The organism is Lacticaseibacillus thailandensis DSM 22698 = JCM 13996, from assembly GCF_001436135.1.
GTDB classification, from domain to species: domain Bacteria; phylum Bacillota; class Bacilli; order Lactobacillales; family Lactobacillaceae; genus Lacticaseibacillus; species Lacticaseibacillus thailandensis.
In genome coordinates this window covers 250,167-307,837 of sequence record NZ_AYZK01000001.1, presented here as the reverse complement: position 1 = coordinate 307,837, position 57,671 = coordinate 250,167, and the positions used below count along the sequence as shown (strand labels likewise).

Below are 57,671 nucleotides of genomic sequence, written 5' to 3'. Positions count from 1 at the left end.
GAAGGTCAAATCCTTCTGGTGGGGCCAACCGATATCAGCGAACAGGTCGGCACCAGCAGCTACCTGCAACTGCGCCTGCACAATGTCGAGCCCCGTAATCGCCTCGGTAACGGTGTGCTCGACCTGAACCCGTGGGTTAACTTCAATGAAGTAAAACTTGTCCCCCTCAACGAGAAACTCGATCGTCCCGGCATTTTCGTAGTGCATTGCGGCCATAAAGTGAGCCGCTGCCGTGCATATCCGGTCGCGCAGGGCTTGTGGCAATCCGACTGCGGGGGCAATTTCGACCACCTTCTGGTTCCGCCGCTGGACAGAACAATCACGTTCAAACAAGTGAACGAGGTGTCCGTGGCTATCGCCAACTACCTGCACCTCCACGTGCTTGGCGTGTTGCAGGTAACGCTCCACGTACATCCGGTCATCACCAAAGCTGGTCAGCGCTTCCGAAGCCGCGACTGGGTATACCTTGCGTAACTCGGCGTCCGAATGCACGATGCGCATCCCCCGGCCACCGCCACCACTGGCGGATTTGAGCATGAGCGGGAACCCGTGTTTCTCGGCGAAGGCCTCAATCTCGTCAAAGTCGCGGGTAGGCTCAGGCGTCCCCGGGATGACCGTCAGCCCGTGCGCCACGGCGGCCGCCTTTGCCGCCACCTTGTCGCCAAACGTTTCCAACAACTCGGTCTGTGGGCCCACGAAAGTCAACCCGGCCGCCCGCACCTTGCGGGCAAATTCCGCGTTTTCACTCAGTAAGCCGTAGCCGGGGTGAATCGCATCCGCACCGGACTGCTTGGCAATCCGAATAATATCATCCATGTCTAGGTAAGCAGCCACCGCTTCGCGCCCCTTGCCGACTTGATAACTCTCGTCGGCCTTGAACCGGTGCAAAGATAAGCTGTCCTCAGCGGCGTATATACCGACCGTGCGTAAACCGAGTTCTTGACACGCACGGAAAATGCGAATCGCAATTTCCCCACGGTTGGCTACCAACACCTTTTGCATCATCGTGCCTCCTTAATCATGAACTGGTGCGTGCTGTCCAAAGGCAACGCCCACCATTGTTACTAACGCACATCTAACTGGCCGCTAGCGGTGACGCCCGCTAACCGGTCACGTTTTTCCGTCGCACTCACGTTGAGCACGATTCCGATAGCAACAGACAAAATCAATAAACTAGAACCGCCATAACTAATAAACGGTAGTGTCACCCCAGTAATGGGCAACACGCCGACCACACCACCAACATTGAAGGTGGTTTGAACGAACAGCATCGTCGCAATTCCGTACATCAATAACGCTTTGTACGTGGAACGCGCCCTGATACCCACTAACATTGTCCGCCAAACAATGAAGAAAATCATCCCCACTACGATAATTCCACCCAAAATTCCTAGTTCTTCAGTAATGACCGACAAAATAAAGTCGGTGTACGGTTCAGGTAGGTACCCGAGCTTGATGGTACCGTTGCCCAAGCCCACGCCGAACAGGCCACCATGATTGATGGCGTACATGGAATTAACTAACTGTTTGCCTTCAACTCTCTGCATGGCAAAGGGGTGCAAGACGGCCAATAGCCGGCGCCCCTGATAATGCGTCGCCAGGAAACCGTGCATCCGTGTGATGAGCAAGTAATAACCGCCCCCCAGAACGCCAAAACCCAAGGCAATAAAGCCCAGGCCCATCTGCCAACGCAAACCGCTCGCAAACACCATGACAAAGATAATCGTCATGAGAATCGCCGCCCCACCAGTATCCGGTTGGAGTAGCACCAACGCCAAGATGACCATCACCATCAGTAAGGGCGCGCGTAGCACCTTGGCAGAACCCATCAATGACCCAGGATTGAGGTCACGTTCACGGCGAGTAAACATGTGCGCTAAGTAGAGTACCAACAGTAACTTGGCAATTTCGGACGGCTGGATGTTAATGGGCCCCACGGGGATCCAGGAACTTGCCCCGTTGATGGCTGAAGACGGGTTGACCTTACCCTTGATCAGTAAGTACACCAACAAACCAATGGTCACGAGCATCCCGCCACCCAGCAAGCCAGGTTTGCGGAGCAGTTTGAGCTTCAGCATGAACGTAAGTCCACACAGCACAAAGCCGACCGCCACGAATACCATTTGCTTCCACATGTACGCCGTTGTGCTCAGGCCCATTTGCATGTGAATATAGTCACCACTGGCGGAATACACCATGACGATACTGAATAGGCACAGTACCACGTAAGGTACCAGCACGTATAAATCTATGTAAGCACGTTTTGGACCCAATTTCGGTCTCCTTTTTAAACCATAATAATACACACAATTATAGCATATGTACCCCCGCGCGGAACCCAGGGGTAAGGTAACGTCACCACACAGTGAACGTTATGGAATCGCTACAAAATCAGCGTGCACCGTTCACCCCGCACGCAAAAAAGAGCCACCCGTTGGCGGGTGGCTCTATCAATGCTCATTTGGTTACTTGCTGGAAGCAGCCTTACGCCGCTTGTCAGCCTTTTGGCGTTCGCTCGTGTTCAAAATCTTCTTACGCAAACGCACGCTCTTTGGCGTAACTTCACAATATTCGTCGTCATTCAAGAATTCAATGGACTGTTCCAGGGACAGATCCTTTGGCGTCTTGATGGCAGCGGCGTGGTCCTTACCAGCGGCACGGGTGTTGGTCAGGTTCTTACCCTTTGTGACGTTAACGGCAATGTCGTTATCACGGGAGTTTTGACCCACGATCATACCTTCGTAAACTTCGGTACCAGCAGGAATGAACAACTGACCGCGGTCTTCAACGGACTGTAGTGAGTACGTTGTCGCGGTCCCGGCATTGATGGAAACCAGGGCCCCGTTTTGACGACCTGGGTTCCAGTTCTTGATGACCGGTGCGTACTTTTCAAAGGAGTGGTTCATGATCCCGTAACCACCAGTGCTGGACAGGAACTCAGTCGAGTAACCGATCAAGCCACGTGAAGGTACCAGGAAGACCATGCGGGTCTGACCATTACCTTCGTTTTCCATGTCCTTCATTTCGCCCTTACGCTGAGCCATCGCGTCAATGATGGCACCAGTGTATTGGTCTGGCGTGTCAATCTGGACGGATTCGAACGGTTCGCACAGTTCACCCTTGATTTCGCGGTAGATAACCTGTGGCCGCCCCAGCTGCAGTTCAAAACCTTCGCGCCGCATCTGTTCAACCAAGATAGACAAGTGCAATTCACCACGGCCAGAAACGACCCACTGGCCAGCAGTGTCGGTTGGTTCCACCCGCAGCGAGACATCAGTCTGCAACTGCTGGTTCAAACGGTCCTCGATCTTGCGAGCCGTGACCTGGTCACCCTCGCGACCAGCAAACGGACTGTCGTTAGCGGCAAAAATCATCTGCAAAGTTGGTTCGTCGATCCGCAAGATTGGTAGTGCTTCTGGATGTTCCGGATCCGTGACGGTTTCACCAACAAAGATATCTTCCATTCCGGAAACGGCAATCAAGTCACCAGCTTTGGCTTCCTTGATCTCGATCCGCTTCAAACCGAAGAACCCAAACATCTTCGTGACGCGGAAGTTCTTCGTAGAACCATCCTTCTTGATCAGGGCAACCTGGTCACCCAACTTGATGGTACCCCGGAAGACCCGGCCGATCCCGATACGACCAACGTAGTCGTTGTAGTCCAACATCGAAACTTGGAACTGCAGTGGCTGGTCGGAGGTGTCTTCTGGCGCTGGAATCGTCTTAATGATGGTATCAAAGACAGGCTTCATGGTGTGCTTCTGGGTAGAAACATCTGGGTCCATACTGGAAGTCCCGTTAATGGCGGAAGTGTAAACCACTGGGAATTCCAGCTGGTCTTCATCGGCACCCAAGTCGATGAACAGTTCCAGTACTTCATCCAGCACTTCGGCAGGACGGGCACCTGGGCGGTCGATCTTGTTGATGACAACCACAGGGGTCAGGTGCTGCTCCAATGCTTTCTTCAGCACGAACCGGGTCTGCGGCATCGTGCCTTCAAAGGCATCAACAACCAGCAGTACCCCATCAACCATCTTCATGATACGTTCCACTTCACCACCGAAGTCGGCGTGTCCTGGAGTGTCCACAATGTTAATGGTTGTATCACCGTACTTAACGGCGGTGTTCTTACTCAGAATGGTGATACCACGTTCCTTTTCGATGGGGTTAGTATCCATCGCGCGGTCCCCAATCTGGGTGTGTTCTGGTAAGGTATCGGATTGCTTCAGCATTTCGTTAACCAACGTCGTCTTACCGTGGTCGACGTGGGCAATGATGGCAACATTCCGAATATCATCACGTGTTTTCATGTTAACTTCCTTTCGCTTTTCGACCGTTGTGGCCTGCTTGCTCAGCCACTTAACGGCCACAGCATACAGCTAATCATTTTAGCACATCGGTCAAAACATTTCTATCTTTCTGAAATCATTTATAACATTCACGCCGCCGGGCATACGCATAACACCAAGCAGGCGGCTGGACTACTTCGATCGTCGGTGATCCACACGTAGCCGGACCGTCTTGCCAGCCCCCTGCCGTGCCGCTTGTATCGCTCGATAAGTGGAATAGTCTGAGACCTCTTCAAATTCGCGGTCGATCTGCCGTTCGCCCGCTTTATCCGGGACCACCTTTTTAAACGCATTATAGGCGGCTAACAGGTTGTCCCGGTTCACGCCGTGCTCATAGGCATCTTCAACCATTTGCAGAAATGTAGTCACCGCAATTTTTTCATCCGTGGTCCAATCAAGTTCCAGCGGGTAACCATAATTTGCCTTCATCTATTTGCTCCCGTTACTTTGATGTTCAATGTCATGAATGGCCGCGAGGACGCGGTCCGTAATCTCCTTGAGGGCTTCCTCCTCAGCTTGGGCACCGGCAACGCGCGGCAATACCTGTACGTGCTGGCGACCCACCACGGCCGGACGCGCTACTACCGTCAGGCCAGCCCCCGTGCCATCGATCAACGTCAACGGCACGATGTCGGTCTGCGTACTCAACAATACCGCCGCAATCCGCGCAACCACATCCGCGGTCACCGCCGCACCGATGCCAGCGGCAAATTGCTGCAATTCACGGTTAACGGTTTGAATGATTTCGGCACTCACCTTGGCGGCATCATTTTGCACCATGCTGAGTAACGGCACGGTCGAAACGGCCGCCCGACTCCACAAGACCTGGTAATCTGTCGCGGTGCCGACCACGTCCACGGCCACGTTATGAACCGGAACATTAAGTTCTTGTGCAATGCGGTTGGCCGTAAACAGGCTGTGCGCCGCGGTGCCGACCCCCAACACGTGATCACTGGCGACACCCGAGAAGCGTTGGGCAAAGTAGGTCAGTAACTCGTCGCGCGTGGTGGCCACCAACAAGGTACCGGTGAAACCGTTGGCCATGGCCCCATTGAGCGCCTCCCGCACCATTTTGATGTTAGCCGCCGTGAGCGCATTCGCATCGTCAGCATCCGCATCAGCGGGTAGCGTGTCGGTAAACACCAACAGGTCTGCCTCCGCCACGACTTTGGGTGTAGCCTTAGCCAGTGTGTTATGCCCCATGCCTCCTAAAGCCACGAGGTCATTAAACAACGCCCCGTTACTATCGTCCGGCACCGTCACTACCAACCCATCATCCAAATGCATGAGCGCGGCGATGGTCGCCGTCGTAGTCGGACTATTGCCATAAACAACCACTGTTTGCATAACTACACCCCTCCCCATTGCTTACCGTTAATTATACCCAATTGGTCCGCCCACGGGCAGTAGCTCCACCCTGACTGTTTGAACGGCACCGGCAAACGACGCTTGTACCCGCACATACAGGCACGCATTAAGTTCTTGTTACAAAGTTGGAAAGACACGGTGTAACGGAACCCAACATAATAGCCGCGTCATGAATAACGCGGCTAATCAACTAACTCATTCAACTAAACAGCCAGCCAGGAACGTTGGACTGAGGCCTGATTGTACCGGAAGGCTGATTCTCGTCTAAAAAGAATCATCCGACCCGTTAACCGCTGGATCACTAACCAGCCAAACCGGCCAAGAATTTGTACTGCAGTCCGTACTTGCTGAACCAACCAACGGCTCAGCATGACGCCCTTAGTTAAGGCCAATTGTCGTACGCTCCGGATGGCGGCCATCACGGCTACCAATACACCCTGAGTCCAGACATTAGCGGCCACCACTGCCTGCGATACCACCGTATCGCTAGCGACCACCAGTCCACCAGCAACTTTGCTACCGGCACCACTAACTACACCATCACGAACGACCGCAAACGGGAGACGGTCCCCTGTCTGCGTCATAATTACATCACCAGTAACAACGCGCTGCACTGGTAGCACCCGTGGTAAGCCATCCCGAAGAACAACTACCGTGTGGACGTGCTGAACTACCTGCCGAAACTGTAGCCACCGCCAAGCCTGACGAGCGACTACGCCTACCGTCCCCGCTAGGCCTGCACCGACGCCCCAGTTCAGGATACCCAGAACACTTGTACCCAATACTAGTAGCCCCCAAACGAGAGCCAGCATTGGTAACAACCATACCTGACGTACCCACCCAGTCTCCGGACGCAGGCCAGCTAGACGCGCACTGGTCGCCTCATGACGGGTCAGACCAGTAATATTAAATTTTTGCATCACGCTCATGCCTCCTAATTACTAGGAAGACACGGCAAACAGCCGCTGCCGTCAGCCCGGCCATTGCGGCCTAACGTCAGTTACCTGAATCTAACTCTCAGCGGCGGCATAACGCCACGTCTTCCGGGATCTTCGTTGTTCGCCGAATGACTAGGCTGATCAAGACTTGATGACATTATGCTCACCCCCTTATGCGTACACATGCGCGCGTCAAAAACGCGCACTGAACCTTTTTCCTACTCATTAATTGTAACCGTCCCAAGACAACGAGTCAATGCGCGCCCGAACGGTATTTTGCTGCGAACGCGGTAAAAGCAGCTGACCGCCACCCGTTCACCGCCGTTATGTGGTAACCTTAACCATAGATTATTCTAGGAGGCAGATAGCTGTGTTTCTAATGAAAGATATCGTTCGCGACCCCAACCCGGTGCTCCGCGCACGCGCCCAGCAGGTGGAATTCCCCCTTTCGGACGAAAATAAGCAATTGGCACATGACTTGATGGAGTACCTCATCATCAGTCAAGATGAAGAAGAAAACAAGAAGTACCACCTTCGTCCCGGCGTTGGCCTGGCCGCACCGCAAGTAAACAAGAGTCTGTCCATGGCCGCCGTACTGGTACCGGACAACGACGGTTCCATTATGTTCAAAGAGGTGTTGGTCAACCCACACATTGTCAGCGAATCCGTCCAGCAAGCCGGTCTGCGTGAAGGCGAAGGTTGCCTATCCGTTGATGATGAACACGACGGTTTGGTGATGCGCCACGACCGTATCACCATCAAGTACCAAAACGTTGACGGTGAGAACAAGAAGGTGCGCCTAAAGCACTACCCGGCCATCGTGTGCCAGCACGAAATTGACCACCTCAACGGTACGTTGTTCTACGACCACATCAGTAAGGACCACCCGTTCGACATTGACCCCGAAGCGGTCATCGTCGATTAGCAAGTAGCCCCAACAAATTAACGGCTCCAGCTGGTACAGACGCATCATGATACGTCCGTACTCAGCCGAAGCCGTTAATTTTTAACATCTACTTTTACCGCTAATGGGGCAATGCTGTGTTACTCAACCCGGGCCAGGTCAGCCACGTACGCCTTAGTCGCGTCGTTGACCAGGTAGGCAACGTCAAAGTTCAGTTGTTGGTCCTCTGCCTGTACAAAACAATCGGTCAACGCTAACTGCGCCAGGTGTGCACCGCTAAACGCGGCCTGCACCTGAGCTACAGTCACACCGGACCCCACCGGCAGGGTAAAGTGGGCCAGCATGACCTGCCGGTGCCAAACTTCTTCGACGGGCTGACCCGTAACCTTCAGCCCCACGGCCAGACCAGCATCGTGTAGCGCTTTACCTACTCCTAAATTGATGGCCCGCATCCACTGCGCGTGTTCGTGCTGAATCCGCAAGCGCCGTCGCCGAGCCCACCACCAGCCTCCGGCGATGATGAGCACGGCCACAATGATTACTAGGCCCAACGTAGACACTGTTGGCAATCAGTCCACCCCCTATATGAAAACTGCATTACTACTACTTTTATTATGGCACATTCAACCGTCGCCGTAACACATAACCACCAGATTAAGATGGACCCACAACCGATTTGGCGCGGAAGTTCGCCAATCCCGCCACCGTATGGTAGAATGATAACAACTAGCTAGGGTGACCTAGCAAAATGCGGGCATATGATTGAATAGTCCCCTAATGGGGCTTTCTTTGTGTACATGAAAGGAGCACTTATGATTTATAAAGTTCTGTACCAGCCATCCCGGTTGGAAAACCCAATGCGTGAAAACACGGTAGCACTTTACCTGGAGGCCGACAGCGAACGCGCGGCACGTAAACTGCTCGAAGAAAACACGGATTACAACATCGAACTGATCCAGCCACTTGAAGGCAAGTTCTTAGAGTACGAGCAGCAGTCCGATAACTACAAGTTAACGGAGTTTTAGCATATGAAATTAAATATTAAACCCAATGAAACCGCCGCCTTTGCTGTAGGTGGGCTGGGTGAAATTGGTAAAAACATGTACGGTGTGCAGTACGGTGATGAAATTATCGTCATTGATGCCGGCATCAAGTTTCCTGAAGATGACTTGCTCGGGATCGATTACGTCATTTCTGACTACTCGTACCTGAAGCAGAATGCGGACAAGATCAAGGCGTTGGTCATCACCCACGGCCACGAAGACCACATTGGCGGCTTACCCTACTTTCTAAAGCAGGTACCCAACGTGGATGTGTACGCTGGTCCCTTAGCTGCTGCCCTCATTCGGGGCAAGTTGGAGGAACACGGCTTGCTACGCTCCACCAGCCTCACGGAAATTGACGAAGACACTGAGCTAAAGTTTGACAAGCTCTCCGTCTCCTTCTTCCGGACGACTCATAGTATTCCCGACACCCTCGGGATCGCGGTACACACGCCTAACGGAATCGTCATTCAAACTGGTGACTACAAGTTTGACTTGACCCCGGTTGGCAATCAGCCGGCACCCAACTTGCAACGGATGGCTAAGCTGGGTGAAGAAGGTGTCTTGCTGTTGATGTCTGACAGCACGAACGCCGAAATTCCTAACTTTACGAAGTCGGAACGGTTTGTAGGCCACTCTATCCGCCATATCTTTGACCGCATTGATGGCCGTATTATCTTTGCCACCTTTGCCTCAAACATCTCCCGAATCGCGCAGGCCGCGGACGCTGCCATTGCGCGCGGCCGCAAGATTGCTGTCTTTGGCCGGTCAATGGAAAATGCGATTGTTAACGGCCGTGAATTGGGCTACCTGAACATTCCGGATGAAGACCTCATCGATGCCCACGAGTTGAAGCGGTTGCCCGCCAACAAGGTGTTGATTCTGTGTACCGGTTCGCAAGGTGAACCCATGGCCGCCCTGTCGCGGATTGCTAACGGGACGCACCGGCAGATCAGCATTCAACCTGGCGACACCGTCGTCTTCTCCAGTAACCCTATTCCTGGGAACACAACCAGCGTGAACGAAGTCATTAACGAGCTGGAAGCAGCTGGTGCCGACGTCATTCACGGGAAGGTCAATAACATCCACACTTCCGGTCATGGTGGCCAGGAAGAACAGAAACTGATGCTGCGGTTGATGAAGCCTAAGTTCTTCATGCCATGTCATGGTGAATACCGGATGCAGAAGATCCACACCGAGCTTGCCCAACTTTGTGGCGTGCCGGCGGATCATACCTTCATCATGGGTAATGGTGACGTGCTGGCCCTGACCAAGGATCATGCGCGTCGTGCTGGTCACTTCCCAGCTAGCGACGTTTACGTTGATGGTAGCGGTGTGGGCGACATTGGTAATGCCGTCATTCGTGACCGCCGGATCCTTTCTGAAGAAGGTTTGGTCGTGGTCGTTGCCACTATCAATATGCAGAAGCACACGGTCTTGGCGGGTCCCGACCTTTTGTCGCGTGGGTTCGTCTACATGCGTGAATCTGGCGAACTGATCAACCACGCCCAAAAGCGGGTCTTCCACACCATCAAGAACACGTTTAACGATAATGAAAAAGTCAGTGAAGCAATGCTGAAGGACGCCATCGTGAAGAACCTTGGTGAGTACCTGTTCGAACGGACGGAACGGCGTCCACTGATCTTACCAATGTTGATTACGCTATAAACACATGCTGTCGCGCCTTGTGCTGACAGCATGCATAACCAAGACGGGTCGGCAATCATTCATGGTTGCCGACCCGTTTACTGTTTTGAATTAAAAATTAAAGGGCTAACCCTAGGCAATAGCTACGGTCAGCCCTTTTTTTGACGTTCTGTGGTTGCTTACGTGCCCACCATGGCGATGAGCACCTCATTCTTACACCTGGCACTGGCCACAATGAACACCGCTTATGCACACTTGTACACCAGCGCACACTGAAATATTAGCACCTGTCGCCAAATCTGACAAGTTGGCGCCACCATAAATTTGACCACACTCGTGCTGAACACTGGTGACAAACCTGCTACAGATGGGTCTAGCTGGCCATAATGACACCGAAGAAACTGAAATTAACTAAACAATACCGGCAACCCTATTGCGGATTGAGATCACCCATCCAAAACAACTGGTCCGTCACGTTAAATTCCAGTTCAAACGGCCGCGTGCCCAGCTCCTCACCGTCCATCTGACCAAATTCGAGTGAACTGGTCTCCACGTACAGTTTGGCCGCCCGGTAATGATGAATTCCCTCAAAGTCCAACTTCTTCCGCAACAAAATTTGTGCACAGAGGAAAATGAAGATCCACCAGTGCCGTTCTTCCACGACGATCAAGTCCAGCTGACCATCGATGACCGACGCCCCCGGCATGATGGGAAACCCACCACCAAAGTAGGGGTGATTAGTCGTGGTGCAGATGTATGCGTTAGGTATTATGTCGTGTTCATCCCCGACGTGCACCCGCGCTTCAAAGGCATGGCGGTTAAACAACACTCCGAAAATACTCAGAATGTAGGCCAAGGTCCCCAGGTGTACCCGGTTCAGGAACCCTTTTAACCGACTTTGGTTCGCCGCATCCACAACGGCCGCGTCAAACCCAACGCCCACGTTGTTCACAAAGTAACCGTGTTGGTCGCGTGTCCGTTCGTGGAATTCACCAATATCGACCCGCACCGGTGCCTGTGTGTCGAGAATAGCATCCAGTACCGTCAGGGGATCCTTGCTGATGCGGTTGGCCCGGGCAAAGTCGTTACCGCTCCCTGCCGGTACGTACGCCACCGGCATGGTCGTGTTGCCAGCTTCACGAATTCCCGTTACCGCTTGGTTCAACGTTCCGTCGCCACCAATCACTAACAGCACCGTATCATCCCGGTCATTGAACTTGGCAATTTGGTGCGCCAACTCCACCGTGTGCCCAGGATGTTTGGATGTCCGAACCCGGAAATCGACCCCACGCCGATTCAACTCATCCTTAACGATGTGCCACGTAGCCACAGAATTACCCCCGCCGGCTGCGGGATTGAAAATCATTTGAAAAAAGGCCACGTAGCGCCACAACTCCTTTCAACGTTAACGCTGTAAATTATAACTAGCCACTGGTTGATTTGCAACGTCGTCCGACTAAGCGCCGCCAATCTAAAAGTAATCTGAAAAGTACGGCTCTTCCATGGGAATGACCTGCTCAAGATTCTTAACGGCACTGGTGTCCGCATCCAGTCGTTCAATGCGGCGCAGGTAAGACGGTCGCCGGTAACTCATCAGCATCGTTGTCAGCGTTTGGATGTCCAACCGCACTGGCAAACCGGGATGGGCATCACGCTCCACCCTTACTTGACCGTTGGCATCCCAACTCACTCCGAACGTCCCGACATTCCAGGGCGCCATGGGATCACTGACGATCAGGTGAAATGGCTGGCCTACTTCCGCGAACGGGTAGGCGCGGAGAAATTGTTCAACGTCCACGATGCGCGCCATAAAGTACGGCTTAATGGTCTGTTTAATGTCGCCATCATCCAGTAAGAAGTGCAGCGGTTCGTTCTTATAGATGTTGCCGCGCACGTGTTCCACCATGGAGAAATGGGCCGACACGAAGTTCCACAGTGCGATCCGCGCCTCCTGCGTGATGTACACCATTTCCTTAATATGGAAGACCTCGTTAGCAATCCAGTACAGCAAGAACCCCTGCGGTTCGTCGTCCTCATCGTAGAACACGGCCGCCGTGCGTTCCTCCTCGTTTTCCCAGCGCCAATACTCGTCCCAGTTCAGCTGGTTACGAATCATGGCACCATGGTTCAACAAGGCAAAGCGGTCATAGGTCCGAATCACATCCTCGGCATCAATATCCATTCGCTCAACGTGACCAGGCAGATTCTGTTGCTTAGGCAACTGGATATCGCGTACGTCAAAAGTCAGGTGGTCAGACATGATTTCCCACCCCTTTTTGCGGTAAAACGGAATGCTGTACGGGTACAGGTAGGAGATCCATTGGTGCCGGGACCGCATGTGTTCCAACGCCGTACTAATCAGGTCGTGCATTAAGCCATGCCCGGCGTACTCTGGGTACGTACCCACGCCAGTAAGCCCGGCCATATCGTACTGCCGCCCGTGAATGTTGACTTTGCACGGGTAGATGGCCAATTGACTGACCAGGTTGTCACCGTGGAACCAGCCAAAAACGTCCGCTTCCTCCAGCACTGGTCGTTTGGCCCGCTCGAGTTCGCCCTCTTCGTAACCAGACTCGCTCACTTCTTTGGCGGTGACCTGGAACACATACCCCAGCAAATCATTAAACTGGTCTAAATATTCCGGTGTAACTGGACGCATTGATAGTTGTTCGCGAATATCTGTCATCATGCTTCTCCTTAATTTAACCGTGGATCCATACTACGCTGTTTGCGGGGTAATGCCCTCCATACCAATCATGGGGTCCACCGCGTCGCGGGCAACCAATGCCGGCGTTAAAATCGTGGGGCCCGCCGCTTGGTCAGAACCATTAGCTGCAATTGGGGGTGCCACAGCTTCGTGCAATACCTGGCCCGTCGCGGTTGACGCTACCGCTAACGATTGCGCGTCATTTACCCTAGCATTACTGGTGGTGGTAGCAGCAGTTTCGCCGTCAGTGGCGTCCGGCTCGGTGGGCGCCAACTTGAAGACTTTACGCAGCCGGTCCACCAACCCGGTGTGCCGGTTGTCCGCCATCGTGGTCACCGCCGTCCGGAAAGCCTCCTGGTCACCAATCATGATCAGAAACTTCTTGGCCCGCGTGATGGCAGTATACACTAAGTTACGCTTGAGCATGCGCCGGCTCGCCATCGTTAGGGGCAAGATCACCATATCAAACTCACTCCCTTGCGCCTTATGGATGCTGGTCGCATACGCTAGGGTGATGCTTTTAAGTTCATTACTGGCATAATCGATTTCGTTACCATCAAAATCGACGATCAGGTGTGCCCCATCATCCTTGGTGGCTGACACAATACCGGTGACCAACCCGATTTCACCATTGTACACGTTTTTTTCGGGATTATTGACTAGTTGGAGCACCTTGTCGCCAATCCGGTATTGGTGGTCGCCCGCATCAATTTCCTTAGTACGTTCACTTGCTTTGGGATTAAAGATATCTTGGACCAGCGGATTCAACGCATCCACACCAGCCACGCCCCGGTACATGGGTGCCAAGACCTGTACCTGCATGGCGTCAAACTTAGCCTTGGCGGCGGTCACCACCTGGCGTACTGCTGCCTGAATCTGCCCGGGACCACAACTAATGAAACTACGGTCAGCCTGCTTGGCGGTAAAGTCGTCCGGCAGCTGGCCGTTATTAATGTCATGCGCCAACGTGGTAATCGACGACCGCGCGTCTTGCCGGTGAATGTGTGTTAATTCCGCTTGGGGTAACGTGTGGCTCGCTAACAGGTCCGCAAAAACCTGCCCCGGCCCGACGGATGGCAGTTGGTCCTTATCACCAACGAGAATCAACGTAATGCCCGGGTGCACTGCATCCAGTAGAATGCGGAACAAGTAGGTGTCCACCATCGACATCTCATCCACGATCAACAGGCCATCCGGTAACTCCGGGGGCTCGTAATCAGTGGTGTCGATAGCTAAACCTAGTAACCGGTGAATCGTGCTGGCCGGCAACCCCGTCGTTTCGGACATGCGCTTTGCCGCCCGACCGGTAGGTGCCACCAACATAATGGGATAGGCCGTATCACTATCATAGCTGTTCGGATCCAACCGGATGGCGTTGAGTTGGGCATAAGCGCGCACGATCCCGTTCACCACGGTGGTTTTGCCCGTCCCCGGGCCCCCAGTTAGCAGGAAAACGTGATTTTGCAATGCATCCACCACTGCAGTGCGTTGGGTCGCATCATACTCAATGTCCAAATCGTGCTCCACCTGGTTTAACGTTGTCGTGATGTCATCGTCATCATACCCTTCCGCAGCACTTTTGAGCGCAAAGAGATGGTTGGCAATTTGCCACTCGGCGTCAAAGAGTCGCTTAGGAAAGATGCGCCCATCAGTGATACTAATACGCCGGTCATCAGCCAAATCACGCAGCGCCGCCGTTAGTTGCTCGTCGCTCACACCGCCGAGGCCACCACCAGCTAGTCGTGACTTAGCCCCGTCTAACAGGCGGGCGGGCTCCGCATATGTATCACCGTCACGGTCGGTTATTTGGAACAAGGCATCCATTAGCGCGCCGCCCAATCGCTGCGGATCGTCCGCGGGAATGTCAAGCTGCCGGGCGATTCCGTCAGCCACCCGAAAACCAATGCCCTCAATGTCAACGATTAGTTGGTAAGGATTAGCCCGGACCACGTCGAGGGCGTCCTCCTGGTAGCGACCGTACACCTTATTGGCTAAGGCACCCGTCAGTCCCACTTCACCAAGACCAATGATTACCTGTTCAAGCCCCAGGTTCTCACGCAAAGAACTAGCGAGCATGTCCGCCTTTTTGGCGCTTAAGCCCACCTTCTGTAACACATCGGGGTCCTTCACGATGGTATCCACCGCCCCAATGCCTAACGCATCCACGATCTTAGCCGCAGTTTTGGGACCAATGCCCGGAAAGCGGTCGCTGGCCAAATAATCAACTAGGCCGTCGTGACTAGTGGGGCGCTGGCTTTGGTACGACACGGCGTCAAACTGTTGTCCGTACTTCGGGTGGGCCACCAGGTGCCCGCTGAATTCGTACTCGGTGCCTTCTTGGAGGTCGCCCAGGTTGCCTTTCACGACAATCTCCGGTTCAGTCCACACTAAAGTCGTGGCGGAGATGTCCACCGCCACGATTTTGAACAAACTGTCATGGCTCGCAAAAATTACGTTGCGCACCGTTCCGGTGACCGTATCCATATCAGGCATCCTGATGCCCCTCCGTTTCGTCATCCGCATGCCGCAATTGCAGGAACCGGGCAATATCTTTGACCTTACCCCTTTGATCAGCAAATAAAGCCGGATCCGCTTTACGCGCTGCATCCAAGTACTTACTGCCATCGCGGCCCGCTGCCGACAGTGCCATCCCGTACGCAAAATCAATCTGCGGGTCATGCGCATTAATCAACGGCGCCAACGTATCCACCGCGCTGTTAAACTCGCCCAGGGCCAACAAAATGTTGGCCATCAGGATTACCGCGTCATGAGCACGCGGGTTCACGTCGTGGGCCGTCATGGCAAATGCCAGTGCCCGGGCCGACTGACCGAGATCGTTATAGCACAGAGCCACCATGTAGGCGGCGTCACCCCGCAGCGACATCGGCACGTCGGCATGCACGTCAGTCAACGGCAGCAGCCGGGCTAACGCATCCTGCAAGTCCTGTTGTGCGTAGGCCAACAAGCCCCACGAATACCGCAATTCCGGATTATCCGGGAAGAGTCCCAGTGCCCGGGTAATCAACGTTGTCGCCTGATCGTAAGCCCGCACCGTGATCAGCATCGTCGCCAACACGGAGTAGCGCTGCGGATCGTGTGGGTGTGCGTCAATATCATGAACGGCGGCTTGAATTCCCTCTTCTTGGTGTCCGTGATTAAACTGGGTAATTGCGTCATCGGTCTGGGTCAATGTGCCATGCCTCCTTCAAAATTGCTGTGACTAAATGGTATCGGTGGCGGTCCGCTTGCCCGGCAGGAAGTGCGTGTCGTTCCAGTGCACCATGTGGTACGGCAGCGCGGGGCCATCCGCTTGCACGGTGGTCAAACTACTGTTGGTCAACCCGCCATCCTTGCGTAAATCAGCGACCAGGGTACCCACCAGGTGTTGAATAAGCGCCGCTAATGAGGCGCCATGCCCGATAAAAAGGTAGTTAGAGTTGCCCATGTAATCGTTAGCAACGATTTCCTGGATGGGTGGGGTCATCCGTTCGAGGAGTTGGTCAAAGGTCTCCCCGTGCAGGGCGGACGGATCGTAGTCGGCTGGTGCGTGCCGAAACGCTTTGAGCTCGCGGGGAAAGCGCGCGGCAACGGATTCAAAGCTCTGACCTTCCATTAGGCCCAAATTGAATTCGCGCAGGGCGGGTAAAATGGTCAGCGGAATGTCGGTCTGATCCAAATGGGTCATTAGTTCAATCGCGGTGGTCCGGGTGCGCTTGAGTGGACTCACGTAGGCGTGGTCAAAGTGAATGTGCTGATCGTTCAGGTACTTGGCCAACGCGTGAACCTGAACGTAACTTTCTGGCAATAGTGGTGAATCACCAAATGCGCCTTGGTAACGTCCCTCCAGATTCCACTCCGTCTTTCCGTGTCGCACAAAATACAGTTTTGTCACCTTTTACACCCTCCGTTTTCATTAACCCTAATTATCCCATTGTCCCCGCCCTGCCGCAAGCCACTACCAGCGGGTTTGAGCTTAGCGGTGAGGTGCACAACAAAGGCCACCCCATCGAGCACAGGGGTGGCCAAGTCAATACGGCTGGATTAATCTTTGATTTCCATTTTGTCGTGAACGCGGCCTACGTGGTGTTGGTAGGTCGTGCGGACAAACTTCCACACTTCCATAACCGTCATCACGATCAGACCAGCCACAATGGGGATGCCCCAACCCACGGCGAAGCCCACCGTCGTGGTGCGGAACACATCCTGCATGAACGGCAGGTAGATAATCCCACACTGTAACAACATTAGGACGCCGATAATCCAGAACGCCATCTTGTTTTGGAAGAGGTAGCGTGAGAAAACCGGGTGCTCCGTCCGCAAGTTAAACAGGTAGAATACCTTACCAAAAATAATCACCTGGAGCGTAACGGTACTGCCGACCACGTGACTGAAACCAATGCTCGTCAGCAGGTCGTAAATATAAATTCCCAAACCAGAAATCATCAGTGCCACGAAGGCAATTTCGACCGCCCCTGACTTGGTAATGATCCCCTCACGGACGTTACGCGGCCCGCGGGACATGATTCCTTCATCTGGCGGTTCAAAAATAAACGCAAACTGAATGGTCAACGCGGAAACCATGTTGATCCACAACAATTGCGTGGGATACAACGGTAACTCTTGCCCCAGCAACATGCTGAGTACCACGACAAAACCTTCGGCAAAACTCGTGGGTAGCAGGTACCGAATCGTTTTACGGATGTTGTCGAACACGTGTCGGCCTTCCTTGACGGCGGTTTGGATGGTCGTAAAGTCGTCATTGGCGAGCACCATGTCCGCCGCCCCTTTGGCGACGTCGGTACCCTTGATTCCCATGGCAACCCCAATGTCCGCCTGCTTCAAGGCGGGTGCGTCGTTGACCCCGTCACCCGTCATCGCGACCACGTGGCCATTACGCTGCTGCGATTGCACGATTCGTAACTTTTCCGCTGGCGTTGCGCGGGCAAAGACGGTGTACTGACCGATTTCGCGGTCTAGCTCCGCATCACTCATTTTGTCTAGCTCGGGTCCGGTAATTGCCTTGACGTCCTCACCCAAGTTCAACTGCTGGGCAATGGCTGCGGCGGTTTCCGGGTCATCCCCGGTAATCATCTTCACCTTGATACCCGCATACCGGAGCTGCTGCACGGAAGCCGCAACTTCAGGCCGGGGCGGATCAATGATGCCCACCAACCCAATCAGCTCCATGTCCTGGCCAATTTGGCTCTGATCAATGGTTGTCACGTCAGGAGCGACAAACTGACGCGCGAGTCCGACCACGCGTTTACCTTGCTGGGCAAACCGCGTGATGGTCGCGGCCAAAGCATCACCTTGTACCTGACCCCCGTGCTCCCGAATCAACCGAGCAAGGGTTTGCGGTGCACCTTTGACCATCAGCACCCGCTGCCCGTCAACATCGGCCAGTCGGGCAGAATAGCGGAATTGTGAGTCAAACGGTAACGAATCAATTTCATCAACATCCGGCGCACGCCCGTCAAGCTTGTGGTATAGAGCGGTCAGCGCCCCGTCCGTTGGTTCCCCGGTCAACTGCCACTGACCGTCCTCCTCGTGGAACTGGGCGTCTGAAGTTTCACCAGCGATGCGCACCAACCAGCTTAGGCGATCATTCTGCCGCCAATCCACCGGCTGTCCCGCGGCGTCCAATAACGTGCCATCCGCGTCGTAACCCACGCCGGAAACCGTGAAGTCCTGACCCGGGATGGCAACATCCGTTACCGTCATTTCATTTTTAGTCAGCGTCCCGGTTTTATCCGTATTGACGATATCCACAGCACCTAGGGTTTCCACAGCGGGTAACGTCTTTACAATGGCGTTCTTCCGTGTCAACTGCCGCGTTCCCATCGCCAGCACCACCGAGGTGCTAGCTGGCAGTCCTTCCGGCATGGAACCCACGACCATGGTAATCACGGCAATAGTCAAAGTCGGGAGGCTGTAGATGTGGGTCATCATCCCCCCGATAAAGAGGATGATCGCTACCGCCACGATAGCCAGCGATAGCCCTAACCCCAGCCGGTTCAGATTCTGGACCAGCGGGGTGGGTTTCGATTTAATTGCTTTAACACTAGTTTGAATGTGGCCGATTTCCGAATCAGCGGCCGTCGCCACCACCACGCCCAGGCCGGAGCCCTGCGTGATGTCGGTCGACGCGTAAACCATGTTGGTCCGCTCCGCCAATGGTAATTCAGCCGCCGTGATGGGCTCTTCGGTTTTCGCCACCGAGTTAGTCTCACCGGTCAGAATCGACTCTTGCGCTGCTAAGTTATCGGCGGCAATCAACCGCATATCCGCCGGCACCGCGTCGCCCGCTTCCAACTGCACCAAATCACCAGGGACCAGTTCACGTGACGGTAATTCCAACTTCACCCCGTTACGGAACACAAAGTTCTGGGAAACCAGCAACTCTTGGATCTTCGCCAGCGCGTTATCCGCGGAAACTTCCTGGAAGTAACCAATAAACGCGTTTGCCAAAATCACTAAGAAGATAACAAACGAGTCCGACCAGTGCTGCATCAATAACGTCAGCACGGCCGCACCAGCTAAAATGTAATTGATACTGTCATTAAACTGACGCAAAAAGCGCAGCAACCGCGACTGCTTTTTCGCGGTCAGCTCGTTGAAGCCATAACGCTGGCGCAATTTCTGGACTTGGGCGTCGGTCAAACCATTGGTGGTGTCCGTGCCGTAACGCGCCCGTATCTGGTCGGCATCAAGTTGCCATAAAGGTGGTTTATCCACGTCTTGCTCATCCCGTTGAGGACTTGGTTGCGCAGAATCATCCATGCAAAAACACTCTCCTAATTATCGGGATTATGCCCGGTATGATAGTACCAAGCCACTGCTTGGTCTAGTGTCATATTATCATATTCACCATGCCGTTAACGGTTTGTAGACCAATTTTTACGTGGTACGCACTGCCAGAGTGCACCATCCGCTCGCACCGTCGACAACGTCAAAAACACCCCACACAAACAACATCATCCGCGTGGGGTGTCCGTCAATTCACGTTGGTGGTTAATCGGCCCGCTTGGCGTAAGTGCCTCCGCGGTCCGTATTGATGATCAGCTTGTCGCCTTCCTTGATGAAGTCCGGCACCTGCACTACTAGTCCCGTCTCCAAAGTAGCCGGCTTGCCACCACCAGAGACCGTAGCTCCCTTGATAGCTGGGCTGGTTTCCTTAACGGCCAGAGTAACCGTGCTTGGCAACGTGATTCCAATCACCTCGTTACCGTAGAATTCAATCTCCACCATAGTATCTGGCAACAGGAATTTCATCTCGTCACTGATGCTGGCAATTGGCAGTTCGTACTGATCATAAGTTTCCGTATCCATAAAGTAAGCGGTGTCGTCCTGACTGTACAGGAACTGCGCCTGCTTCTTATCCAGGACCGCCTGCTCCACCTTTTCGGTTGGCCGCATGGTCGTCTGCACGATCGCCCCGGAACGCACGTCGTACAACTTCATCTGCATCACGGTGTTACCCTTGCCAGGTTTGTGGTGGTTGGTAAATAGCACCTTGATCAACTTACCATCCTTCTCAAACGCCATTCCGGCCTTCAAATTAATTGCTTCAATCATGTTTACTTACTCCTCGTCTTTGACTTAATTTGCACTCGTCGGCCCCAGCACCACGCTCGGGGGCTGGAGAAGTGCCCATAAGTTTCGTGGACGCTCACTATGATGAATTAGCATCTGATACTCCCATCTGGGCGGGCCACGGTTACACCGCCGCGTTGAAGTCGGGACCACTAGTTGCGCTCCCGGTACGCAGTTCATTATAACAACTGTGGCAAGAATGCACCACATACTGGCCCACGGCAATCCCCTTGCAACCTGGTGGCAGTTAGGGGTTAACCCACACGTGCCCCACACTCAAAGTCACGGCAATTCATCCTTGCATGAATTGCTTGGTTTGCTATAATATTCGTTAGCTTGCTAACAAAAGGAGGCACTGATTATGCCCACACTTGGTAAAATCATTAAGCACGCCACTAACCAAATGAACCAATCAATGGACCAGTACGCCAAGCAATTTGGCCTCACTGGTACCCAAATGTCGATCATCGACTTTATTGGTACCCACAAACGGGTACTGCAACGTGACATTGAACGCGAATTTAACATTCAGCGCTCCACCGCCACCGTGGCTCTACAACGCATGGAGCGGGCAGCACTCATTCACCGGTAACCAGCTGCACGCGATGCCCGTCAAAAAGAGGTTACCCTAACCGCCAAGGCTTTACGTCTCGAACAACATGTTGCCAACTACATTGCGCAACAACAAGCCACCATTGACGCCGAATTTACGCCGGCAGAGCAACGCCTCATTGTGCGGATGCTCGACCGCTTCATTCAAATTAACGGAGGTGATCAACACAGTGGCCGATAAAATTCGCCCACGCGTCATCGGGGCCATTGTGGCGACCGGCCTGATGTCCTTCTGCGGGGTCATCGTGGAAACCGCCATGAACATCACCTTTCCGACCCTGATGCGCGAATTCAATATCACCACCAACGAGGTCCAGTGGTTGACCACCCTCTACCTGCTGGTCGTCGCCTCAATGGTACCGCTGTCCGCCACCCTCAAACGGCGCTTCCGGACCCGGAGCCTGTTTCTCGTCGCCATCACGCTGTTCATTATCGGGATCATTCTCGATGGTATCGCGCCCAGCTTTGCTGTCCTCCTTTTAGGTCGCGGAATTCAGGGCCTAGGCACCGGGGTGGCCCTGCCACTGATGTTTAACATCATTTTGGAACAGGTGCCCCGTAGCAAAGTTGGTACCATGATGGGCGTCGGGACACTCATTACCGGCGTGGCCCCCGCCATCGGTCCCACGTTTGGCGGGCTGATCGTGTCCACCCTCAACTGGCGTTACATCTTTGCCATCCTCCTACCGCTGCTCATCTTTGCCCTGATTCTCGGCCTGTTCTGCATTGAACAAAAACAGGCACCGGAACCGGCAAACATTGATGCCCCCAGCGTGGTGACAATCGTGATCACGTTTTGCGGCCTCATTTACGGTCTCAGCAACATCGGCAACGTCGCCTTTGCCAGTTGGCCCGTAGCCGGTGTCATGGCGGTGGGCGTGATTGCCCTGCTCGTGTTTGTCTGGCGGTCACACCAACTGGAGCACCCACTCATCCGGTTAGGACTGTTCAAACAACCACTATTCACCATCAGCCTGCTCAGCTTTGCCTGCCTGCAAATTATTGCGCTGGCCCTATCGTTCGTTTTACCCAACTACATTCAGCTGGTCAACGGCAACACCGCCCTCCTCGCGGGGCTGGTGGTATTACCGGGCGCGGCTATTGGCGCCATTATGGCGCCCATTGGCGGCCGCTTACTGGACCACAATGGCCCCAAACTGCCACTGCGCCTGGGGAGCATTATCAGCCTCGTGGGTGTTGGCGGCATGCTACTAAGTGCGACCGGGTTGACTAATTCCCGCATCGTGGTGTTATACATTCTGGTGATGATCGGTATCGGTATCAGTATGGGTAACCTCATGACGACCGGGCTCCAACAGATAGCGTCAACCACGCAAACCGATGGTAATGCTATCTTCAACACGGCTCAGCAATTTACCGCGGCTGTGGGTACGAGCATGGCCTCGGCCTTAGTGGCAGCAGGACAAAGTAGCGCCCACAACTTGGCACATGGTACCGTCCTCGGTACGACGCACGCGCTGTTGGCGGTAGTCATCATTGCCCTAGTGGAAATCCTCCTGGTTTGGTTGCTGACTGCCCGGGTGCGTCGACACCAATAATTAACGACCTGCAACCACACAAAAAGCCGTTGTTAGCGTGACGTCAATTGTTATGACGTGACGCTAACAACGGCTATTCGTTTGCGTAATACCACGTTTGATTGGCTTATAATCACTAGTCGTCAACAGTAAAGTCGGTTAACGTTTCGTCCACGACGTTTTCATCCGCGGCCACCCGCTGGGTCCCCTGCAGGTATTCATACAAGGCGCCTTCACGTAAACCGTTCTGCGAGAAGATGATCTTATCTGCGTCAATAAACCGCAACATCGTCACCACGGGCACCAGCCCGGCCACGATAATGTCTGCCCGGTCCCGCGACAGGCCCGGAATCGCCTTCCGTGCCTCCACGTCAGCATCCACAATTTCCGCAAAGACACGGTTTACGTTGCGACTGAGCATACGGAACCCATGAATATCTTCAAAGTTGCGGAAATGGTGCTTGCGGCGTTGCACCTTGGCCAAGGTCCGATTCGAGCCGCCCAGGGCGATAATCGGTAGGTTTTGCGCCTCCCGTAACCACCAAATGCCATTAAACACGTTGGTCACGGACGACCACAACCGAAACAAGTCGCCCGGCGTAATCGGGTCGTGATGCACAAAGTGTTCGGTCAGGTTCACGGAACCAAACGGGATGCTGATGCGGTGTTCAAGCTGGCGGTTTTGCACCAGCACAAGCTCCGTCGAGGCCCCACCAGTGTCCATAATCAGGCCGCTTTGAACGTTGAGGGTGTTGATCACCCCCACGTAATCCAGTTCGGCCTCACGCACACCCGGAATAACCTCGATTTGCAGGCCCACCTCGTCCTGTACGCGCTTGAGGAACTTCTTCTGGTTCTTCGCTTGGCGGGTAGCGGCGGTGGCATACGCCTTGATGGTTAGGTCTTCCAGAGGACTATAAATGGCCTTAAACTTTTGCAGGGCGGCGATGGTTCGCGCAATGGCCGGCTCCTTGAGGGTCATCTCGTCCCCCATATCCTCCGACAAACGGACCATTTCTTTGGCTTTGGTCTCCGCCACGGGCTGGCCGTCCGCTTTAACCGACCAGACCGACAGCCGCACCGAATTACTGCCTAAATCAATAACTGCAAAGTGTGTCATGCACGTGAACCTGTCCTTCCTGTTTTCCGATCATCAGGCGACTGAAGCGGCGTGAACCGCATCCCCTGACCATCATTGGTGACTGCGGCCCTGGGTGCGGGTACCGGCAACAGTTCTTGACTCATCTGCTCGGCGTGTTCGACAAAGTATGCCTGCACGTCCAACCCCGGGCGCCCACGCCCGTCGACCCGTTGCCAAGTATCGTCTGGTTGTAACACCCGCGTTTTGACCGTATCGGACCACATCAGGTCAAAAATCTGAAGTAAGTGGACCCGAATATTGTCCTGCAGGATGGGAAACAAAATCTCCACCCGGCGCTTTAAATTCCGCGTCATCAGGTCCGCTGAGGACAAGTATACATGTTCCGCACCCGCCGCGTAAAAGTAATACACGCGGCTATGTTCCAGGAACCGGCCCACGATCGAGTGCACCGTGATGTTGGTGGACACGCCGGGGATCCCTACTTTGAGGTCACAGATACCCCGAACCAACAGGTGGACCTGCACCCCGGCGGCTGATGCCGCGTACAACTTCCGGATCATGTGGGGGTTGGACAAGGAATTCATCTTCATCCAAATAATGGCCTTCCGTCCCGCTTGGGCCTCGGCAATTTCCGCATCAATTTGGTCACTGAGAAAATCCTTGATGCCATCGGGACTAATGGCCAGCTTGTGGAAGAAAGGTGGTTCCGAAAAACCGCTGAGCATGTTGAAGATACTGGAGGCATCAACGCCAATTTCCGTGTTGCAGGTAAACAACCCCATATCCGTGTACAGCCGGGCAGTCACGTCGTTGTAATTACCCGTCGCCATGTGCATGTACCGACGAATACCATCTTCGTCCCGCCGCACGATCAGCGTCAACTTGCAGTGGGTCTTGAGACCCACCAAGCCGTAGATTACGTGACAACCCGCTTCCTCTAGTTCACGGGCCCAGTGGACATTGTTCTCTTCATCAAACCGGGCCTTTAGTTCGACCAATACCGTGACCTGTTTGCCGTTATTGGCGGCTTGCTTAAGGTATTTAATGATGGGTGACTGGCTGGAAACACGGTAAAGGGTCATCTTGACTGCCAACACTTGCGGATCCACCGCGGCCTGGTGAATAAACTCCGTCACCGGGGCAAAACTATCGTACGGTAAGTGCACGAACACATCCTGCTGTCGAATCACGTCAAAAATATTTTGGTGTTGCAACACTGGATTCAAGTAGGGCGTGTGTTCAGGGTATACCACGTCCGGGGTGGCATGGACCCGCTTGATGATCTGCTTCAAGAAGGTCAGGTCAATAGGGCCGTTGATGGCATACACGTCATCATCGTCAATCCGCATCTGCTTGGTCAAGTACCGCACCAACCGCTTACTCATCCCCGCGTCCACTTCCAGACGCATCACGCGGCCCCGCTCCCGCTTTTTCAGTTGGGATTGGACTTCCTTAATCAGGTCCGACGCGTCGGCTTCATCCACGTCGAGGCCCATGTCCCGCGTTACGCGGAACATGGCTGTTTCCTTGATCGTAGCGCCGATAAATAAATCGTCAATGAAGGCCCGAATAACGTCTTCCAGTAGCACGAACTCATCGCCACCCGGTAAGTGAATCACCCGGGGCACACCGTGCGGTACCTGAACGGTCGCAAATTCGGTGTGGTGCTTGCCATCGGCATCTGGCCGGGTCAAACGGATGGCCATATTCATACTGCCATCAGAAAGAAACGGAAACGGCCGCGACGCATCCACCGCCAACGGCGTCAGGATGGGAAAGACCTCCTGCCGAAAGTAATCGGCTAAAAAGTCGTGCTGAGCAACCGTTAATTCGTCCACCCCGTGCAGCAAAATGTGCCGGTGCCGTAACGATGGTAACAACGACCGGGTCAGCGTCCGGTACTGCTTGGCGACCATCGCGTGTGCTTGCTTGCTGATCGCCTTCAGCTGCTCTTTGGGGGTCATACCCGCAGCGTCGGGTTCGTTATACTTGACCGACACCATTTTGCGGAGCGAGGCAACCCGAACGTTGAAGAATTCGTCCAGGTTGCTTTGCGTGATGGCCAGAAAACTCACCCGCTCAAACAGGGGGTTATTGGCGTCACGCGCTTCCTCCAGTACCCGGTCATTAAACGCTAACCACGATAATTCCCGGTTGGTATAAAATTTGGGGTTATCTAGTTTCAACTTTGCACTCATTGTACGTTCCTCCACTTAAAATCAACCGGAATACCAAAAACGGACTCGAAAAACTGACTCCGGCTGGTAAACGACCACCGCTCCAGGTCAACGTTATCCTGGCTGGTCACGGTGATCCCGAGCCGCCCGCCCCGTAACGACACACGCAGTTGCTGTACCTTTTGCCGACGGGACGCATCCAACGCGTCCGCCATGCGCAGCAATGACGCTAACTTGGCGGCCGCTACCCGCTCCGCCCGGCGCAACCCGTTGTCCATTGACAAGTACACCCCGGGTTTGTGGCTCGTATAGATATGCGTGATCAGTGCGACCATACGCTGTTCGTGGATGGACAGGCCTATGACGTCAGTAGCCCGAATCAGGTATTCATTGTTGCTACCAACGTCTTGTTCATCAATGTAAGTGCCAACATCAGCCAGGAGCGCCGCCGTTTCCAGTAGCACCCGTTCGCGCTTACCCAAGCCATGCAGGGACTTGAGCCGGTTAAAGAGTTGCAACGCCATCTTGGTCACCGCATCCCGATGGGGTTGATCAACGCGGTACCAATCAGACAACCACGTCGCACTTGCCCGAATGATGCTGGTATGGTCAAACTTAATGGCCCGGCTGTCGGCGTTGATGGCGGCGTTAACCGCTAAGCCATCGAGCAGGTCAATACTACTGGTCCACACGTGCTGGATTCGCAAGTTCGCTACCAGTTCGTGAACCAATAGCACCGTCGGTAACACTTGGTCGAGCTCGGCACTATTCAACCCATAACGCTCGGCCAGCAACTGGTCACTAGCTGGCACCACCACCTGGTAAGCCTGTTGTAACGCAGACAAAACCTCCTGATTGGCCGTGCCAGCGGGAAGGAGCTTACTCAGCAGGTGTTGCCCCGTACCCATGATAATCAGGTGTTGGTAGGTGTGGGGATCAGGCACCAGCCGAATGAAGTTCATCAGCTTGCTATCAATGTAATCACGGAGGACCGCCACATAGTTAGTTTCTGTCCGTTGTACCTGTTTGAGTTCCTCCACCACGCGGATTGGTCCCAGTGGCAGGTTACGGGCAAAGCAAAACTGTCCGTTCTGGAAGGCCAGCAATTCCACCGTCCCACCACCAATATCGATTAGGAGGGTTCCCTCCCGGGCTAACTGGTCAAAGTGGGGAAAATACTGCATCACGGCGTTGGCCCGGTGATACGTTTCTTCGGATACGGCGAGTTGCTGTAACCACACACCTGTCCGGTTGTATAACTGGTCCCGCACGAACTCCGCGTTGCTGGCCTCAAAGAAGACGTTACCGGCGAACCCACCATAATCGACCACACCGTAATCCTTAAACAGCCGGACCACCGTGTTGAGAGCTGTCTCCAGGGCGTCGGCGGTTTCCACACTTAAAACGTTATCGCTAAAACTATCACTACCAATAGCCACCGGGTAAAACCCGCGGTCCAATTTGTGAAGTTGCTGCAAGTTGGTCACGCTAAACCCGACCCCTTGGCTTTCAATAACAACTAAACCGTAAATGTGTTCCGGCATCACTACCACCATCCCCGCGACTGTATACGCTACAATCCGTATTATTTAACAACGTCAACTTCATCATAGCACTGTCGGTTTTGCCGACACAATCAGGGATACCAAATACCAACAATCGCTTGGTAATTGTCGTATCGGGTGACCACCCACCTGCGCTCCAGGCCAAAAAAACGGTGGCCATGCCGTCGCATCGCCACCGTTAATATTTAGTTGAATTTAACTGCAACCGCCATCAACGCACGATCAACCAGACTTAGGCCTCCTCGGCGAGTAACTGGTCCGCCAACTTGATCAACGCCTGCTTCACGATTAGAGGCAACCGTGGTTGGTCAAACTGCAGGTCAATGCACCCCATCAACTCACTGATCAAGTTACCCGTGCTGGTGTGCAAAATTGCTTCCAGGTGTGTGTTGGCAAAGGCTAGGATCTGCGAATAGCACCGGGCGTTGTTCAAGCAAGCGTTCATCAACGCCATGCGTTCCAGCCCGCGCGCCTCGTCGACCGACACCAGCTTGTGCGTGTGGGCAATGTGGTCCACAATTTGTTGCTGCGCGGCCAGGGCATCATTGGCAAAATCATGCTTCCACCGATTCATGAAGCTGACCGTTTCACTGGTAATCACAGCCGCCTTATTGCGCTGCTGTTTGTGGTTTGTTGTCATATTACCATCCTTTACGTTCATACTTATTTTTGTGCGCTTGCCCTCCATGGGTGCGTCATTGCCCGACCCTAAAATTCATGAGGATTCCAACGACAACCGACCGCTACACTGCTTGGCCCAGCATGACCACACCGGGCGCATGTTCATACTAACTATTATACTCAAATGGGTGCCCGGGACCGCACGTAACCCGGTAAATTCTTTCTTGGCTTTCTAGAGTTTTAGTTAAGTGATAATGAAAGCGCATAAATTTTCGCTAAAAAGTCACATCCGTTAACCGCCAACGAGGTATAGTTATAAGCAGAGACAAGTGTAAGCGAGGTACTCAGGATGGCAGATCTCTTCGATTACGTAATGCAGTACGGCAACCAAACATTTACAGAAAAACCACTAACCGAAGTTGATGCGGTTATTCTGGCCCAATTAGCCTACTTGAATTTTCCCAAATTCACTGGTCAATACCCACTCTGTACGCTCACCGAGTTTCAATTACAGCGGCTCACCCACCACGTATGGGAACCACAGAAGAGCATCCAACTCGTACGGTTAATGGCTCAAAGCCAGCGTTTTCGCAACGTACGGTGTGTGGATAGTGTCATGCTGACCGGTATGCACGGCCATTGTACCGCCATGGACTTTGAACTCGACCCCAATACTCATTACGTGGCTTTCCGTGGTACCCAATCCGACTTTCGTGATTGGCGGGAGGATTTTAGTTTGGCCTTCATGCGGGTCATCCCCGCCCAGGAATCCGCCCTACAGTTTTTGGGTCGGGCCATGGCGCGTAACCAGGCGGCTTATTACGTGGGTGGCCACTCCAAGGGTGGTAGCCTCGCCGTGTACGCCTTTTGCCACCTCACTCACCAGTTCAACCAACGCCTCCGGCACTGCTTTAGCTTAGATGCACCAGACCGCCTACCCTTAGGCCGAATCCGTAGTCGCATCACCAAGATGGTGCCGCAGACTACTTTCATTGGCATCCTGCTGGACCCCACATCGGACTTTCGGGTGATCGCGGCCCGCGCCGCGTGGATGGATCAGCATAACCCCTTCACCTGGACGACTACAGGAGACCGTTTTCTCCGCCGCCCCCACATCGATAGCTGGGCCCACTACTGGCAGCACACGCTCGCTGGCTGGGTTGGTAGCTTGGACCGCGAACACATTGCCTTATTCGTTGACGGGTTGTTCGGTGCGTTAAGTCGGACTGGTGCCACCAGTTTTGAACAGTTTGGACAAAAATGGCAGGCGAACGTGGCCCGGCTGGCGCGTGAGTTGAGCCGTGGACGTATTCGGACGCGCAAATCCATGGCGGTGACCACGCGGCGATTGCTCCTATCTGGCTTAGCGGCGGTCCCCGCCCTCATTGAGGCCCCAACTGAGCGTCACCATCACAGTTAATAATTGTTTATCCAGCAACGTAGCACAACCAATTGGTTGTGCTACGTTGCTTTTTCGTTTGCTCGTGAAATGGCTTCACACCCCATCATTTGTGACCTTTCACGGGCATTTTCATTAATTGTGGATAACATGGATAACGCTTTCTGTGGTCCGCCTGATGGACAACTAATTACCGCTAACATTACGCTAGCGGCGTACCGTAACCGGTATTCACCATGGCCGTTATCATCACGCATTTTGGTTGAATCAACGGTAATATGCCAGTTTGGTAAATGGGCCACTTTCTGAAACCTTTGTGCATAAATCATTTTAAGCCCGGCGTGACAAGGCTCATCGCCACCATACCCTTCCACCGTGCTCACAGTGGCTTGCCTCCACAGTCCCGCCAGACCAATTATGATCAACCAATTGCTCACGACGCTGACCCCCGTTGACACCAAAATGGCCCCGCACTAATCATACCAGTACGGAACCATGGCCATCGCCAAAGCAATACACGCCTTACTCGGTGGGTTGGGCCGCATCGTGATGTGGCCCCAAGCTGCGGCGGTAGCACCAGTACACAACGGCAGCCAGCGGTAACGTCAACATGAGCGCCGGATAAAACCAGCTATACGGCAACATGTCGAACAGCGCCCCGCCGATGATGGGCCCCAGCACCATCCCGGAGTCCATGCCAATATAAAACGTGCTGTTAGCCAACCCCTGCTGGTCCAGTGGCGCCACCAGTAGCGCGGTGGCTTGGCAAACTGAGTACATGAGACCGTAGCCACCAGCCAAACCAAAGGCGGCGACCACCATCATCCAGTTGTTGACCAGGAACGTGAGGCCGAGCATCCCCACGAGGTTGCTGAGGATACCCGCAGCCAAAAATACATAAAACGGTACGCGGTCAAAGTAGTCCTTTAATGCCAACCGCATAACTAGGAGAATGGCGGCATAAATGAGGAAGAAACTGCCCACTGCTACGTGCAGGTGGCGACTGGCCACGTATTCCACAATGTACGATTGGGTGGCAAAGTATGGCAACGACAAAATCATGATGAGCAACGCGATGGGTACTACCCGCGGTTGCACGATTCGTAGGTGACCGCTGGTTGGCGCCGCGCGGTGCGCAACGGGTTCCCCGTGGTTGGCAACGAACTGGATCAGCACAATGAGGGTGAGGCTAAAGCAGGTCGCACACAAAAACGCCCAACGATAACCTAGTCGGCCGTAGACGAAAATCCCGAGCGCAGGCGCAATGGCCATGCCCAGTGCGTTCATCATCCCGTAATAGCCCATCCCCGTACCGATGCGATCTCGCGGCAGCAATCCCGACAACCAGGTTGCCATACAGACGGAGCAGAGCGCAAAGCCGAACCCGTTCACGATTCGGAAAACCACTACAAGCCATGGTGACGGCGATATTGCGTAGCCCACCCCCGCAATCAATAGCAGCACACCACCCAGAAAAGCGAGCCGAAATTTAGACACGCGGTCAGTGAGTTGTCCAGCAAACGGACGGAAAAACAACGAACACAGATTCATGACGGCGGCCACAATTCCGGCAACGAGGGCGCTCGCACCCAGACTGTGGGTAAAGCCGACAATTAAGGGGTTAATAAGCATGGATGAAGACATGTAGCAAAAACTCCCGAGTAAAATGAGTACCGCATCACGATTAAAGAGCCTCTTTTTGACCGTCACAATTAACCTTCTTTCTGAAACTTTATATGCCTTCTAGTGTACCACAGCATCATCATGCGCTTCCCTTTGGTATTAGTGCTTATTAATCCGGTTGGCGTGGTCACAGCGGCCGGGTGTAGCCTATGGTGTCGACCACGTAAGCCGTAGGTACCCCCTAGTTGCGGATTCATCCACCAATTAACAACATATAGCGACATATAAAAAGTGCGTACGCCCCGTTACGGAAGTATACGCACCCAGATTAAGATTTTAAAATTAAACGTACTGCAACTGCTTGGCCTCACTGTAGGCAGCATCGATGGTCCCACCACCAAGGCACTCCTCGCCGTCGTAGAACACTACGGCCTGGCCAGGTGTAATGGCACGAACGGGCTCGTCAAAGGTAACTTTAGCGTGATCCGCGTCCAGAACGTGCACCGTCACCCCAGTGTCCGCCTGCCGGTAGCGAAACTTCGCCGTCACGTGGAACTCCGTACCCGGCTGGTGTCCCGTCGCCCAACTCAACCCGGAGGCATCGAGGCTCGTCGCCATCAAGGCAGGGTTATCAAAGCCCTGGCCGACGTAGAGAATGTTCTTCTTGAGGTCCTTGCCAACAACAAACCACGGCTCGGAGTTATCGCTGCTACCACCAATACCGAGTCCGGACCGCTGACCAATGGTGTAGTACATTAGACCGGCGTGCTCGCCCATGTCTTGACCATCCACGGTCATCATCCGCCCCGCCTTGGCTGGCAGGAACTCACTCAAAAAGTGCTTGAAGTTCCGCTCACCGATAAAGCAGATCCCGGTGGAATCCTTCTTCATTGCGGTAGCAAGACCGTTACGCCGCGCAATGGCGCGCACCTCGGACTTCTGCAGGTGACCAATAGGAAACATGACCTTCTGCAACTGCTTCTGGCTGAGCTGACTCAGGAAGTAGGTCTGGTCCTTGTGCTGATCAGCACCGCGCAACATATGCACGGTCCCGTCGGCGTCGCGCCGAACCTGAGCGTAGTGGCCCATCGCGATGTAATCGGCATCCAACTCCTCGGCGTAGTCCAAGAAGGCCTTAAACTTGATCTCCTTGTTGCACATGACGTCGGGGTTCGGGGTCCGCCCCGCCTTGTACTCATCCAGGAAGTACGTGAACACGCGGTCCCAGTACTCCTTTTCAAAGTTGATGCCATAGTAAGGAATACCGATTTGGTCTGCGACTTTGGCTACATCTTCGTAGTCTTCAGTGGCGGTACAAACCCCATCGTCGTTACTGTCGTCCCAGTTTTTCATGAAGACGCCCACAACGTCGTACCCTTGCTGCTTGAGTAACAGTGCGGCCACGGAGCTATCCACCCCGCCTGACATGCCCACTACCACTCGTGTGTTGGCATTATCCACAATTATCACCATCATTTCGTTCAAATTCTAAAATTCACGGTTTGAAGGTCGAGAATTCCAGTACCTATCAGTATAAAGGCCCACCCCGGAAAACGCAACACTTTGGAAAAGTAAGTACCAGGATCAAGGCCCGCTCGGTGGGTGCAAAGTCGTGCCAACGGGTGTATGCTAATTCAATAATGAGAGAAAATCTCAGCAATTTATTATGTTGTGGATACAACCCACCCGTGAGGAGGAAGTTACTTTGTCAAATACATATGCTTTTTACCAAGCTGGCATGCGTCTCATCGACTTTAGCGTAACGTCAGACCAAGTGTTAGTGACCCGTCACGACCGACCCACAGCAAGCCCGCAACCACTGACGCCGACCTTAGCCACAGAGCTGGGAGCCATCATGCACTTCGATCCAGCCCAGGCTTTAGCTCGCCTACCACAATTTGGCCGCTGGCAGCCAGCCATGAGGACCGGTACCACCTTTACCACCACCTGGCAGGCCACCTACGAACGGCGTGACGCACACTACTGGCTCAACCGCCATGCCCGGCCCGCGCTGGACATCATTGTCGACGACGCCGGCACCGTGGTGGGATACCAACAAACACAACGCGCCGTTACCAGCGTTTTGGTTCAACCCGCATGGGCCCGTGCCACCGTGGTTGCTGCCTGGCAAAACGCCCACATGATGCGATCCGTGGGCACACTGGGTCGCCGGTTCACCGCAATGGTACCCATGCGTGACGGTACACGTTTGGCCACGGAGGTACTCCTGCCCGCGACTACACAACCGGTCGCAGCCATTATGGAACGCACTCCGTATGGCCGTAACCAATTCATCCCCGGTTACCAACGGTTCGCCCACCGTGGTTATGCCGTCATCGTCCAGGACGTCCGCGGTCGGGAAGATTCTGAAGGCCCCTGGATCCCGTTTCAGTACGAACGTGATGACGCTAACGACACCCTGAATTGGATTGCCGCGCAGCCGTGGAACAACGGGCGCGTGGGCATGATTGGTGGCTCCTATGGCGGTTACACCCAATGGGCCGCAGCCGCATCGGGTAACCCGCACCTCCAGGCCATCGTCAGTATGGTCACAGCTGGTGGCGCCTTTACCGACACCTTTGCCCACGGTGGCGCCCCATCCATGGCCCAACTAGCCTGGTTCTTCTCCGTATCAGGTCAACGCTTCCAGCCCAACCTCATGCACCGAGATGATTGGGACCAACTGCTCCGGACGCGGCCCATTGCCGATATTCCCCAAGTGGGTCTGGGCCATGCTATTCCCGGATACACCGCCTACCTACAACACCCCACGTATGACGAGTTCATGGCCAACACGGACTGGCATGCACGCGCTGACCACATCCACGTGCCCGCCTTTATCCAAAGTGGCTGGTTCGATGATGACGCGATGGGAACGATCGAAGCCCTGGACGTCACCCGTAACTACGCCCCCGGCCAGCGCCACATCCTGCTAGGGCCCTGGCTCCACGGTGGCAACGCGCAGTACGATCTTGATGACCTCGCTTTACCCGCCAACGCTATTCGGCATGACGTGGACCTTCTGCACACGCAATGGTTTGACCACTTTCTCCGTGGTGTCGATAACGGTATTGACCGCCAACCAACTGCCGAATACTTCACCATGAACGCTAACCAGTGGCACACTGCTGACACCTTTCCGCCGTCCGCACCCGCCACCCAGTGGCCACTTGACGCCACCACGGCTGGTTTTGGTGCACAGCCCGGGAGTGCCCACGTCGATTACGACTATGATCCTAACGACCCAGCACCACAGTTGGTCGACGTTTCGGGCAATGAGTTTGAATTTCCAACCGACTACGCTCACTGGGAGCACCGTTCCGACGTGGTCAGTTTCACTAGCCCACCATTGACCAACGCCATAACCATTAATGGTCGCCTGACCCTGCACTTCTTTGCGAGTTCTAGTGCCGTGGACACCGACTGGGCCATCCGCGCGACGGACGTCAGCCCGGACGGTCATGCCCGTAACGTTACGGACGGCATCATGAACGCTAAGTTTCGTCATGACCCGCGGCACGCCGAGTACTTGACACCGGGTGCGATTAATGAATATACCCTGGCGACGCTACAAACTTCCTACCAGTTCTTACCGGGGCACCGGCTCCGGCTGGACGTCACTAGCGCGGCCAGCAACCTTATTTTCCCTAACCCCAATACCCGGGCGGGACTGAACGGGACCACTAGTGTGGTGGCGCACCAACGCATCTACACCGGTAGCGACTACCCGTCAACCTTGAGTTTTAACGCGGCTGGCTAGAACCAAATCAACAACAAAGGGAGCGGACACCAACGTGCCTGCTCCCTTTGTTGCCATAACTTATAGGTCCAGCAAGTGCTTGTGCGCTTCCGTGCTGGCAATCTGGCTCAACCCGTGACTACGCAGAAAGCCCCGTACCCACGCCGCGTCATATTTACCATAGCTACGCAAGGCCCACCCAATGGCCTTTTGAATCTGCGGGTCCGGCGTGGCCCGATCATAGATGATGGCCGCCGTTAGCATGTCCGCATCCAACGTGTAATCCTCGGGTAACTGCAGCAAAATCGCAATCCGCCGCATCCAAACATTATCGTGCTTATAGAACAAAGCAAAGACGATGGGCTTCTCGTCCAAGTGGTGCTGGACGTACAAACCGAAAAACCGCCGCCACAAATCAACGGTATCCCGCGCCGGGCGGACCGTCACCCAGTGACTCAGGGTGCGCACGTCATCGATGTCAAAACGTTGCACGTTGGCAATAGCCAGGTCAACCGCGACGTACTGATACTCACGCTCCGACCGTTCGTAAAGCTCAGCGATTCCCGCCAGTACATCGCTCACTGGCCACTGGCGCGAATCACGCACCATGGCGTGCGCCTGCGCCCGTCGTTCTGGTGCCCGCACCCCGATAAACGTAAACTGCGACCGGGTGTAATGTGACAGCCGTTGCTGATCATCAGCATCACCGACCAGCTGAAAATCCGCGGTACGGGTCGTACTTACTTTATTTGTCATGCTTAACACCTTTCACCACACGTTTTTTGTAAAACCACGCGCTCAAGACCACTACGGTCACGAGCACCACCACCAGCACAACCAAGGCATACGTATCCACGTACGCCGCCACCCGCTGCCAAGCGGACCCGGCCGCACGACCCAGCACCACGAGCACCACGTTCCAAATACTGGTCCCGATGGTACTCAGCACCACAAACCGTGCAAAGGGCATTTTGGTCGTGCCGGCAGGGATAGAAATCAAACTGCGAATAATGGGCACAAAGCGGCCCCAGAACACGGCCATATTACCGTGCCGCGTAAACCAGCGTTCCACTTTGCGCACATCCGCAACGGTCAGGTGCAACACCCGTCCCGTCCGGCCAGCAACTAGCCGCTCGATGCGCTCCGCACTGAGGATACGACCCACCCAGTACAAAATGATGGCCCCCACCACCGAGCCCACCGTAGCCGCCAGTACAACACCGGGCACCACCAGGCTGGTATGGTGGGTCACAAAACCACCAAACGTCAACACGATTTCCGAGGGAATCGGAGGAAAGACGTTTTCCAACATAATTAGTAAGCAAATACCGAGGTAACCAAACTGTGCGATGACAGTTTCAATTGCTGTCTGCATTGTCAACTCCTACGTTGTCCGTTAATTATAGTATTTATAATACAGGAGTAATTCATCACGTGCAATCATTGTAGCCTTAATTTTACATAACAATCCGCGATGCTCCCCCATACGACCGTAAAAAGTAGCGGCCCCGGTTCCCGACAAAAGCGGAAATGGGGCCACTCTACTCTATTGGTACCTTTAAGCCTGGGCGGCAACGACCCTGGTAGCCACGTCCATGTCAAACGGCGTACCAGCAACGAGATCGTCAGGCATCACCAGGATGCCGCGGCGATCCGGCGCACCCGGTACGTCCAACTCACGGGCCGCGCAAATCATGCCGTAGCTATCGACCCCACGCAGGGCCCCAGGCCAGATAATCTGCCCGGTCGGCATCATGGCCCCAGGTAGCGCCACGACCACGTGCTGACCGGCGGCCACGTTGGGCGCACCACAAACAATCTGCACGGTCTCCGGCTGCCCAATATCGACCTGCCCGACATGCAAGTGGTCAGAATCGGGATGGGCCGTTAGCTCGTTCACAACACCAATCACCAACTTCGGGGCGTGATCGGCAACCAGTTGGCCCGGGGCCCCCGCCGCCGTAATAGCTGCATTGAGCTGGTCTACTTGGGCGTCCGTCAAGAACACCTGGCCGCGACCGTCGAGCTGGCCCAGAATCTGGCTGACGTTAAAAAAGTTGTAACCAACAACCGCGCCCTCGGCACCAGTAATGGCCACAATGTCGCCAAACTGGTGGTGCTGCTCACCAGCCTGGTCCTGCTGCAAGACCACGATGAGCGTATCGCCCATCGCATCGGGATTATAACTCGCAATTAACATTTTGTTTCTCCTCACTCATTCACTTTGTCTGCGCCTGGATAATGCGCGATTAATTCATAAATTCGCCCGCCGTCAGCGCTAAACCGTTGTTCATACTCGGTCTCTACGTTATCTGCGTTGGCCACCGGGTCGCTATGCAGGTCCAAACTCACCAGGTCAAACTGCATCCCGTAATTGTTCATGCTGACCAAGGAATATTCAAACAGCCCCTGATTATCAGTTTTAAATTGCAACTTACCCGCCGGCGCCATAATCCGTTCGTACTGCGACAAAAAGTGCTGATACGTTAAGCGTCGTTTGGTGTTACGTTTCTTGGGCCACGGATCGGAAAAGTTCAGGTAGACGCCACTTACCTCAGCCCCGGCAAAGTACTCGGTCAAGTCGGCCCCGTCACCCAAAATCAGGTGCAGGTTAGGCAGTTGCAGCGCAACCTGTTTGCGCAAAATGTACGCCACCGCGACCTCCTGGATCTCTAGGGCGATAAAGTTACGTTCAGGATACTTTTGCGCCATGTTCACAATGAACTGGCCCTTTCCCGACCCCACCTCGAGGTACAGCGGCTGGGCGGTCGCAAAGTGTCGCTGCCAGGTGCCCTGCTGTCCATTGGGTTTGATTGAAATCATTTCTGGGTGGGCCGCAATCAACGGCTTGGCCCACTTCTTATTACGCAGTCGCATAGGACCTCCATCTTCAACTAAAGTACCTTAATCTACCATTGCAAGTGGCGCTGACCAAACCGGGGTACGTACCAACCCGCAACCAGTACCGTCAACACGACACCGGCCACAACCGACTCAGCTGCGGCCAAGACCCCGACCATAATGAGGCCCGTCAGCGCAAAAATGACCGTCTGCACCAACATCAGGCTGAATAGTAACCGTCGTAGTGCCGCAGTCCGTGCGGTTGCGGATAACGGGTAAAGGTGGGCAAACACAATCTCCCGATACTGGGTGGCCAACGGCACAATTTGAATCGCCGTCAAGTACATCGCCACCAGCCCGATCAGCATGCTGACCCAGGCCACCGTGCTCAAACACATGAGTACCACGGCAATGACGGTTAACCGAATAAATAGGTTACCATATTCCGGGCGCCGAATAAAGCCGCGTAGGTAAAGGTAGTCCCACGTCCGGCGCTGTTGGCGACTGCCAGTCCTTAGCCAACCGTCCAACCACCGCCGCCGCTTAATAGTTGCCCGCAGCCCTGGGACGTCGGTGAACATACTATACACCCGGTAAATACGCTGCATACGGCTATTCTCACGCCGGGCGGCCGTTAATAGGGCGACCTGTCCCCGCCGCAACCGTTGTTCCAGCCAAACCCGCAGCACCACATCCATGAGGGACGCAGCAACGACTGGGAACCAGTACACCGGCAACTGGGTGGCGTACACGCTCAACGCCATGAGGACCACCAACGATATCCGGTGGGGTACCTGCGCGGGTTGGTCCATCAACAAGGCATTTGTCTGCAGCATTAAATCGCCATACTGCACCAACGCTGCGGTCACCGCCAAGCAAATGATGGCGGCACTACCGACGTGCCATGTGGCCGCGAGGATGGGCCAGGCGGCCACGACGAGTAACACGGTGAATGCCACCGGTAAAACTAAACTGTAGCGCATCGCTGCGAGCAGGTAATTACCCATTCCGGCTGCACGCGGCAGCAAGAACGTGGCGTCCGCGTCGGTGAGTAGCGTGACTACCTGACCGACGCGCACCGCTGCAGCTAACACTACTAACACGACGTACGGCAACCAGTGCGCCGTGGTCGCACTCATGCCCCGCACGAACTGCGCGTAGCCGTACAACGCAGCGCCAAAAATCACGAACAAGACGATGGTAAATTGATCGTTGAAGACCAATTTCAGGTAGCGTGCCTGAGCCATGAGGTGCTGGCGCAAACGTTTTTGCCATAGTTCCCGCATGACTACACCTCCTGGGTCATCGCCATGTAGATGTCATCCAAACTGGCATTAGGCAGGTTAAACTCATCCCGTAGCGCGCTCAATGACCCCTGCGCACGGACCTGACCATCACGCAGTAGCACAAAACCGTCCGCATACTCCTGCGCCGTCGCCAGCACGTGGGTCGACATCAGAACGGCCGCACCCCGCGCCTTTTGCTCGTTCACCAGGGTAATGAGGTCGTGCACCGCCACGGGATCCAAACCGGTAAAGGGCTCATCAATGATAAACAACTGGGCGTCCGTCATAAAGGCGCTGGCAATCATGACTTTCTGCTTCATCCCCTTGGAAAAGTTGTCGGGGAACCAGTCCAGCTTGTTGTCCAAGCGGAACATTGCCAGCAACCGATCCAACTTGTGCCACGCTTGCTGCTGATCCAACCCGTAGGCCATCATCGCTAGCTCGAGGTGCTCCCGCAGCGTTAGTTCGGGGTACAGGACCGGCGTCTCCGGCACGTAAGCAATACTCCCACGGTAGGCGTTGGCATCACTCGCCAACGTCAACCCGTCGACGGTGATGGTACCCGTTTGGGGCTGTAGCAACCCAATGATGTGCTTAATTGTTGTGGACTTACCCGCACCATTGAGCCCAATCAAACCCACCACCTGGCCGTCCGGGACGCTAAAGGTGACGTCATGGAGTACCGGCACCCGGCCGTAGCCCCCACTGACGTTTGTAACTTCAAGACTCATGGTTATACCCCCGTTCACATTCGAATTCCTGTCTGATATATGATAGCATAATTACAACCAACCCTAATGAAAACAGTACTTTAAACCAGATGGTGAAGGGAGATTCATCGATTATGGACGATTGCATTTTTTGTAAAATTATTGCTGGTGAAATTCCTAGCGTAACGGTATATGAAGACGACGAAGTCAAAGCCTTCCTGGATATTTCACAGGCAACCCCGGGACACACGCTACTGGTACCCAAGCAACATGTTCAGGATATCTTTGCTTACGACGCCGACATGGCGGAGCGCGTCTTCAGCCGGGTACCCGCTTTGGCCCGTGCAATCAAGGCCAGCAATCCCGACATTAAGGGTATGAACATCATTAATAACAACGGCCAAGTAGCTTACCAAAGTGTCTTTCACAGTCACATCCACTTCATCCCGCGGTACAGCACCGACGATGACTTTAACATCCACTTTGGCGACCACACCGACCAGTACACCAGTGACCAATTGAACGCAATCGCAGCGGGTATCCGCGCACACCTGGAGGCCTAGCATGAAATCTTTTCTTGGCGGTTTTATCACCGGAGCGGTAATAGCGGGCGCCTGGGCACTCACCCATCGACAAACCGCGGCGGCAGCAGACCGTGATGCGCACAACCTGACACGGGTAGGCCATGACGCCCAACATTTGATGCAGGCCGTCACGACGGTACGGCACCGTACTAGCGCCCTCCAACAAGCAATTCAGGACACGGTGCCGGCTGCGGAAGCAGGCATTAATGATGCCATTACGAACTTTAAGTTTCAGACAGCACCGCGAATTGCTAAACTCACCACGAGTATTGATCATATTACAAAGGCATTACCAGAAAGCGAATAATTTGTGAATATTAGGACGTCGGTTTGAAGCTTGTGTGAAACCGACGCCCTTTTTCGTTTCTGGCGACTGACCTATGCTATATTACGAATCATGACGTACGGGGAAACCGACCCCGGCGAATTTAGACAGATTAGGATGTGTCATGATGAAAAAATGGATCCTCGGCGCCGCCACCGCTGCCATGGTGTTAGTACTTGCTGGTTGTGGTAGTTCCACGGTTGCAAGCATGAAGGGTGAAAAAATCACCAAGAGTGAATACTACTCCAAGATGAAGGCCACTTCTTCCGGCAAACAAGTACTACAACAGATGATTGTCGAAAAGGCCCTAGACAAGCAGTACGGCAGCAAGGCCTCCGACAGCAAGGTCAACAAACAGTACAAGACCGTCAAGTCCCAGTACGGTTCGAGCTGGTCCTCCACGCTCAGCACGTATGGTTACACGGCCTCGAGTTACAAGGAGCAAATTAAAATCTCCCTCCTGTCCGCCGCCGCCCTGAAGGACCTGAAGAAACCGACCACGGCACAATTGAAGGCTCAGTACAAGAAGTACGAGCCGAAGGTTTCTACCCAAATGATTTTGGTCAAGAAGCAGGCTAAGGCGGAAAGCATCATCAAGGAATTTGCCGCCGAGGACAACACCACCGCCAACTTTGGTAAACTTGCGAAACAGTACTCGACCGACACGAGTACCAAGAGCAAGCAAGGTAAACTAACTGCCTTTGACAATACGGATACCAGTTTGAACTCGGCTTACAAGAAGGCGGCCTTCAAACTAACTAAGAACGGTAGCTACACCACTACCCCCGTGAAAACAAGTTATGGCTATGTCATCATCCGCATGATCAACAACCCCGGCAAGGGTAAGTTCTCGAGCGCAAGTGTACAAAAGAAGTTGAAGAGCCAATTGTACACTACGTGGGAAAGCAACACCACGGTGATGAACAAGGTCATTGCCAAAGTCTTGAAGAAGGCTAACGTTACTATTAAGGATGACGACCTGAAGAACGTCCTCTCGACGTACTTAGGCACCTCCTCCTCTTCTAGCAGTTCATCAAGCAACTAATAGTTCATCTCGAATAACTTTAATAAATCATCAATCGGCCCCGCCACGCATAGTGACGGGGCCGATTCGTCGTGGTCAAACCCCGCTCCACGCATGAATTCACCCCAATTTGTGTCCCATTGTGGGGCAATATGTTATATTAGTCACCGGGTGCTCATACTGGGCGTATGATTGACCACAACAAAAAAATAGATATAGGATGTGTCATGATGAAGAAATGGATCGTGGGTGTCACCACCGCCGCAATGGCTTTATTGCTTGCCGGCTGTGGTAGTTCAACCGTTGCTAGCATGAAGGGTGAGAAGATTACCCAAAGTGAGTACTACTCCAAGATGAAGAAGAGCTCTGCGGGCCAGCAAGTGCTGCAGCAGATGATCGTCGAAAAAGCCTTGGATCAGCAGTACGGTAAGCAGGTTTCCGACAAGACCGTGAATAAGCGCTACAACGCCATGAAGAAGCAGTATGGTTCCAGTTTTGCTTCCACGTTAAGCACGAACGGATACACCGAATCGAGCTTCAAGGAACAAATCAAGACTTCATTGCTCTCCGAGAAGGCACTCAAGGACTTGAAGAAGCCAACCACCAAGCAACTGAAGGCTCAGTACAAGAAGTACCAGCCAAAGGTGACGGTACAACACATTCTGGTCAAGAACCAGGCAACGGCTGACAAGATCGTCAAGGAATTCCAGGGCGAAAAGAACACCACCGCCAACTTCTCGGCATTGGCTAAGAAGAACTCCATTGATACTGGTACCAAGAACAACGGCGGTAAGCTGAGTGCCTTTGATAACACCGACACGCAGTTGGACTCCACGTTTAAGGCTGCTGTGTTCAAGCTGACGAAGAACGGTCAGTTCACCACCACGCCGGTGAAAACGGAATACGGCTACTCCATCATTCGGATGATCAACAATCCGGGTAAGGGTAGCTTCTCCAGCAAGAAGGTGCAGAGTGCGCTGAAGAGCCAAATCTACACTAAGTGGGAAAGTGATTCCACCGTCATGAACAAGGTTATTGCCAAGGTGCTGAAGAAGGCCAACGTCACCATCAAGGATGACGACCTGAAGAACGTCCTGTCGACCTACCTGAACGGTAGCAGCAGTAGCTCCGCAACCACGGCTAACTAAGTACGATTAAGTTGTAACAAACGAACGTCCCCCCCACCGTTTATTGGGAGGACGTTTTTGTGTGTTGGCGTGTTGATACTGTGAGTGTTGCAATCAAGCGGCACCATAAAAAAAGCCGGTGCCCCGACTAAGCACGGGCACCGGTTCAAGCATCAATATATATTACGTACTGGCCGTAGTTGGCGCTAATGGCTAGGTCTATTTCACAAGTTAGCCATGCTTATTTGCACTACCGTTACCCGCACCAGAATAGTGCTGTAACGACTCTGGCCGGTAGAACCGCCGGCCATCCATCCCGAACAATTGCTGGGTAAATGTTCCCGGATCGGCGTGCTGCGTCGCCGTTAACATCATGTTGATGGAAGCATCCAGTTCGTCCAACTGGTGGAGGATATCCGCTTCCACCATCTGTGGCCGGACCGGTGAACCATACTCCAACAAGCCGTGGTGCGCCAACACCACGTGCCGCAACATCAACATATCCTCCTGCTGCGGATCGATTTTCAGTTCCTGAGCAGCTTTGATAATTTCCTCATCAATGAGGACAATGTGCCCAATCAGGTTCCCCGCCACCGTGTACTCAGTCGACATGGCACCCGATAACTCAATGGTCTTGCCCATATCGTGCAGGATGGCGCCAGCGTAAAGGAGCGGCATGTTAATACCGGAATACTGCTGACCAACACTCTTGGCCAAACGCAAAATACTCAACGTGTGGAAAGCCAACCCGCCACCACTGGCATGGTGGTTAGACTTGGCTGCCGGATAACTGAAAAAAGCATCCTTGTGCTCCGCCAACAGCCGCCGCACGATACGGTTCCAGTTCGGGTTGACGATGTCAAAGACAAAGTCGTTGATCTCTTCCTGCATAGTCGCTGGTGCTTCGGGCGCCCGCTCCAGAAATTGTTGCGGTTGGTTACCCTCTTCCTGCGTGGCCAACCGGATTCCGTAAATTTTGATTTGCGGATTATCATGGTACAACTCACGCTTGCCGGACAACTGCACCACTTCGCCCGCCTTAAACTGCGCAATAGCGTCATCACTGGCATCCCACAACTTGGCTGGCAAGTGGCCAGACGTATCCTGCAGGATGAATGCAATAAACTTCTTCCCGTTTTTAGCTACCCGCACGTCGGCTGACTTAATCAGGACGGGTAACTTCATTTCGTCACCATTTTGGTATTCAAACAAGCGCTTTGCCATGTTGATTCCCCGCTTTCATTCACTAGCTTTATCATACCGATTCACGGGCCAAAATGCTAGCACGGCCTGGGGCTAGCTCCGAAAACTACCGGACAACCAAAAAGGGCGCACCAGCAGCCATCCTCTGACGGGGATGGCTGCTGGTGCGCGCTATCATCACAGGGGTATTGGCCCCCGGCCTTTAGGTCTATTAGGACTGACTGTACAGATCCACGATGGGCTTGCTAATGGTATTGTTCAACTCATCCATTAACTGGCTGAGGGCCTGTTCCTTGGTCATCAAAGTTTTGATGGCGTCGATATCCTTGATCTTGTCCCCTAACGACTGCAGGGAGTGAATGTCATCGTCAGAAATATCCTGACCGGCAGCCTGCTTCTGGGACAATTCCATCTGCTTGTTCTGGAACTGCTTAAACAAGTCATAACCCACCGCGTCCAGCTTCAGCATGTCGAAAGCTTGCTTCAATTCTTGATACTGGGGCGTCTGCTGCAGCGCCTCCGCCATTGCGTTAGCGTTGTCGTAAATGTTGACCATAATTTTCTCCTTTGTACCAGCGCCCGTGGGCCTGGTCGTTAGTTAAACAAACCTTGCACGTCATTATACCATTCATGGGCCTTGTCTTTCACCGTATTGACCCCATCTTGTAAGCCATCCTGAATACTGCTCCAGACTGAGCTGTTACTACCACTGGTGCTACCGGCACTACTGCTGTTAGCGTTGGTGGCCGCCACCTTGGCTGATGCCGCCGTGACGCTGAACTGCGTTTGTGCGGTCTCCGGTAACAGGTTCGTCATTTCTGATTTGAAGATGCTGTCAACATCGCCACCATCCCCGCTTTGCAGGTAATGGGTCTTGGTGGTATAAGCAAAACCAGTCCAGGTCGCTACCACCACGTCGGGAGTGTAACCGACCGCCCACTGGTCCTTATCACCGTTCACGTTCCAAGATTTTGGTGTCTCCGTCGACCCCGTTTTGCCAGCCACCGTGTAGCCGTACGGTTTGGCACTCGCACCCGTCCCGTCATTGTAGGTATCAATCATCATGCTGTTCATTTCCTTAGCCACTGAGCTCGACATCACCTGCTTGCTCTGCGTTTTAGCCCGATAGACCGTGGTCCCCGTAGCATCGACGATTTTGCGGATGAAATGCGTCTGCGGCATCTTCCCGTCACTAGCAAAGGCGGCGTACGCTCGCGCCATGGTCAGCGGTGAGACACCAGTTGACACCCCACCCAAAGCGGCAGCTAGGTTCTGATCCTCTTTCTTAAGGGTAATGCCAAACCGTTGCAGGCTGGACACCCCTTTTTGCACCCCGATCTTATTGAGCAACCACACCGCCGGCACGTTCAAACTGTTGGCCAACGCATAATACATCGGCACGGTGTTTTGGTACACCCCGTTCCAATTGGACGGGCTATACTTGTTCTTGCCGAAGGACTGCTTTTTATCCGATAGCTCGGAGTCGTAGTGATAGCCATTCTCCAACGCTGGTGTGTACACCATTAGTGGCTTTAACGTCGATCCCGGTGAGCGATGGAGCTGTGTGGCGTAATTATACCCCAAGAAGACGTGCGTGCCCCGACCACCCTCAATGGCCCGGACCCCACCCGTTTGCGGATCAATGGCCACGGACGATGCCTGTACCTTAGTCCCGTCAGTAGCGTCATTCTGAAAATTGGCGCTGTTACTCCAGGTTTGGTCCAACGCATCCTGGTAATTGGTGTCCAAACTAGTGTAAATTTTGTACCCCTTATTGAGCAGGTCGTTTTCAGAGAAACCCTTGCTTTCGGCTTCCTCAATGACGGCATCAAAATAATAAGGGTACTTATCGGTTGATTCTTCGTTATAATTGTTGTTAAGTGTCAGCGTCGTCTGCTTGGCGGCCGCCGCCTGCGCGCTCGTCAGGTGCCCCGCTTCAACTTCTAGGCTCAACACCAGGTTCCGCCGACTGATTGCATTGTCCATGTGGTCAATGGGGTTGTAATAACTGGGGTTACGGAGCATGGCGGCCAGCGTTGCCCCCTCACCCACAGTCAGCTCGCTAGCGTGTTTGCCAAAGTAGAGTTCGGACGCGTCCTCAACGCCCCACACCCCGTTACCAAAGTAGGCGTTATTCAAGTACATGGCTAAAATTTCGCTCTTACTGTAGATCCGGTTCATCTGCACGGCCATGAAAATTTCCTGACCCTTACGCAGGAACGTCTGCTTTTGACTTAGTAACGTGTTCTTGACCAGTTGTTGGGTCAGGGTACTACCCCCACCAGTAATGGCCCCACGGTGAATCACCAGGTTGACCACTGAACGGAGGATGCCCTTGATATCAAAGCCGGGGTTGGTCCAAAAGCTACGATCCTCGGTACTAATCACGGCGTTCTGGACGTTTTTAGAAATGTGACCCAGGGACACATAGGTACCCTTTTGGGAGTACAACGACCCAACCGCGTTATTCTTGTGGTCATAGATCTCCGTTTTGGTTTGCAACGAACTCTTGATGTCGGCCATATCGACCGTTTTGGCTTCATAAGTAAAATAGGCGCTCATCACCAAAATGAGGGTCAAAACAATCAGTATCGCCCAGCGAATGAGTTGGAAACGATGTATAAAGCGCCACAGGGCCCGTAAAGCGACCTCCAGTGCGTGACGGATAACCCGTCCAATCTTCTGTATATCCACCAGACAAACTCCCTTCAATCCTATCCCCGTAATTGTAGCATAACCGCCCGTAGCACCCCATTGATCGCCATTATTTATACGATTCCTAACCAGCAGGAGAAAACCAATGCCCGAATTTAATTTCACTATCAACCACGTTCCGGCCGGCCCCAGCCTCCGGGCGCAACTGCGCGCGTGGACGGTACCCAAACACTTTCAGGGCTCATGGCGGCGGCAGCAACAGATCCTGGTCAACGGCCACTACCAATCACTCACTGAGCCGGTCCCAGATGACGCCACCATCACCATCGCCTTTGCCGCACCCGCTCCGGTCATTGCGCCGGTGGTAGCACCCATCAAGATTGCCTACGCCGACCAGCGCGTGATTGTTGCGCTCAAACCAGCCGGTCTCAAGACCCATCCGAGTGCGGTGGGAGATACGGATAGCCTCATTGGAAGGGTCGCCGCTCACTTTAATGGCGCGCCCATTTACATCACGCACCGTCTCGACATGGCTACCAGTGGTCTAATTCTCCTGGCCCGCGATCCGCTGACGCAGGCCATCATCAACCGGGAGCTGGCCACCAAGACGTTGCGGCGGACATACACCGCGCTCGTGACGCCCGGAATGACCCAAAATTGGGGCCGTATTGACGCTCCCATCGCCCACCGGCCGGACGACATTCGGCGGCGAATGGTGGGGACGGACGGCTTACCGGCCACCACCTTCTACCGCGTGCAAAGCCGCACCACCCGCTATGATCGGATCACCCTACGTCTGGCTACCGGGCGCACCCACCAAATTCGCGTACACATGGATTTCATTGGTCATCCCCTCCTGGGTGACCCATTGTACGGGCACGCGCCCGCGGACCGGTTGATGTTGCACGCCACCACACTCACGTGGCAAAAACCACTCAGTACCCGCACCCAAACCGTCACGAGTACCGTCCCCTTTTAGCTGAACAGACGCCACAAAAATGACCCCCAGCACATGCTGGCGGTCATTTTGTGGTTATTTTGTTGTGAGTCCGCAATTCTAAGCGTTACCAAACGCACGCTGATACAGTTGGTTGAACCACCGGGCTCCATCTTCATCGGGGCTGATGACCACGATCGTATCGTGGCCGGCCACCGTGCCCACCACTTGGGTGAACTCGATGTCGTCGATCAGGGCCGCGAGCAGGTTCCCGTTGCTCGGTACCGTGTGAATAACGTTTAAAAACTGCACGCGGGTAATGCTCAATCCGTTATCACGAATTGACGCCAACAACTTATCCAGACTGCTATCCGTCTTCTGCGAATAAATCACGTACCGGGTGCGACCGTCCGCACCTTTGGCCTTAACGATATTCATCTCCCGAATATCGCGCGACACCGTTGCCTGGGTTGCCTTGACCCCCGCTCGCTGCAACTCCGTGAGCAGTTGCTGCTGCGTCTCGATCACCTGCGCGCTAATGATGCGACTCACGATTCGTTGACGCTCTGCTTTCTTCATGGTTGCCTCCGCGTTCTCCAGCTACATAGCTGCTGGCGCCTGCACACCCAACAAACCCAAAGCTGCGCTAAGAACCACCGTGACGCTCTGCACAAGGGCCAGGCGCCCAGCTAATTCGTCGTCGTCAACCAACACCTTGGTGTGGGCGTAGTACTGGTTAAAGCTCTTGGCCAGACGCAAAGCGTACTTAGCGATGACGGACGGCTCGTATTCGTTAGCGGCGCGCAACACGATGTCGGGGAAGGCCGCTAGTTGCTTCAGTACGGGCCAAGCATGATCGTCGGTCAATTGTACGTGTGCATCCGGCTGTACGTCCGTCTTCCGCAGGATACTGTGCGCCCGTGCGTTGGTGTACTGCACGTACGGACCAGTCTCGCCTTCAAACCGCACGACTTCTTCCAGGTTAAAGTCAAAGCTGTCTTTACGTTCGCTCTTTAAGTCATGGAAGACGACCGCGCCCACGCCCACGGCTTTAGCCACTGCATCTGCGTGTTTCAAGTCTGGGTGCTTAGCGGCGATCTGGTCCTGGGCCAGATCAACGGCCTCCTGCAGTACCTTGTCGAGCAGGATCACGTTTCCTTTACGCGTGGACAACTTCTTGCCGTTGGCAGTAATCAGACCGAACGGAATGTGGTGAATATCATTGGCCCAGTCGTAGCCCATTTCGAGGAGCACGGCCTTTAACTGTTCAAAGTGTTCCTTCTGTTCCATCCCCACTACGTAGAGACTCTGCGCAAAGTCGTACTGGTTGTGCCGGTAAATGGCCGCGGCCAGGTCCCGGGTCATGTACAACGTGGCACCATCGCTCTTACGAATCAGCGCCGGGTTCATGTCATACTTGCTCAAGTCAACAATTTCCGCACCCTGGCTTTCATGCAGCAGGTGCTTGTCTTCGAGTTCCTGGATCACCGGATCCATCTTGTCGTTCATGAACGCCTCACCATTGAAGCTGTCAAAGTCGACCCCCAGGACGTCATAGATCCGTTTGAATTCCTTAAGGGACTCACCACGGAACCACTGCCACAGCTTTGTCGCTTCGGCGTCACCGTCTTCGAGCTTCTTGAACCAAGCCCGGGCTTCGTCATCCAACTCGGGCTGGGTCTCAGCCTCCTTGTGAAAGCGCACGTAGTATTCAAGCAGGTGCTTGATGGGATTGGCCTTCACGTCGGCCTCACTACCCCATTTTTTGTACGCCACGATCAGCTTGCCAAACTGGGTGCCCCAGTCCCCCAGGTAGTTGATCTTGATGGGGGTGTAGCCAATCTTGGTCAAAATCTTGGCCAGGGAGTTCCCAATCACCGTTGACCGGAGGTGGCCCATTGACATGGGCTTGGCGATGTTGGGACTGCTCATATCAATGGGAACGTTCCCGTGACCCACCTGCGCATCACCGTAGTGGCTGCCTTGGGTAGCAATAGTCGTCAACGTATCTTGAGCAAAGGCCACTTTGTCCAGGAAGAAGTTGACGTAGGCCCCTTGTGCCACCACGTGGTCAAACTGCGACTGGTCAATGGCCGCGACGATATCCGCCGCGATCTTGGGTGGTGCCATCCGGCGCACCTTCGCCAGGGCAAAGGTCGGGAAGGCGTAATCACCTAAATCGTCTGACTTCGGCTGTTCAACTAACTTGTTAATTGTGTCAGTAGTTAACTCATCACCGAGCACCGCCGCTAATGCCTGCACAACCTGCTGCTTGTAATCCATACCGTTATGTTCCTCCATGTATTCAAAAACGGGCCCGTCCCCTTCTTACGAAAGAGACGAGCCTCCGCCCGCGGTACCACTCTTGTTGGCGTGACCGCCCACTTAAATGCTATTTATACTTAAGTGTCGTGTTAGCGCGCCGTTCGCACTGCCTACCCACATCGCACCACCCGTGAGCTCACTGAAAGGCCTTAACGAACTTCCTCTAACATACCGACAAACTACAGCGGTCGACGAGAATCGAACTCGCGACATCAGCTTGGGAAGCTGAGATTTTACCATTAAACTACGACCGCAACAACGGAAATAATTATAGCATGCACGTTTACTGCTGCCAAGCATGTGCACCAAAAAAATGCCTGTTTTAGTAAAAATTAGATTTTTTTGAGTGTGGACTACCGTTTCTCACCGTGCTATAATTTTATTGAGGGAGATTTGCTACGAAGGGACGTGATACCATATGCCAGAAACCAAGCGCCGGTACTTTTTTGTTGCTAAAAATACCAAAACTGATCATGGCTACACCATTGAGTTTCTCAACATTCCACAATTATACGCTTCTGGAGAAACCTATGCTGAGACGGTTTATTACTCCTACCGGGTCCTGGCTGACTTCCTAAAGCAACTACCAAAGGAAGAAGCCGCCATAACGGCATACACCCTAAGCACCATTCCCGATAATACTGATAATACGTTCTACTCAATCGTCAGCGTGCCCGCTGATTTTGATCCGCACCACATGCAGACAACATTTACCATTTCACAGGCGCTTCCTGACGATATTCGTAAACAGGCGGCACAATTGTCCCACCTGGTGGACTTCGGGTCCTTGCCGGCATAGCAGCCTGGTAGCATCAGCAATCAGCTCAACCGCGTGACGTTCGTCGATGCAGTTAACGGCGGGGGTCACGTTTTTGTGTACTATCTTGCTTGGTCACCAACGCCAAACGCATATGAGGAGGTCGCCCACCTGTGAATAACCAACTAGATTTCCGTACCGGTATCCGTGATACCATCCCTACCGCCTTTGGCTATATTGGTATTGGCCTGGCTTTTGGAATTGTCGCCCGGGGTGGCGGTCACGGACCACTCATCACCTTGCTCATGTCGTTGCTGGCATACAGCGGCACCGCACAATTTATCATTGTGAGCATGATTGCCGCCAGCAGCGCGTACATATCGATCATCTTCGCCGTACTCATGGTCAGCGCCCGCATGATTCTCGTCAGCATGACCGTTGCCCCCTACTTTCGCAAAGAAAGCATGTGGCGTAACGTGTGGCTCGGCACCCTCATTACCGACGAAACGTTCGCCCTCACCATGAGCAAGCTGAACTATACCAACCACCGCCTCAGCTTTACCTGGCTTAACGCCGCAAACATCTTTGCCTACAGTATTTGGGCGTTGGCGTCGCTGGTGGGCAACCTCGTTGGGAGTTTAATTCCGAATCCCAACGCGTTTGGCCTCGACTTTGCCCTCGTCGCCATGTTCATCGGGCTCTTGTACCTGCAAATTATTGGTGACCGGCGCATGGGTCTACTGCTGCAAGGCATCGTGGTCGCCATCGTCTGCGTATTGATGTACTTGGGGCTGATTTTTATTCCCAGCAGTGTGCTCGTCCTGGTCGTCACCATCACGTCCTGCTTATTAGGAATGGGGGTTAAGCATGTCTTCTTTTGAGTACTCGTTATTAGTCGTCATTGGCTGCGGCCTGGTCACCTGGTTGTGCCGGGTCATCCCCTTCATCCTGTTAAAAAAATGGCAACTACCCGCCATCGTGTTGGAATTTCTCAGCTTTGTGCCCGTCAGCATTATGGCCGCCCTCGTCATTAGTAACCTATTCACCCAACATTTGGGCCATTTGCCCAGCCTCAACGTGCCCTATACCATTGCCACCGTCCCTGCGGTGATTGCAGCAGTCGTCACCCGCTCCCTGCTGGCCGTGGCGGTTGTGGGCATCGTGGCTTTAGCGATTATCAGGGTGATCATGTGAATCGGCTCAACGCTATCCGTACAAAAATCCGCAGCGAGGTGCGCCCCGCTACGGATTATTTTTTCCATACAATAAAGTTTTATATTTAATCGAGGGCTACGCCTGATGTCCCCGCACAAAGTAGTACCGGGTAGTCTCTAACGCGCTCGTAGCCATCAGCCGCTGACCGTACTCAGCCAGCTGTTCAGCGGTAACGTCGGCGGCATCACCATACTCATGGGCAATTGCTAACTGAATCTCAGCCTCACGTTCACTAATGGCGTTGGGGTGGAAGGTCAACACTAGGTAATAGTGGCCCTGATACTGGTACAGGTCACTGGTCCCGCCGTCCAAACGGAGACTCCGTGCCAGGCCCACCATGGCTTCAAAGTCGGGGAGCCGCAAAGCCACAGCCACCGGCGTCGACTCGTCAGTAAACAAACGTGACTCCTCGTCGTCCTCATCGCCTTGCGCCTTATCAATTTGAGCCTGATCCAAATGCCGCTTGGCCAGCGCCGCAAACTCATCCACCGACGTCACGTCGTCGTGGGCTTCCTGATGCGGCCGGGCTGCGGATTTATTGTTGGACTGGTTGTCCTGATCGTGGTTGCGCGAAATAAACATCTCTAGGCCACCGCTGCTGGGCATTACCTGGAAGGTGACGGATTCGTTGCCCGCAAATTCGTGCTTGGTATCCACTTCTTCAAGCACTCCGTAAAAGAAGTGCTCAATGTCTTCGTGATTGCTCAACAGATCCAACATCTTGATGCCCCGCGACTTCAAATCGTCGGAACCCAGGAAGACGCGGATGGTGTCGGCGTTAATTCGTTCCATTTCCATGCTGCAATCACTCCTTCACTGCAGGCTCAGCCCCGCAAATTTAAGCATTAATCTCACTCGAGAGTACAGTCTAACGCTAAATGCAGACACATGCAAATAGTAAGTAATGACCAAACAAAAACAAGTTGTGCGTGCGCCGGGCTACTGCGGCACGCTGAACCACTCGATGATGACCGCTGCCCGGAGCGCAGGCGCCGACCAGCGATGGTGATGATTTTTGCCCGTACTCGCTCGTCTTGACCGCTTAACATTATCAGTCCACAGCGTTGGCCCACTGACCCGGGACTGCCGCAAAGCGGCGAGTATACCGCGCAACTACCGGAACCACATACTGGCAACTACACCCACCATCGACTACGTTTAGACCCTTAAGGTGCGGTGCTCACTGGCTAGTAAAACCGGCACATTTCCGGCCGTGACTTGCGCCTGGTCACGCAATTCGTGCAGATCCACCGTTTGTGGCAAGTGTGTCAACACCAGTTGCCCGACGTGGGCATCAGCCGCCACCCGTCCAGCTTCTGGAGCCGTCAAGTGCCACCGCGGCTGTGGCTGGTCCGCCAAGAAGTTCGTGTCCGCCAACAACATGTCCGCACCCTGACTAAACGGTGCCAGGCCGTCAAAGTAACGCGTGTCGCTGGTATTCACCACGACTTTGCCAGTCGTCGTTTCCTCAATGCGTACGGCAAAGGCCGGCACCGGGTGCTGCGTCTCCAGGAACGTCAACCGCAATGGTCCCAAGTTGAGGGTACTGTCCGCCGTGTAGCCACGTCCCACCGTAAACTGGCCAAAGGTGAGCGCCGCAAAGTTCAATGGGTCCTTAGTGTGCCCATAAATAGGTAGAACCGGCTCCTTTTTGTCGCCAGGCCGTAACTGCCAGTAATACTGTAACGTGCCCACATCGGCTGTATGGTCATGGTGATAGTGCGTCAATAACACCGCATCCAACTGCAGCGGGTCCAAAATCGGCTCCAACGCCAGCAGTGAACCACTCCCCGCATCCATCAGCAAGTGGTAATCACCACTGGTAACAAGGTACGCACTCGTGCCCACGCCATCCGCTGGGTAGCCGCCATAATATCCTAATACCTGAATCTGCATTTTGTTTACCTCCCGTCGGTCCTCCACCCGCCAATGCGCGGTATAATTTAAGTGGAGGTGTTCCTATGACTAATCGTATCCAAACTGTGTTCGGTACGCAAGCAGTGTTGCGTACCCTGCTACACAATCAAGATCAACAATTTTTACTAGCACCAAGTAACCACGGTGCTGATTACGCCTTACTCGACTTGAGTGGTACCGGCAAGTACGCCATGCCGGTCAGTTACCGGCCCATCATTCTTACGGGTCAGGTGGCCCTCAACGAGTACATACATTTTATGCACTTTGGCCTGACCAGCGATGACGTGGCGGTATTTGAAGCTAACATGGCCAAGCTGATCGACCAGCGCGACCAGTACCCCGGCGTCGGCATGATGTGCCTCATGCGTGAGGAAGGCCCTGAGGTCAACTACATGTTGATGACCTCCTGGTTGCGCGGTAGCAACTACTTTGCCCTGAAGACCACGCCTGCATTTAAGCCACTGCAGGCCTTCACCAACCGCGCTGCCAGCGCTAACGGATACTTCGAGACCGGTTATAAGGTCGTCGATCCCGCAACCCTAAACTAAGCGCCTTACCCGTACCAACGGTAAGCAAGCCTAATTAAAAAAGCTGCGCCCAAAATAATTTGGACGCAGCTTTTGCGTATACAACGAGTTATTCCAAGTGTGGTGCGTGCAACGTCATGGCATTAACCGCCACGATCACAGCCGATAAGCTCATCACGACAGCACCCAGTGCGGCCGGCATCGTGATACCAATTGGTGCCAAGACCCCAGCAGCCAGCGGAATGGCGATAATGTTGTAGCCCGCAGCCCACCAGATATTTTGCACCAGCTTACGGTTCGTCGCCTGCGCTAGCCGGACGAAGTTGAGGATGTCCGTGGTCTTGCTCGAGACCAGCACCACATCCGCCGCATCAATGGCCACATCAGTACCCGCACCGATGGCAATACCCACGTCGGCTCCCGCCAGACTAGGCGCATCGTTGATCCCATCGCCGACCATCAATACCCCACCACGTTGCTGATAATCAGCAATCAGTTGGGCCTTGTCCGCGGGCATGAGTTCAGCGTGTACATCGTCAATGCCGAGCGTTTGGGCAACGGCGTCGGCAGTTTGTTGGTTATCACCGGTCAACATCACCGGAACGAGTCCGGCTGCCTTCAAGCCCTTGATGGCGCTGGCTGCTTCAGGGCGAGCCACGTCACCGGCCGCAATCATTCCCTGAACCTGGCCGTCGACTACTAACAGCGACACCGTATTGCCCGCAGCAGCAAGTTGTTGGACTTGGTTGTGAGCATAATCCACGTCATGTTCATCCAGGTACTTAGCGTTCACGATCAGCAACTTATGACCATCGACTGTGCCCTGCAATCCGGCACCCTGGATAGTCTGGACGTCGGTCGCTGCCGGCACCGTCACGTCCTGAGCCTTAGCCGCACTCATAACCCCCGTAGCAAAGGGATGGGTGCTACTTTGTTCCAACGCCGCAAAGTCAGCTAACAGCTCATTGGCGGTCATGTCATCGACCAGGGGCTGCACAGCGTTGACCGTAAAGTGGCCCGTGGTCAACGTCCCGGTCTTATCGAACATAACGTAATGGGCCTTGCTGGTTGCCTCATAGGCATTCCGGTTACGCACCAAGAGTCCACGTTTAGCCGACATCCCCGTCGCCCGCACGATGACCAGGGGCAAAGCTAACCCCAATGCGTGTGGGCAGGCAATGATGAGGACGGTCACGCCCATCATCAGCGCCGGACCAAAGCCGTTAATGGGTGACCACACCGCGACGGTCAAGAGCCCGACAATCAACGCGATGTAGAATAACCAGCCGGCCACCCGGGAAGCAATGTTTTCGGCGCGACTCTTTTGCTGCTGGGCATCACTAACCATGTGGCCAATCTGGCCAATAAAGCCATCGTCCCCCACAGCCGTGACCGTCATGGTAATGGTGCCATCGCCATTCACGGTCCCACCGGTCACTTGGTCGCCGACCGTCTTGCTAACGGGGGCGGACTCACCGGAAACCAAAGCCTCGTTAATACTGGTTGAACCATCATCGATCTGCCCGTCAGCGGGGATGGACTCACCCGCTAACACCCGCAGCTGGCTACCCACTTGCACGTCCGCCAACGGCATGTCCATCACCTGGCCGTCATGCACCATGTGCACTGTGTCCGGCAGCATCTGACCCAAACTAGCCGTCGCGTCGCCGGCCTTCATGACGGCATTCATTTCAACCCAGTGTCCTAGCAACATGATGACGATTAAGGTCGAGAGTTCCCAGAAAAAGTTCATCAGGTGTGCGTGCCCGGTCAACAGGTTATTCGCCACAAAAGCGTACACGGAGTACACGTACGCCACCGTGATGCCGAGTCCAATCAACGCCATCATTCCGGGTTGGTGGGCCCGAATTTCCGCAATACCCCCACGGATAAACGGCAAGCCCCCATAGAGAAACAGTGCCGTGGCCGCGATCAGTAATACCCACTGACTACCAGGAAAGGTAATCGGTAAGTGTAAACCACCAATGTTGACACTCAAACCCATCAAGGGCGCCAGGGCCACGACGATGAGCATCAACCCGAGGCTCACCCAAAACTTCTGCTTCAGGTTACCCATGTACTTCATGCCGGGATCATCCATCCCGGGCATTCCGTCCATATCCATCTCGTCCATGTCCATGCCGCTCATACTGTGCATGTCCATCCCTGACATGTTACCATCAGCCATTGCCGCCATGTCTGTGTCATCCATTTTCATTTCATTATCGTGCGCGTTCATTCTTTTCATGTCTATTCCCCAATCTTCATCGGTTGTTAGCACTGGTGTTGTTGAGCACCGTCCCGCATGCTGGCGGGCAAGCAATCACACGCTACCGTGTCCGGAGCGGTAGCAGCCTTCCCCTGCAAAACCGTAATCAGCTGTTGAATATCAGCTTTGCTCAGGGGTACATCGGCCAAGGTCTGGGCTAACGCGCCCCCAACCTTCATGGCACACATCGCCGCCATCTGGCCGCGCAGCACGTGTTCCATCGATTCCTGCTCACCAATTGTGGCCGTGTAGTGAAACTGCCGGCCGTCTTTGGTGGTGGTCAAAGCACCCTTTTTGACCAGCCGGCCCAACAAAGTCTTGATGGTTGCTGGGGCCCAGCCGCGCTTTTCCACCAAAGCGTCCACGATGGTCCCCGTATCCGCCCCGCCGAGGGTCCAGATTATCCGTAATACCGACCATTCAGCCGGGCTTACGTTAAAAGTTAAGTCGTGCATGTCGCTACCTCCGTTCGTTTACAAATGTAATTGTACGCTTAAGATTTACATTTGTAAACACAATGTATTAAAAAAAGGTCCCCACATTTTGGGAACCATTTCCTTTAGTCGTGCTTAGATATACATCAACTGACGTCATCCCGTGAAAACAACACTACCAGTGGGCAGGCTTTATCACGCGATAAATAATTCAACTTGCCCCCCGTTACCCCTGCATGATGCTCAGGGTCCGATGAATCCCGGCCGCAATATCATACTTGGCGGTCCAACCCAAGCCCTGTAGTTTGGTTGAGTCCAACAACGCCTTCGTGGCCTTACTGAACCCCTTTTGCTCCGTGGCGTTGGGCAGATCATAAGTAACGGTCCGGCCCACCGCATGTGCAATGATTGTGGCCAACTCACGCAACGAGATATCTGACCGACTGTCCGCGATATTATAAGCGTTCCCACTGGTACCTTTGAGGGCCACGGTCAAGAGACCAGCAATTGCATCCGCAACGTAGGTAAAGGAATATTGCTGGTGTCCGGCACTTTTCAGGACAATGTCCTCACCCCTCAGCGCATTATTAATGAACTGGGAAATGGCCTT

53 protein-coding genes and 1 tRNA gene (2 of these 54 cut by a window edge) are annotated in these 57,671 nt (G+C 54.0%); 16 read left to right on the top strand and 38 right to left on the bottom strand.

The window, feature by feature from the left end; all coding sequences use genetic code 11:
* The 6 genes from FD19_RS01415 to FD19_RS01390 form a co-directional block, all read right to left on the bottom strand.
* Nucleotides 1–1,002 carry the beginning of a pyruvate carboxylase gene (locus FD19_RS01415; protein ID WP_056968947.1) on the bottom strand. The gene continues 2,427 nt to the left of window position 1, outside the view, so only the first 1,002 of its 3,429 coding nucleotides appear in the window; the start codon lies at nt 1,000–1,002; the stop codon falls past the left edge of the window.
* Between the two features lie 62 nt (nt 1,003–1,064).
* Complete coding sequence (locus FD19_RS01410) at nt 1,065–2,273, bottom strand: FtsW/RodA/SpoVE family cell cycle protein (protein ID WP_225353402.1); 1,209 nt, start codon at nt 2,271–2,273, stop codon at nt 1,065–1,067.
* Between the two features lie 192 nt (nt 2,274–2,465).
* Complete coding sequence (gene typA / locus FD19_RS01405) at nt 2,466–4,310, bottom strand: translational GTPase TypA (RefSeq protein WP_054749663.1); 1,845 nt, start codon at nt 4,308–4,310, stop codon at nt 2,466–2,468.
* A gap of 171 nt (nt 4,311–4,481) precedes the next feature.
* Nucleotides 4,482–4,778: a UPF0223 family protein gene (locus FD19_RS01400; RefSeq protein WP_056968946.1), complete on the bottom strand. Its 297-nt coding sequence runs from the start codon at nt 4,776–4,778 to the stop codon at nt 4,482–4,484.
* Entirely contained in the window at nt 4,779–5,696 is a 918-nt protein-coding gene (locus FD19_RS01395; RefSeq protein WP_056968945.1) for a Rossmann-fold NAD(P)-binding domain-containing protein, read from the bottom strand.
* Nucleotides 5,697–5,920: 224 nt separating this feature from the next.
* Nucleotides 5,921–6,637 carry a hypothetical protein gene (locus tag FD19_RS01390; RefSeq protein WP_056968944.1) on the bottom strand — a complete coding sequence of 239 codons (717 nt, stop codon included), beginning with the start codon at nt 6,635–6,637 and terminating at the stop codon, nt 5,921–5,923.
* A gap of 388 nt (nt 6,638–7,025) precedes the next feature.
* On the opposite strand from FD19_RS01390, the gene def reads away from it, so the two are divergent.
* Nucleotides 7,026–7,580: a peptide deformylase gene (gene def, locus FD19_RS01385; protein ID WP_054749341.1), complete on the top strand. Its 555-nt coding sequence runs from the start codon at nt 7,026–7,028 to the stop codon at nt 7,578–7,580.
* Nucleotides 7,581–7,699: 119 nt separating this feature from the next.
* Here def and FD19_RS01380 read toward each other — a convergent pair whose 3' ends face one another.
* Complete coding sequence (locus FD19_RS01380) at nt 7,700–8,128, bottom strand: hypothetical protein (protein WP_054749340.1); 429 nt, start codon at nt 8,126–8,128, stop codon at nt 7,700–7,702.
* Between the two features lie 243 nt (nt 8,129–8,371).
* Between FD19_RS01380 and FD19_RS01375 the strand changes: the two genes are divergently transcribed.
* Nucleotides 8,372–8,584, top strand: coding sequence for a DNA-directed RNA polymerase subunit epsilon (locus FD19_RS01375; RefSeq protein ID WP_054749339.1), 213 nt, complete (start codon nt 8,372–8,374; stop codon nt 8,582–8,584).
* Between the two features lie 3 nt (nt 8,585–8,587).
* The gene (rnjA, locus tag FD19_RS01370; RefSeq protein ID WP_054749338.1) at nt 8,588–10,270 is read left to right on the top strand and encodes a ribonuclease J1; all 1,683 of its coding nucleotides are present in this window, start codon (nt 8,588–8,590) and stop codon (nt 10,268–10,270) included.
* A gap of 409 nt (nt 10,271–10,679) precedes the next feature.
* On the opposite strand, the gene FD19_RS01365 is transcribed toward rnjA, so the two are convergent.
* The 7 genes from FD19_RS01365 to efp form a co-directional block, all read right to left on the bottom strand.
* Nucleotides 10,680–11,615 (bottom strand): diacylglycerol/lipid kinase family protein, encoded by a 936-nt coding sequence (locus FD19_RS01365; RefSeq protein WP_054749337.1) that lies wholly within the window; start codon nt 11,613–11,615, stop codon nt 10,680–10,682.
* A gap of 105 nt (nt 11,616–11,720) precedes the next feature.
* Complete coding sequence (locus FD19_RS01360; protein WP_056968943.1) at nt 11,721–12,938, bottom strand: GNAT family N-acetyltransferase; 1,218 nt, start codon at nt 12,936–12,938, stop codon at nt 11,721–11,723.
* A 30-nt stretch (nt 12,939–12,968) separates the two neighbouring features.
* Nucleotides 12,969–15,449 (bottom strand): SF1B family DNA helicase RecD2, encoded by a 2,481-nt coding sequence (gene recD2, locus FD19_RS01355; protein ID WP_420836016.1) that lies wholly within the window; start codon nt 15,447–15,449, stop codon nt 12,969–12,971.
* Entirely contained in the window at nt 15,442–16,146 is a 705-nt protein-coding gene (locus FD19_RS01350; RefSeq protein WP_054749336.1) for a tetratricopeptide repeat protein, read from the bottom strand. Before FD19_RS01350 ends, recD2 begins: the two co-directional genes overlap by 8 nt.
* A 30-nt stretch (nt 16,147–16,176) precedes the next feature.
* Nucleotides 16,177–16,848: a histidine phosphatase family protein gene (locus tag FD19_RS01345; RefSeq protein ID WP_054749335.1), complete on the bottom strand. Its 672-nt coding sequence runs from the start codon at nt 16,846–16,848 to the stop codon at nt 16,177–16,179.
* 149 nt (nt 16,849–16,997) lie between these two features.
* Nucleotides 16,998–19,736 carry an HAD-IC family P-type ATPase gene (locus FD19_RS01340; RefSeq protein WP_056968942.1) on the bottom strand — a complete coding sequence of 913 codons (2,739 nt, stop codon included), beginning with the start codon at nt 19,734–19,736 and terminating at the stop codon, nt 16,998–17,000.
* 231 nt (nt 19,737–19,967) lie between these two features.
* Complete coding sequence (efp, locus tag FD19_RS01335; protein WP_054749334.1) at nt 19,968–20,531, bottom strand: elongation factor P; 564 nt, start codon at nt 20,529–20,531, stop codon at nt 19,968–19,970.
* A gap of 379 nt (nt 20,532–20,910) precedes the next feature.
* Between efp and FD19_RS09845 the strand changes: the two genes are divergently transcribed.
* Nucleotides 20,911–21,141, top strand: coding sequence for a MarR family winged helix-turn-helix transcriptional regulator (locus FD19_RS09845; protein WP_225353401.1), 231 nt, complete (start codon nt 20,911–20,913; stop codon nt 21,139–21,141).
* 181 nt (nt 21,142–21,322) lie between these two features.
* The gene (locus FD19_RS01325) at nt 21,323–22,720 is read left to right on the top strand and encodes an MFS transporter (RefSeq protein ID WP_056969142.1); all 1,398 of its coding nucleotides are present in this window, start codon (nt 21,323–21,325) and stop codon (nt 22,718–22,720) included.
* 115 nt (nt 22,721–22,835) lie between these two features.
* Here the strand turns inward: FD19_RS01325 and FD19_RS01320 are convergent, their stop codons facing one another.
* From FD19_RS01320 to FD19_RS01305, 4 genes are all read right to left on the bottom strand, one after another.
* Complete coding sequence (locus FD19_RS01320; RefSeq protein ID WP_054749333.1) at nt 22,836–23,819, bottom strand: Ppx/GppA family phosphatase; 984 nt, start codon at nt 23,817–23,819, stop codon at nt 22,836–22,838.
* Nucleotides 23,816–25,999 carry an RNA degradosome polyphosphate kinase gene (locus FD19_RS01315; protein ID WP_054749332.1) on the bottom strand — a complete coding sequence of 728 codons (2,184 nt, stop codon included), beginning with the start codon at nt 25,997–25,999 and terminating at the stop codon, nt 23,816–23,818. Before FD19_RS01315 ends, FD19_RS01320 begins: the two co-directional genes overlap by 4 nt.
* Nucleotides 25,996–27,522, bottom strand: a complete 1,527-nt coding sequence (locus tag FD19_RS01310; RefSeq protein WP_056968941.1) for a Ppx/GppA phosphatase family protein — start codon at nt 27,520–27,522, stop codon at nt 25,996–25,998. The genes FD19_RS01315 and FD19_RS01310 overlap by 4 nt, the downstream gene beginning before the upstream one ends.
* Nucleotides 27,523–27,775: 253 nt before the next feature.
* Complete coding sequence (locus tag FD19_RS01305) at nt 27,776–28,183, bottom strand: hypothetical protein (RefSeq protein WP_156321804.1); 408 nt, start codon at nt 28,181–28,183, stop codon at nt 27,776–27,778.
* Between the two features lie 330 nt (nt 28,184–28,513).
* Here FD19_RS01305 and FD19_RS01300 point away from each other — a divergent pair, with 330 nt between their 5' ends.
* On the top strand, nt 28,514–29,584 hold the full coding sequence (locus FD19_RS01300; protein WP_056968940.1) for an Mbeg1-like protein: 1,071 nt from the start codon (nt 28,514–28,516) through the stop codon (nt 29,582–29,584).
* A 41-nt stretch (nt 29,585–29,625) separates the two neighbouring features.
* Here the strand turns inward: FD19_RS01300 and FD19_RS01295 are convergent, their stop codons facing one another.
* The 3 genes from FD19_RS01295 to mnmA form a co-directional block, all read right to left on the bottom strand.
* Nucleotides 29,626–29,946 carry a hypothetical protein gene (locus tag FD19_RS01295; protein WP_054749326.1) on the bottom strand — a complete coding sequence of 107 codons (321 nt, stop codon included), beginning with the start codon at nt 29,944–29,946 and terminating at the stop codon, nt 29,626–29,628.
* A gap of 139 nt (nt 29,947–30,085) precedes the next feature.
* Nucleotides 30,086–31,273 (bottom strand): MFS transporter, encoded by a 1,188-nt coding sequence (locus FD19_RS01290; protein ID WP_054749325.1) that lies wholly within the window; start codon nt 31,271–31,273, stop codon nt 30,086–30,088.
* 255 nt (nt 31,274–31,528) lie between these two features.
* Nucleotides 31,529–32,662: a tRNA 2-thiouridine(34) synthase MnmA gene (gene mnmA / locus FD19_RS01285; RefSeq protein ID WP_056968939.1), complete on the bottom strand. Its 1,134-nt coding sequence runs from the start codon at nt 32,660–32,662 to the stop codon at nt 31,529–31,531.
* Nucleotides 32,663–32,891: 229 nt separating this feature from the next.
* Between mnmA and FD19_RS01280 the strand changes: the two genes are divergently transcribed.
* Nucleotides 32,892–34,946: a CocE/NonD family hydrolase gene (locus FD19_RS01280; protein WP_056968938.1), complete on the top strand. Its 2,055-nt coding sequence runs from the start codon at nt 32,892–32,894 to the stop codon at nt 34,944–34,946.
* A gap of 60 nt (nt 34,947–35,006) precedes the next feature.
* Here the strand turns inward: FD19_RS01280 and FD19_RS01275 are convergent, their stop codons facing one another.
* The 6 genes from FD19_RS01275 to FD19_RS01250 form a co-directional block, all read right to left on the bottom strand.
* A complete protein-coding gene (locus FD19_RS01275) occupies nt 35,007–35,681 on the bottom strand; it encodes a DNA alkylation repair protein (protein ID WP_056968937.1) in 675 nt (224 codons plus the stop codon).
* Nucleotides 35,671–36,300 (bottom strand): DedA family protein, encoded by a 630-nt coding sequence (locus FD19_RS01270; RefSeq protein WP_056968936.1) that lies wholly within the window; start codon nt 36,298–36,300, stop codon nt 35,671–35,673. Before FD19_RS01270 ends, FD19_RS01275 begins: the two co-directional genes overlap by 11 nt.
* Before the next feature lie 183 nt (nt 36,301–36,483).
* Nucleotides 36,484–37,125 carry a YtpR family tRNA-binding protein gene (gene ytpR, locus FD19_RS01265; RefSeq protein WP_056968935.1) on the bottom strand — a complete coding sequence of 214 codons (642 nt, stop codon included), beginning with the start codon at nt 37,123–37,125 and terminating at the stop codon, nt 36,484–36,486.
* Nucleotides 37,126–37,136: 11 nt separating this feature from the next.
* Nucleotides 37,137–37,802, bottom strand: a complete 666-nt coding sequence (gene trmB, locus FD19_RS01260; protein WP_054749319.1) for a tRNA (guanosine(46)-N7)-methyltransferase TrmB — start codon at nt 37,800–37,802, stop codon at nt 37,137–37,139.
* A gap of 32 nt (nt 37,803–37,834) precedes the next feature.
* Nucleotides 37,835–39,052 carry an ABC transporter permease gene (locus tag FD19_RS01255; protein ID WP_054749318.1) on the bottom strand — a complete coding sequence of 406 codons (1,218 nt, stop codon included), beginning with the start codon at nt 39,050–39,052 and terminating at the stop codon, nt 37,835–37,837.
* A 2-nt stretch (nt 39,053–39,054) separates the two neighbouring features.
* Nucleotides 39,055–39,783, bottom strand: a complete 729-nt coding sequence (locus tag FD19_RS01250; RefSeq protein WP_054749317.1) for an ABC transporter ATP-binding protein — start codon at nt 39,781–39,783, stop codon at nt 39,055–39,057.
* A 113-nt stretch (nt 39,784–39,896) separates the two neighbouring features.
* Between FD19_RS01250 and FD19_RS01245 the strand changes: the two genes are divergently transcribed.
* From FD19_RS01245 to FD19_RS01230, 4 genes are all read left to right on the top strand, one after another.
* Entirely contained in the window at nt 39,897–40,325 is a 429-nt protein-coding gene (locus tag FD19_RS01245; protein WP_056968934.1) for an HIT family protein, read from the top strand.
* A gap of 1 nt (nt 40,326) precedes the next feature.
* Nucleotides 40,327–40,653 carry a hypothetical protein gene (locus FD19_RS01240; RefSeq protein ID WP_054749316.1) on the top strand — a complete coding sequence of 109 codons (327 nt, stop codon included), beginning with the start codon at nt 40,327–40,329 and terminating at the stop codon, nt 40,651–40,653.
* 145 nt (nt 40,654–40,798) lie between these two features.
* A complete protein-coding gene (locus tag FD19_RS01235; RefSeq protein ID WP_082619465.1) occupies nt 40,799–41,716 on the top strand; it encodes a peptidylprolyl isomerase in 918 nt (305 codons plus the stop codon).
* A 209-nt stretch (nt 41,717–41,925) separates the two neighbouring features.
* On the top strand, nt 41,926–42,843 hold the full coding sequence (locus FD19_RS01230; protein WP_054749315.1) for a peptidylprolyl isomerase: 918 nt from the start codon (nt 41,926–41,928) through the stop codon (nt 42,841–42,843).
* Between the two features lie 210 nt (nt 42,844–43,053).
* Here FD19_RS01230 and FD19_RS01225 read toward each other — a convergent pair whose 3' ends face one another.
* From FD19_RS01225 to FD19_RS01215, 3 genes are all read right to left on the bottom strand, one after another.
* Nucleotides 43,054–44,046, bottom strand: coding sequence for a 3'-5' exoribonuclease YhaM family protein (locus FD19_RS01225; protein ID WP_054749314.1), 993 nt, complete (start codon nt 44,044–44,046; stop codon nt 43,054–43,056).
* Nucleotides 44,047–44,236: 190 nt separating this feature from the next.
* Nucleotides 44,237–44,581 (bottom strand): YlbF family regulator, encoded by a 345-nt coding sequence (locus tag FD19_RS01220; protein ID WP_054749313.1) that lies wholly within the window; start codon nt 44,579–44,581, stop codon nt 44,237–44,239.
* Nucleotides 44,582–44,619: 38 nt separating this feature from the next.
* Nucleotides 44,620–46,719 (bottom strand): PBP1A family penicillin-binding protein, encoded by a 2,100-nt coding sequence (locus FD19_RS01215; RefSeq protein WP_439646451.1) that lies wholly within the window; start codon nt 46,717–46,719, stop codon nt 44,620–44,622.
* 106 nt (nt 46,720–46,825) lie between these two features.
* Between FD19_RS01215 and FD19_RS01210 the strand changes: the two genes are divergently transcribed.
* Nucleotides 46,826–47,659, top strand: coding sequence for an RluA family pseudouridine synthase (locus FD19_RS01210; RefSeq protein ID WP_056968932.1), 834 nt, complete (start codon nt 46,826–46,828; stop codon nt 47,657–47,659).
* 78 nt (nt 47,660–47,737) lie between these two features.
* Here the strand turns inward: FD19_RS01210 and FD19_RS01205 are convergent, their stop codons facing one another.
* The 3 genes from FD19_RS01205 to FD19_RS01195 all read right to left on the bottom strand — a co-directional run bounded on the left by FD19_RS01205 (nt 47,738) and on the right by FD19_RS01195 (nt 50,196).
* Nucleotides 47,738–48,196 carry an arginine repressor gene (locus FD19_RS01205; protein WP_054749311.1) on the bottom strand — a complete coding sequence of 153 codons (459 nt, stop codon included), beginning with the start codon at nt 48,194–48,196 and terminating at the stop codon, nt 47,738–47,740.
* A 21-nt stretch (nt 48,197–48,217) separates the two neighbouring features.
* Nucleotides 48,218–49,900 carry an arginine--tRNA ligase gene (gene argS / locus FD19_RS01200; RefSeq protein WP_056968931.1) on the bottom strand — a complete coding sequence of 561 codons (1,683 nt, stop codon included), beginning with the start codon at nt 49,898–49,900 and terminating at the stop codon, nt 48,218–48,220.
* A 225-nt stretch (nt 49,901–50,125) separates the two neighbouring features.
* Nucleotides 50,126–50,196 (bottom strand) — tRNA-Gly (locus FD19_RS01195).
* 164 nt (nt 50,197–50,360) lie between these two features.
* Here FD19_RS01195 and FD19_RS01190 point away from each other — a divergent pair.
* The 3 genes from FD19_RS01190 to FD19_RS01180 all read left to right on the top strand — a co-directional run bounded on the left by FD19_RS01190 (nt 50,361) and on the right by FD19_RS01180 (nt 51,893).
* Nucleotides 50,361–50,741 carry a hypothetical protein gene (locus FD19_RS01190; protein ID WP_056968930.1) on the top strand — a complete coding sequence of 127 codons (381 nt, stop codon included), beginning with the start codon at nt 50,361–50,363 and terminating at the stop codon, nt 50,739–50,741.
* 131 nt (nt 50,742–50,872) lie between these two features.
* A complete protein-coding gene (locus tag FD19_RS01185) occupies nt 50,873–51,580 on the top strand; it encodes an AzlC family ABC transporter permease (RefSeq protein WP_056968929.1) in 708 nt (235 codons plus the stop codon).
* Entirely contained in the window at nt 51,567–51,893 is a 327-nt protein-coding gene (locus FD19_RS01180) for an AzlD domain-containing protein (protein ID WP_056968928.1), read from the top strand. Before FD19_RS01185 ends, FD19_RS01180 begins: the two co-directional genes overlap by 14 nt.
* A 96-nt stretch (nt 51,894–51,989) precedes the next feature.
* Here the strand turns inward: FD19_RS01180 and FD19_RS01175 are convergent, their stop codons facing one another.
* Nucleotides 51,990–52,712, bottom strand: a complete 723-nt coding sequence (locus tag FD19_RS01175; RefSeq protein ID WP_056968927.1) for an adaptor protein MecA — start codon at nt 52,710–52,712, stop codon at nt 51,990–51,992.
* A 360-nt stretch (nt 52,713–53,072) separates the two neighbouring features.
* On the bottom strand, nt 53,073–53,810 hold the full coding sequence (locus FD19_RS01170; protein ID WP_056968926.1) for an MBL fold metallo-hydrolase: 738 nt from the start codon (nt 53,808–53,810) through the stop codon (nt 53,073–53,075).
* Nucleotides 53,811–53,875: 65 nt separating this feature from the next.
* Between FD19_RS01170 and FD19_RS01165 the strand changes: the two genes are divergently transcribed.
* Entirely contained in the window at nt 53,876–54,379 is a 504-nt protein-coding gene (locus FD19_RS01165; RefSeq protein WP_054749310.1) for a hypothetical protein, read from the top strand.
* A gap of 88 nt (nt 54,380–54,467) precedes the next feature.
* On the opposite strand, the gene FD19_RS01160 is transcribed toward FD19_RS01165, so the two are convergent.
* The 3 genes from FD19_RS01160 to FD19_RS01150 all read right to left on the bottom strand — a co-directional run.
* Nucleotides 54,468–56,606, bottom strand: a complete 2,139-nt coding sequence (locus FD19_RS01160; protein ID WP_082619464.1) for a copper-translocating P-type ATPase — start codon at nt 56,604–56,606, stop codon at nt 54,468–54,470.
* Nucleotides 56,607–56,632: 26 nt separating this feature from the next.
* On the bottom strand, nt 56,633–57,082 hold the full coding sequence (locus FD19_RS01155; protein WP_054749309.1) for a CopY/TcrY family copper transport repressor: 450 nt from the start codon (nt 57,080–57,082) through the stop codon (nt 56,633–56,635).
* 205 nt (nt 57,083–57,287) lie between these two features.
* Nucleotides 57,288–57,671 carry the end of an NAD-dependent epimerase/dehydratase family protein gene (locus FD19_RS01150; RefSeq protein ID WP_054749308.1) on the bottom strand. 675 nt of this gene lie beyond the right edge of the window, so 384 of the gene's 1,059 nt are visible here — the last part of the coding sequence; its start codon lies off the right edge, out of view; the stop codon is at nt 57,288–57,290.

What these genes read in the sequence shown, in the direction of transcription:
- typA (WP_054749663.1), bottom strand. Translation starts at nt 4,310, where the DNA reads ATGAAAACACGTGATGATATTCGGAATGTTGCCATCATTGCCCACGTC.
- FD19_RS01400 (WP_056968946.1), bottom strand. Translation starts at nt 4,778, where the DNA reads ATGAAGGCAAATTATGGTTACCCGCTGGAACTTGATTGGACCACGGAT.
- FD19_RS01395 (WP_056968945.1), bottom strand. Translation starts at nt 5,696, where the DNA reads ATGCAAACAGTGGTTGTTTATGGCAATAGTCCGACTACGACGGCGACC.
- FD19_RS01390 (WP_056968944.1), bottom strand. Translation starts at nt 6,637, where the DNA reads ATGCAAAAATTTAATATTACTGGTCTGACCCGTCATGAGGCGACCAGT.
- FD19_RS01375 (WP_054749339.1), top strand. Translation starts at nt 8,372, where the DNA reads ATGATTTATAAAGTTCTGTACCAGCCATCCCGGTTGGAAAACCCAATG.
- rnjA (WP_054749338.1), top strand. Translation starts at nt 8,588, where the DNA reads ATGAAATTAAATATTAAACCCAATGAAACCGCCGCCTTTGCTGTAGGT.
- FD19_RS01365 (WP_054749337.1), bottom strand. Translation starts at nt 11,615, where the DNA reads ATGATTTTCAATCCCGCAGCCGGCGGGGGTAATTCTGTGGCTACGTGG.
- FD19_RS01360 (WP_056968943.1), bottom strand. Translation starts at nt 12,938, where the DNA reads ATGATGACAGATATTCGCGAACAACTATCAATGCGTCCAGTTACACCG.
- recD2 (WP_420836016.1), bottom strand. Translation starts at nt 15,449, where the DNA reads ATGCCTGATATGGATACGGTCACCGGAACGGTGCGCAACGTAATTTTT.
- FD19_RS01340 (WP_056968942.1), bottom strand. Translation starts at nt 19,736, where the DNA reads ATGGATGATTCTGCGCAACCAAGTCCTCAACGGGATGAGCAAGACGTG.
- efp (WP_054749334.1), bottom strand. Translation starts at nt 20,531, where the DNA reads ATGATTGAAGCAATTAATTTGAAGGCCGGAATGGCGTTTGAGAAGGAT.
- FD19_RS09845 (WP_225353401.1), top strand. Translation starts at nt 20,911, where the DNA reads ATGCCCACACTTGGTAAAATCATTAAGCACGCCACTAACCAAATGAAC.
- FD19_RS01320 (WP_054749333.1), bottom strand. Translation starts at nt 23,819, where the DNA reads ATGACACACTTTGCAGTTATTGATTTAGGCAGTAATTCGGTGCGGCTG.
- FD19_RS01315 (WP_054749332.1), bottom strand. Translation starts at nt 25,999, where the DNA reads ATGAGTGCAAAGTTGAAACTAGATAACCCCAAATTTTATACCAACCGG.
- FD19_RS01310 (WP_056968941.1), bottom strand. Translation starts at nt 27,522, where the DNA reads ATGCCGGAACACATTTACGGTTTAGTTGTTATTGAAAGCCAAGGGGTC.
- FD19_RS01305 (WP_156321804.1), bottom strand. Translation starts at nt 28,183, where the DNA reads ATGACAACAAACCACAAACAGCAGCGCAATAAGGCGGCTGTGATTACC.
- FD19_RS01300 (WP_056968940.1), top strand. Translation starts at nt 28,514, where the DNA reads ATGGCAGATCTCTTCGATTACGTAATGCAGTACGGCAACCAAACATTT.
- mnmA (WP_056968939.1), bottom strand. Translation starts at nt 32,662, where the DNA reads ATGATGGTGATAATTGTGGATAATGCCAACACACGAGTGGTAGTGGGC.
- FD19_RS01275 (WP_056968937.1), bottom strand. Translation starts at nt 35,681, where the DNA reads ATGACAAATAAAGTAAGTACGACCCGTACCGCGGATTTTCAGCTGGTC.
- FD19_RS01270 (WP_056968936.1), bottom strand. Translation starts at nt 36,300, where the DNA reads ATGCAGACAGCAATTGAAACTGTCATCGCACAGTTTGGTTACCTCGGT.
- ytpR (WP_056968935.1), bottom strand. Translation starts at nt 37,125, where the DNA reads ATGTTAATTGCGAGTTATAATCCCGATGCGATGGGCGATACGCTCATC.
- trmB (WP_054749319.1), bottom strand. Translation starts at nt 37,802, where the DNA reads ATGCGACTGCGTAATAAGAAGTGGGCCAAGCCGTTGATTGCGGCCCAC.
- FD19_RS01255 (WP_054749318.1), bottom strand. Translation starts at nt 39,052, where the DNA reads ATGCGGGAACTATGGCAAAAACGTTTGCGCCAGCACCTCATGGCTCAG.
- FD19_RS01250 (WP_054749317.1), bottom strand. Translation starts at nt 39,783, where the DNA reads ATGAGTCTTGAAGTTACAAACGTCAGTGGGGGCTACGGCCGGGTGCCG.
- FD19_RS01245 (WP_056968934.1), top strand. Translation starts at nt 39,897, where the DNA reads ATGGACGATTGCATTTTTTGTAAAATTATTGCTGGTGAAATTCCTAGC.
- FD19_RS01240 (WP_054749316.1), top strand. Translation starts at nt 40,327, where the DNA reads ATGAAATCTTTTCTTGGCGGTTTTATCACCGGAGCGGTAATAGCGGGC.
- FD19_RS01235 (WP_082619465.1), top strand. Translation starts at nt 40,799, where the DNA reads ATGAAAAAATGGATCCTCGGCGCCGCCACCGCTGCCATGGTGTTAGTA.
- FD19_RS01230 (WP_054749315.1), top strand. Translation starts at nt 41,926, where the DNA reads ATGAAGAAATGGATCGTGGGTGTCACCACCGCCGCAATGGCTTTATTG.
- FD19_RS01225 (WP_054749314.1), bottom strand. Translation starts at nt 44,046, where the DNA reads ATGGCAAAGCGCTTGTTTGAATACCAAAATGGTGACGAAATGAAGTTA.
- FD19_RS01220 (WP_054749313.1), bottom strand. Translation starts at nt 44,581, where the DNA reads ATGGTCAACATTTACGACAACGCTAACGCAATGGCGGAGGCGCTGCAG.
- FD19_RS01210 (WP_056968932.1), top strand. Translation starts at nt 46,826, where the DNA reads ATGCCCGAATTTAATTTCACTATCAACCACGTTCCGGCCGGCCCCAGC.
- FD19_RS01205 (WP_054749311.1), bottom strand. Translation starts at nt 48,196, where the DNA reads ATGAAGAAAGCAGAGCGTCAACGAATCGTGAGTCGCATCATTAGCGCG.
- argS (WP_056968931.1), bottom strand. Translation starts at nt 49,900, where the DNA reads ATGGATTACAAGCAGCAGGTTGTGCAGGCATTAGCGGCGGTGCTCGGT.
- FD19_RS01190 (WP_056968930.1), top strand. Translation starts at nt 50,361, where the DNA reads ATGCCAGAAACCAAGCGCCGGTACTTTTTTGTTGCTAAAAATACCAAA.
- FD19_RS01180 (WP_056968928.1), top strand. Translation starts at nt 51,567, where the DNA reads ATGTCTTCTTTTGAGTACTCGTTATTAGTCGTCATTGGCTGCGGCCTG.
- FD19_RS01175 (WP_056968927.1), bottom strand. Translation starts at nt 52,712, where the DNA reads ATGGAAATGGAACGAATTAACGCCGACACCATCCGCGTCTTCCTGGGT.
- FD19_RS01170 (WP_056968926.1), bottom strand. Translation starts at nt 53,810, where the DNA reads ATGCAGATTCAGGTATTAGGATATTATGGCGGCTACCCAGCGGATGGC.
- FD19_RS01165 (WP_054749310.1), top strand. Translation starts at nt 53,876, where the DNA reads ATGACTAATCGTATCCAAACTGTGTTCGGTACGCAAGCAGTGTTGCGT.
- FD19_RS01160 (WP_082619464.1), bottom strand. Translation starts at nt 56,606, where the DNA reads ATGAAAAGAATGAACGCGCACGATAATGAAATGAAAATGGATGACACA.
- FD19_RS01155 (WP_054749309.1), bottom strand. Translation starts at nt 57,082, where the DNA reads ATGCACGACTTAACTTTTAACGTAAGCCCGGCTGAATGGTCGGTATTA.